At 67.9% G+C, this 54,942-nt stretch carries 54 protein-coding genes and 1 tRNA gene (2 of these 55 only partly in view); 22 read left to right on the top strand and 33 right to left on the bottom strand.

From position 1 onward, the window contains the following. The 3 genes in view from dctP to L1Z78_RS01760 are tightly spaced (at most 52 nt apart) and all read right to left on the bottom strand, a layout consistent with a single transcriptional unit that may run on beyond the window. Positions 1–871, bottom strand: partial view of a TRAP transporter substrate-binding protein DctP gene (gene dctP, locus L1Z78_RS01770; RefSeq protein WP_234639871.1) — the 5' portion only. It extends 155 nt beyond the left edge of the window; the window shows 871 of its 1,026 coding nt (coding positions 1–871); its start codon is at positions 869–871; its stop codon lies beyond the left edge, outside the window. A 52-nt stretch (positions 872–923) separates the two neighbouring features. After that, the gene (locus tag L1Z78_RS01765; protein ID WP_234639870.1) at positions 924–2,222 is read right to left on the bottom strand and encodes a TRAP transporter large permease; all 1,299 of its coding nucleotides are present in this window, start codon (positions 2,220–2,222) and stop codon (positions 924–926) included. Then, positions 2,219–2,722, bottom strand: coding sequence for a TRAP transporter small permease (locus tag L1Z78_RS01760; RefSeq protein WP_234639869.1), 504 nt, complete (start codon positions 2,720–2,722; stop codon positions 2,219–2,221). Before L1Z78_RS01760 ends, L1Z78_RS01765 begins: the two co-directional genes overlap by 4 nt. Before the next feature lie 100 nt (positions 2,723–2,822). On the opposite strand from L1Z78_RS01760, the gene L1Z78_RS01755 reads away from it, so the two are divergent. Further along, positions 2,823–3,533, top strand: coding sequence for a TetR/AcrR family transcriptional regulator (locus L1Z78_RS01755; protein WP_234639868.1), 711 nt, complete (start codon positions 2,823–2,825; stop codon positions 3,531–3,533). Positions 3,534–3,543: 10 nt separating this feature from the next. Here the strand turns inward: L1Z78_RS01755 and L1Z78_RS01750 are convergent, their stop codons facing one another. Next, on the bottom strand, positions 3,544–4,230 hold the full coding sequence (locus L1Z78_RS01750) for a Crp/Fnr family transcriptional regulator (protein WP_234639867.1): 687 nt from the start codon (positions 4,228–4,230) through the stop codon (positions 3,544–3,546). Between the two features lie 83 nt (positions 4,231–4,313). Here L1Z78_RS01750 and L1Z78_RS01745 point away from each other — a divergent pair, with 83 nt between their 5' ends. The 5 genes from L1Z78_RS01745 to L1Z78_RS01725 are packed head-to-tail and all read left to right on the top strand — an operon-like array spanning position 4,314 to position 9,270. After that, on the top strand, positions 4,314–5,300 hold the full coding sequence (locus tag L1Z78_RS01745; RefSeq protein ID WP_234639866.1) for an ABC transporter substrate-binding protein: 987 nt from the start codon (positions 4,314–4,316) through the stop codon (positions 5,298–5,300). Positions 5,301–5,311: 11 nt separating this feature from the next. Beyond that, positions 5,312–6,100 carry an ABC transporter ATP-binding protein gene (locus L1Z78_RS01740; RefSeq protein ID WP_234639865.1) on the top strand — a complete coding sequence of 263 codons (789 nt, stop codon included), beginning with the start codon at positions 5,312–5,314 and terminating at the stop codon, positions 6,098–6,100. Beyond that, the gene (locus tag L1Z78_RS01735; RefSeq protein ID WP_234639864.1) at positions 6,090–6,854 is read left to right on the top strand and encodes an ABC transporter permease; all 765 of its coding nucleotides are present in this window, start codon (positions 6,090–6,092) and stop codon (positions 6,852–6,854) included. Before L1Z78_RS01740 ends, L1Z78_RS01735 begins: the two co-directional genes overlap by 11 nt. Positions 6,855–6,913: 59 nt before the next feature. Then, entirely contained in the window at positions 6,914–7,789 is an 876-nt protein-coding gene (locus L1Z78_RS01730) for a TauD/TfdA dioxygenase family protein (RefSeq protein WP_234639863.1), read from the top strand. 23 nt (positions 7,790–7,812) lie between these two features. Beyond that, complete coding sequence (locus L1Z78_RS01725) at positions 7,813–9,270, top strand: aldehyde dehydrogenase family protein (protein ID WP_234639862.1); 1,458 nt, start codon at positions 7,813–7,815, stop codon at positions 9,268–9,270. A gap of 12 nt (positions 9,271–9,282) precedes the next feature. Here L1Z78_RS01725 and L1Z78_RS01720 read toward each other — a convergent pair whose 3' ends face one another. From L1Z78_RS01720 to L1Z78_RS01710, 3 genes are all read right to left on the bottom strand, one after another. Then, a complete protein-coding gene (locus tag L1Z78_RS01720; RefSeq protein ID WP_234639861.1) occupies positions 9,283–10,161 on the bottom strand; it encodes a M48 family metallopeptidase in 879 nt (292 codons plus the stop codon). A 79-nt stretch (positions 10,162–10,240) separates the two neighbouring features. Further along, positions 10,241–11,215, bottom strand: coding sequence for a DMT family transporter (locus tag L1Z78_RS01715; protein WP_326491981.1), 975 nt, complete (start codon positions 11,213–11,215; stop codon positions 10,241–10,243). A gap of 74 nt (positions 11,216–11,289) precedes the next feature. Further along, positions 11,290–11,982, bottom strand: a complete 693-nt coding sequence (locus L1Z78_RS01710) for a helix-turn-helix domain-containing protein (protein WP_234639859.1) — start codon at positions 11,980–11,982, stop codon at positions 11,290–11,292. Between the two features lie 87 nt (positions 11,983–12,069). Between L1Z78_RS01710 and L1Z78_RS01705 the strand changes: the two genes are divergently transcribed. The 3 genes from L1Z78_RS01705 to L1Z78_RS01695 all read left to right on the top strand — a co-directional run bounded on the left by L1Z78_RS01705 (position 12,070) and on the right by L1Z78_RS01695 (position 15,504). Continuing rightward, complete coding sequence (locus L1Z78_RS01705) at positions 12,070–13,437, top strand: AmpG family muropeptide MFS transporter (protein WP_234639858.1); 1,368 nt, start codon at positions 12,070–12,072, stop codon at positions 13,435–13,437. A gap of 89 nt (positions 13,438–13,526) precedes the next feature. Next, entirely contained in the window at positions 13,527–14,270 is a 744-nt protein-coding gene (locus tag L1Z78_RS01700; protein WP_234639857.1) for a response regulator, read from the top strand. Positions 14,271–14,277: 7 nt separating this feature from the next. Beyond that, a complete protein-coding gene (locus L1Z78_RS01695) occupies positions 14,278–15,504 on the top strand; it encodes an ATP-binding protein (RefSeq protein WP_234639856.1) in 1,227 nt (408 codons plus the stop codon). Between the two features lie 11 nt (positions 15,505–15,515). On the opposite strand, the gene L1Z78_RS01690 is transcribed toward L1Z78_RS01695, so the two are convergent. Genes L1Z78_RS01690 through L1Z78_RS01675 form a run of 4 tightly spaced genes read right to left on the bottom strand, consistent with a single transcriptional unit; the run spans position 15,516 to position 19,877 of the window. Then, a complete protein-coding gene (locus tag L1Z78_RS01690; RefSeq protein ID WP_234639855.1) occupies positions 15,516–16,469 on the bottom strand; it encodes a glycosyltransferase family 32 protein in 954 nt (317 codons plus the stop codon). Then, positions 16,466–17,494, bottom strand: coding sequence for a glycosyltransferase family 2 protein (locus L1Z78_RS01685; RefSeq protein WP_234639854.1), 1,029 nt, complete (start codon positions 17,492–17,494; stop codon positions 16,466–16,468). Before L1Z78_RS01685 ends, L1Z78_RS01690 begins: the two co-directional genes overlap by 4 nt. Next, positions 17,491–18,612 carry a glycosyltransferase gene (locus L1Z78_RS01680; protein ID WP_234639853.1) on the bottom strand — a complete coding sequence of 374 codons (1,122 nt, stop codon included), beginning with the start codon at positions 18,610–18,612 and terminating at the stop codon, positions 17,491–17,493. Before L1Z78_RS01680 ends, L1Z78_RS01685 begins: the two co-directional genes overlap by 4 nt. After that, positions 18,609–19,877, bottom strand: a complete 1,269-nt coding sequence (locus L1Z78_RS01675) for an O-antigen ligase family protein (protein ID WP_234639852.1) — start codon at positions 19,875–19,877, stop codon at positions 18,609–18,611. Before L1Z78_RS01675 ends, L1Z78_RS01680 begins: the two co-directional genes overlap by 4 nt. A gap of 131 nt (positions 19,878–20,008) precedes the next feature. Here L1Z78_RS01675 and L1Z78_RS01670 point away from each other — a divergent pair, with 131 nt between their 5' ends. After that, entirely contained in the window at positions 20,009–20,866 is an 858-nt protein-coding gene (locus tag L1Z78_RS01670) for a glycosyltransferase family 32 protein (RefSeq protein ID WP_234639851.1), read from the top strand. 31 nt (positions 20,867–20,897) lie between these two features. Here the strand turns inward: L1Z78_RS01670 and L1Z78_RS01665 are convergent, their stop codons facing one another. From L1Z78_RS01665 to L1Z78_RS01645, 5 genes are all read right to left on the bottom strand, one after another. Continuing rightward, on the bottom strand, positions 20,898–21,107 hold the full coding sequence (locus L1Z78_RS01665) for a zinc-finger domain-containing protein (RefSeq protein ID WP_234639850.1): 210 nt from the start codon (positions 21,105–21,107) through the stop codon (positions 20,898–20,900). Between the two features lie 35 nt (positions 21,108–21,142). Beyond that, positions 21,143–22,081 carry a branched-chain amino acid transaminase gene (locus L1Z78_RS01660; protein ID WP_234639849.1) on the bottom strand — a complete coding sequence of 313 codons (939 nt, stop codon included), beginning with the start codon at positions 22,079–22,081 and terminating at the stop codon, positions 21,143–21,145. A 44-nt stretch (positions 22,082–22,125) separates the two neighbouring features. Beyond that, positions 22,126–22,554, bottom strand: coding sequence for a glycerate kinase (locus L1Z78_RS01655; protein ID WP_234639848.1), 429 nt, complete (start codon positions 22,552–22,554; stop codon positions 22,126–22,128). A 79-nt stretch (positions 22,555–22,633) separates the two neighbouring features. Then, positions 22,634–24,019: a DNA repair protein RadA gene (gene radA, locus L1Z78_RS01650; protein WP_234639847.1), complete on the bottom strand. Its 1,386-nt coding sequence runs from the start codon at positions 24,017–24,019 to the stop codon at positions 22,634–22,636. Positions 24,020–24,086: 67 nt separating this feature from the next. Next, complete coding sequence (locus L1Z78_RS01645) at positions 24,087–25,037, bottom strand: LysR family transcriptional regulator (RefSeq protein ID WP_234639846.1); 951 nt, start codon at positions 25,035–25,037, stop codon at positions 24,087–24,089. Between the two features lie 247 nt (positions 25,038–25,284). On the opposite strand from L1Z78_RS01645, the gene L1Z78_RS01640 reads away from it, so the two are divergent. The 3 genes from L1Z78_RS01640 (at position 25,285) to L1Z78_RS01630 (ending at position 27,997) form a co-directional block, all read left to right on the top strand. After that, the gene (locus tag L1Z78_RS01640) at positions 25,285–26,628 is read left to right on the top strand and encodes a class-II fumarase/aspartase family protein (RefSeq protein ID WP_234639845.1); all 1,344 of its coding nucleotides are present in this window, start codon (positions 25,285–25,287) and stop codon (positions 26,626–26,628) included. 46 nt (positions 26,629–26,674) lie between these two features. After that, a complete protein-coding gene (locus L1Z78_RS01635; RefSeq protein ID WP_234639844.1) occupies positions 26,675–27,622 on the top strand; it encodes a Bug family tripartite tricarboxylate transporter substrate binding protein in 948 nt (315 codons plus the stop codon). Between the two features lie 298 nt (positions 27,623–27,920). Continuing rightward, positions 27,921–27,997, top strand: a tRNA-Met gene (locus L1Z78_RS01630). A 72-nt stretch (positions 27,998–28,069) separates the two neighbouring features. Here L1Z78_RS01630 and L1Z78_RS01625 read toward each other — a convergent pair. After that, positions 28,070–28,894, bottom strand: coding sequence for a siderophore-interacting protein (locus L1Z78_RS01625; protein ID WP_234639843.1), 825 nt, complete (start codon positions 28,892–28,894; stop codon positions 28,070–28,072). A 94-nt stretch (positions 28,895–28,988) separates the two neighbouring features. Here L1Z78_RS01625 and L1Z78_RS01620 point away from each other — a divergent pair, with 94 nt between their 5' ends. Beyond that, complete coding sequence (locus L1Z78_RS01620; protein WP_234639842.1) at positions 28,989–29,429, top strand: MarR family winged helix-turn-helix transcriptional regulator; 441 nt, start codon at positions 28,989–28,991, stop codon at positions 29,427–29,429. Here the strand turns inward: L1Z78_RS01620 and alr are convergent, their stop codons facing one another. Further along, positions 29,430–30,533, bottom strand: a complete 1,104-nt coding sequence (gene alr, locus L1Z78_RS01615) for an alanine racemase (RefSeq protein WP_234639841.1) — start codon at positions 30,531–30,533, stop codon at positions 29,430–29,432. 135 nt (positions 30,534–30,668) lie between these two features. On the opposite strand from alr, the gene lplT reads away from it, so the two are divergent. Then, on the top strand, positions 30,669–31,970 hold the full coding sequence (gene lplT / locus L1Z78_RS01610) for a lysophospholipid transporter LplT (RefSeq protein WP_234639840.1): 1,302 nt from the start codon (positions 30,669–30,671) through the stop codon (positions 31,968–31,970). 63 nt (positions 31,971–32,033) lie between these two features. Beyond that, positions 32,034–32,930, top strand: a complete 897-nt coding sequence (locus L1Z78_RS01605) for a DMT family transporter (protein WP_234639839.1) — start codon at positions 32,034–32,036, stop codon at positions 32,928–32,930. Positions 32,931–32,938: 8 nt separating this feature from the next. Here L1Z78_RS01605 and L1Z78_RS01600 read toward each other — a convergent pair whose 3' ends face one another. The 10 genes from L1Z78_RS01600 to L1Z78_RS01555 form a co-directional block, all read right to left on the bottom strand. Next, positions 32,939–33,457 (bottom strand): AmiS/UreI family transporter, encoded by a 519-nt coding sequence (locus L1Z78_RS01600; protein WP_234639838.1) that lies wholly within the window; start codon positions 33,455–33,457, stop codon positions 32,939–32,941. Between the two features lie 301 nt (positions 33,458–33,758). Further along, complete coding sequence (locus L1Z78_RS01595) at positions 33,759–34,580, bottom strand: ProQ/FinO family protein (protein WP_234639837.1); 822 nt, start codon at positions 34,578–34,580, stop codon at positions 33,759–33,761. Between the two features lie 125 nt (positions 34,581–34,705). Further along, positions 34,706–35,956, bottom strand: coding sequence for a glycolate oxidase subunit GlcF (gene glcF, locus L1Z78_RS01590; protein WP_234639836.1), 1,251 nt, complete (start codon positions 35,954–35,956; stop codon positions 34,706–34,708). Positions 35,957–35,989: 33 nt separating this feature from the next. Then, positions 35,990–36,766 (bottom strand): YoaK family protein, encoded by a 777-nt coding sequence (locus tag L1Z78_RS01585; RefSeq protein WP_234639835.1) that lies wholly within the window; start codon positions 36,764–36,766, stop codon positions 35,990–35,992. Positions 36,767–36,793: 27 nt separating this feature from the next. After that, positions 36,794–37,936, bottom strand: coding sequence for a glycolate oxidase subunit GlcE (glcE, locus tag L1Z78_RS01580; protein WP_234639834.1), 1,143 nt, complete (start codon positions 37,934–37,936; stop codon positions 36,794–36,796). 191 nt (positions 37,937–38,127) lie between these two features. Then, positions 38,128–39,504, bottom strand: a complete 1,377-nt coding sequence (locus L1Z78_RS01575) for an ammonium transporter (protein ID WP_234639833.1) — start codon at positions 39,502–39,504, stop codon at positions 38,128–38,130. A 31-nt stretch (positions 39,505–39,535) separates the two neighbouring features. Next, a complete protein-coding gene (locus tag L1Z78_RS01570; RefSeq protein WP_234639832.1) occupies positions 39,536–39,874 on the bottom strand; it encodes a P-II family nitrogen regulator in 339 nt (112 codons plus the stop codon). A 22-nt stretch (positions 39,875–39,896) separates the two neighbouring features. After that, positions 39,897–40,628 carry a TorF family putative porin gene (locus L1Z78_RS01565; protein WP_234639831.1) on the bottom strand — a complete coding sequence of 244 codons (732 nt, stop codon included), beginning with the start codon at positions 40,626–40,628 and terminating at the stop codon, positions 39,897–39,899. A gap of 275 nt (positions 40,629–40,903) precedes the next feature. Then, a complete protein-coding gene (locus tag L1Z78_RS01560) occupies positions 40,904–42,232 on the bottom strand; it encodes a sulfatase (protein ID WP_234639830.1) in 1,329 nt (442 codons plus the stop codon). Positions 42,233–42,302: 70 nt separating this feature from the next. Next, the gene (locus tag L1Z78_RS01555; RefSeq protein ID WP_234639829.1) at positions 42,303–43,280 is read right to left on the bottom strand and encodes a tripartite tricarboxylate transporter substrate binding protein; all 978 of its coding nucleotides are present in this window, start codon (positions 43,278–43,280) and stop codon (positions 42,303–42,305) included. 106 nt (positions 43,281–43,386) lie between these two features. Here L1Z78_RS01555 and L1Z78_RS01550 point away from each other — a divergent pair, with 106 nt between their 5' ends. Next, positions 43,387–43,902: a MarR family winged helix-turn-helix transcriptional regulator gene (locus L1Z78_RS01550; protein ID WP_234639828.1), complete on the top strand. Its 516-nt coding sequence runs from the start codon at positions 43,387–43,389 to the stop codon at positions 43,900–43,902. Positions 43,903–43,909: 7 nt separating this feature from the next. Here the strand turns inward: L1Z78_RS01550 and aldA are convergent, their stop codons facing one another. The 4 genes from aldA to L1Z78_RS01530 are packed head-to-tail and all read right to left on the bottom strand — an operon-like array spanning position 43,910 to position 48,702. Then, positions 43,910–45,352 (bottom strand): aldehyde dehydrogenase, encoded by a 1,443-nt coding sequence (gene aldA / locus L1Z78_RS01545; protein WP_234639827.1) that lies wholly within the window; start codon positions 45,350–45,352, stop codon positions 43,910–43,912. Between the two features lie 17 nt (positions 45,353–45,369). Then, on the bottom strand, positions 45,370–46,170 hold the full coding sequence (locus L1Z78_RS01540; protein ID WP_234642069.1) for an aldolase/citrate lyase family protein: 801 nt from the start codon (positions 46,168–46,170) through the stop codon (positions 45,370–45,372). Between the two features lie 19 nt (positions 46,171–46,189). Continuing rightward, complete coding sequence (gene rhmD, locus L1Z78_RS01535) at positions 46,190–47,377, bottom strand: L-rhamnonate dehydratase (RefSeq protein ID WP_234639826.1); 1,188 nt, start codon at positions 47,375–47,377, stop codon at positions 46,190–46,192. Positions 47,378–47,406: 29 nt separating this feature from the next. Beyond that, a complete protein-coding gene (locus tag L1Z78_RS01530) occupies positions 47,407–48,702 on the bottom strand; it encodes an MFS transporter (RefSeq protein ID WP_234639825.1) in 1,296 nt (431 codons plus the stop codon). A 337-nt stretch (positions 48,703–49,039) separates the two neighbouring features. Here L1Z78_RS01530 and L1Z78_RS01525 point away from each other — a divergent pair, with 337 nt between their 5' ends. From L1Z78_RS01525 to L1Z78_RS01510, 4 genes are all read left to right on the top strand, one after another. After that, positions 49,040–50,086, top strand: coding sequence for a LysR family transcriptional regulator (locus L1Z78_RS01525; protein ID WP_234639824.1), 1,047 nt, complete (start codon positions 49,040–49,042; stop codon positions 50,084–50,086). Between the two features lie 88 nt (positions 50,087–50,174). Beyond that, a complete protein-coding gene (locus tag L1Z78_RS01520; RefSeq protein ID WP_234639823.1) occupies positions 50,175–50,957 on the top strand; it encodes a heparan-alpha-glucosaminide N-acetyltransferase in 783 nt (260 codons plus the stop codon). A gap of 131 nt (positions 50,958–51,088) precedes the next feature. Next, positions 51,089–51,421, top strand: a complete 333-nt coding sequence (locus L1Z78_RS01515) for a helix-turn-helix domain-containing protein (RefSeq protein WP_234639822.1) — start codon at positions 51,089–51,091, stop codon at positions 51,419–51,421. Next, on the top strand, positions 51,418–52,674 hold the full coding sequence (locus L1Z78_RS01510; RefSeq protein ID WP_234639821.1) for a type II toxin-antitoxin system HipA family toxin: 1,257 nt from the start codon (positions 51,418–51,420) through the stop codon (positions 52,672–52,674). Before L1Z78_RS01515 ends, L1Z78_RS01510 begins: the two co-directional genes overlap by 4 nt. A 26-nt stretch (positions 52,675–52,700) precedes the next feature. Here L1Z78_RS01510 and L1Z78_RS01505 read toward each other — a convergent pair whose 3' ends face one another. Continuing rightward, positions 52,701–54,107 carry a PLP-dependent aminotransferase family protein gene (locus L1Z78_RS01505; RefSeq protein WP_234639820.1) on the bottom strand — a complete coding sequence of 469 codons (1,407 nt, stop codon included), beginning with the start codon at positions 54,105–54,107 and terminating at the stop codon, positions 52,701–52,703. Positions 54,108–54,219: 112 nt separating this feature from the next. Here L1Z78_RS01505 and L1Z78_RS01500 point away from each other — a divergent pair, with 112 nt between their 5' ends. Then, on the top strand, positions 54,220–54,942 hold the 5' portion of the coding sequence (locus L1Z78_RS01500) for a hydroxymethylglutaryl-CoA reductase, degradative (protein ID WP_234639819.1). The gene runs 567 nt beyond the window's last position; the window shows 723 of its 1,290 coding nt (coding positions 1–723); it begins with the start codon at positions 54,220–54,222; the stop codon falls past the right edge of the window.

Below are 54,942 nucleotides of genomic sequence, written 5' to 3'. Positions count from 1 at the left end.
CCACGAGCTGCTCGTGGCTGGCCACGGTCTGGCGCACGCGCTGCGTGAGTTCGCGGGCCGCGTCGCGGGCGGCCTCGCGCACCAGCTGCTGGTCCTCGGCGCTCCAGGTCTTCCAGACCGGGTTGGCCACCAGGAAATGGATCAGCTCGTTGGACTGGTTCCAGTAGGTGATGTGCTTTTGGCCCAGGCTTTGCAGCTTGTAGGCCACGAACTGCTCCAGGGTCAGCGTCAGCCCGTCGATGGCGCCCGAGGCCAGCGCCGGCTGCGCATCGGCAAAGGTCATGGTGGTCGGATTGGCGTGCATGGCGCTCATCACCTGCTGCTGCATGGGCGTGGCCACGACGCGGATCTTCAGGCCCTTGACGTCGCCCGGCACGGCCAGCCGGCGCCTGGCGTTGATCAGCTGTATGGGGCCGTACTCGCCGCTGGCCAGCGGCTCCATGCCCGCGCGGCGGATGATGTCGTAGAAGTCCTTGTTCAGCGCCTCGGACGCCAGCACGGCATCCACCGCGCGGTCGCTGGGCAGCAGCCCCGGCAGGTTGAACAGCGCAAAGTCCCGGACCGTGCCCGACCAGTTCACCGTCGTGCCCACGAGCACGTCGATGACGCCCTGGCGCAGGGCCGTCAGCTCCCGGTCCTGCTGCCCCTGCACCAGGGAGGAGCCCGGATACAGCTTGAAGTGGATGCGGCCCTGCGTGCGCTCGCGCGCCAGCGTGGCGAAGCGCTCGGCCGCGTAATGCCAGTGGGTGCCCGGCCCCACGACCAGGGACAGGCGGTATTCGGGCCGGTACTTTCCCTGGGACAGGGCCGGTAGGGACAGCGTGGTGGCTGCGGCGGCACCGGCGTGCAGCAGCTGGCGGCGTTGGATCATGGCGTGTCTCCTCTTCTGGTGGTGATGGCACAAAGGCCGTGGATTGGCCGCTTCAGTAGCCGGCGACCCGGGGCAGCCACAGCGCCAGCGCGGGCCAGGCCAGCACGGCGGCGATGGCCAGCGCGAAACTCAGGAAGAACCAGCCCACCCAGGGCAGGGTCTGCTCCACCGGCACCTGGCAGATGCGGCAGGCCACGAGCAGGTTCACGGCCAGCGGCGGCGTGAACTGCCCCAGCGCGATGACCATGGTCACCAGCACGCCGAACCAGACCGGGTCCCAGCCGAAGAGCTGGATCAGCGGCACCAGCAGCGGCAGGAACACCATGAACACCGACACGCCGTCCAGGAACATGCCCACCAGCTTGAGCACCAGCAGCACGACCGCCAGGGTCACGAGGCTGCTCCAGCCGCTGGCGGCGAACCAGGCGACGACGGGATCGACGATGCCCAGCGTCTGTATGCAGTAGGCGAACACGCCGGCCAGCCCCAGGATCACCAGGATGACGGCCGATACCACGGCGGCATCGGCAAAGATGTCGTACAGGTCGCGCCAGACGATGGTGCGGTGCACCAGCAGGCCGATGCCCAGCACATAGACCGCCGCGACGACCGCTGCCTCGGTCGGCGTGAACCAGCCCGCGCGCATGCCGCCCAGGATCAGCACGGGCGTGACCAGGCCCCAGCTGGCCTCGCGCAGGCTGCGCCAGAACGGCGGACGCGGCAGCGGCTGCCCGGCCCGGCCGAAGCCCTGGCGGCGCGACAGCCACCAGGCCGGCACGATCAGCGCCACGCCGGCCAGCAGGCCCGGCACCATGCCGGCGGCAAACAGCTGCGGCAGCGAGACCCCGGGCACGAGGATGCTGTAGATCACGAAGGCCAGGGAGGGCGGGATCAGGATGTCGGTGGCCGTGGCCGAGCCGATCACCGTGGCCGAGAAGGCGCGCGGGTAGCCGGCCTGCGCCATGGCCCCGGCCATCACGCTGCCGATGGCCGCCGCCAGGGCCGCCCCCGAGCCCGAGATGCCGCCCAGCACCATGGCCACCACGATGACCACGATGGGCAGCATGCCCGGCCCCCGGCCCAGCACGGCCGTGGCGAAGTCCACCATGCGCCGCGCCACGCCCGAGCGATCGAAGGCCGCGCCCACCAGCACGAACATCGGCAGGGCCAGCAGCGGGTACTTGCCGATGCCGGCGTCGAAGTTCTGCTGCACCGTGAACAGCCCGAACCAGGGCATGTCCAGCCCCGTCGCCACCACCACGGCCGTGCCGCTCAGGCCCATGGCGACGGCGATGGGCACGCCGGCCAGCATGAGCAGCACAAAGCCCAGGATCAGCAGCGCGCCGGTCATCGGGCATCCTCCCGATCCGCACCCGCCCGGTCCGCACGCGCCGCCCGCCAGGCCCGCACCGCCACCAGCAGCGCCAGCACGGGCAGCCAGGCCGTGTACCACCAGCGTGGCACGCCCAGGCCCGTGGTGGTTTCCTCGAACAGGTACTCCTGCCATCCGCTGCGCGCCATCAGCACGGCCAGCAGCGCGAACATCAGCACCGTGGCCAGGGCCGTCAGCCAGGCCAGGGCCCGGCGCCCGGCCGGGCCGGCGCGCTCGTAGAAGAAGCCGATGCGGATGTGGTCGTCGCGCCCCGCCGCCACGGCGGCCCCGGCCAGCGTCAGCACCACGAGCAGGAAGACCGAGATCTCCTCCGTCCAGGCAAAGGACTGGTCCGTGAAGTAGCGCACCAGCACATTGGCCAGCGTGATCAGCACCAGCGCCATGAGCACCACGGCACCGACATGCGCCTCCAGGCGGCGGCCTGGACGGGGACGGGAAGATGAAGTGCCGTGCGTCATTTCGGTACCATGTGGTTTGCTTCAGTACCATTGGACGCATGTACTAGTACTGCGTCAATAGATTTAGTACCAATTCGGGAAAATCCCGGGAACCCACCCCATGAGCGCACGCCGCAACCAGGATGACTTTCAGCAGGAACTGTTCGACCTGCTGCGCCAGGAAGGCATCGCCGACCTGACCGTGGGCGAGATCGCGCGCCGGCTGCACTGCTCGCGCAGCCGCCTGTACGCCCTGGCCGAGACCAAGGAGGAGCTGTTCCTGTCGGTCGCGCGCCGCTACCTCGACTCCCTGCTGGAGGCCAGCGATGCCGTCACCGTGGTCGATGGCGATGCCGTCGCGGCCATCACGCGCTACCTGGACATCGGCGTGCGCGCCTCGGCCCTGCTGGGCGTGCCCTTTCTGCGCGACCTCGACGCCTCACGCGCAGGAAGGCGCCTGTTCGATGCCTACCAGGCCCGGCGCGGCCAGGGCCTGGCGCGGCTGGTGGAGCAAGGCGTGGCCCAGGGCGTGTTCAACCCCCGGCATGCGGCCCTGGTCGCGGAAATCCTCATGGGCGGCGCGCTGCGCATCCGCCGCACGCGCTTTCTGGCCCGCACGGGGCTGACGCTGGAGGAGGCCTTCGCCGAGTTCTACGCCCTGCTGCTGCACGGCCTGCTCAAGCAGCCCGAAGGGGCGGGCCTGCCGGTGACACGGCACTGGAAGGGCAGCGGTGCGCAGTCCCCCACGAACCTGCCCGAGGACGAGGACCCGCAGGACAGCGGCCCTGCCGACATTGCCGAGCTGCTGATCCAGGCCTCCATCCGGCACTGACGCCAGCGCGTCACTCCATCACCTCGATCCACCGATACCCCAGCCGGACCCGGCCGGCGATCTGCAGCTTGCGCAGTTCCTCGTTCACGCGCTGGCGCGAGGCGCCGACCACATGCGACAGATCGCTTTGCGACAGGCGCAGCAGGGTGCGGCCGCCCGGCAGAGGCTGGCCGTTCTCGGCCGCCAGCACCTGCAGGCTGGCCCAGACCCTTGCCTGCAGCGTGTCCTCCGCGCCGATGAAGACCACGTCCAGCAGCCCGTTCACGCGCAGGCTCAGCAGGCGCGCGATCGCCAGGCAGGCGCGGGCGTCGCTTTCCAGGAAGTCCAGCAGCGGCTGGCGCGGCAGCACCAGCACTTCGGTGTCGCCATCGGCCACCAGGTCCACGGGCACGGGCGCGCCGCCCAGCACCGAGCTGATGCCGGTGATCTCCCCGGCCTCCAGCCAGCGCGTCATGCGCTCGGTGCCGCCCTCGGTATAGCCCAGCACCCGCAAACGCCCTGACAGCAGGACCAGCGCATGGTCGGCCGTGTCGCCGCGCTTTTGCACCAGCTGGCCATCGCGGTAGCGGCGCGGAAAGCCCAGGGCCCGCAGGCCGCGCGCCGAAGCCGGTGGCAGCTCGGCCAGCAGGTCCACGCGGTAGCGCTCGCTGCGCTGTTGCGCAGGCGAGGGGCTGGGGGAAGCGAGCTTGGTGTTCACCCGGCCATTGTCCCTTTCGCGGCAATTGCTGCCCAGCCCCGTCCCTGTAATCGCGGCATACCCAACCCGCACGGAGCCATCCCATGATCCGAAGACTGCTGATCGCCATCGCCCTCGCCCTGCTGCCGCCCCTGGCGGCCCAGGCCCAGACTCCCACGCTGCGCATCCAGGACTACCCCGGCATCGGCAATTTCCTGGTGCGCGTGGCCCATGCGCAAGGCCTGTGCGAGAAGCACGGCCTGCGCTGCGAGCTGCGCACCATCCCCCAGGCGCCGCTGGCGCTGCAGACCCTGCTGGCCGGCGACATCGAGGTGGCCTTCACGCCGCCCGAGGTGCTGCTGCAGGCCGTGGGCAAGGGCGCCGACCTCAAGGTGATCGGCAGTGGCGCGCGCAGCCCGACCTTCTTCCTCATGGCCTCGGCCCACCTGCCCACGCCGCGCGCGGCCCAGGGCTATCCGGCGCTGATGCAGGACTTCAAGGGCCGCCGCATCGGCGTGACGGCACGCGGCAGCGCGGCGGAGTTCCAGCTGGTGAGCCTGCTGCAGGGCGCGGGCATGCAGGCCGGCGACGTCACCATCGTCGCCGTGGGGTCGCCCAACACGGCCTTTCCGGCGATCGCGCAAAAGCAGGTGGATGGCCTGATGCTGTTCTCGCCCATGGACGGCTTTTGCGAGGTGACCCAGGCCTGCCGCGTGGTGCTGGACCCGCGCCGGGGCCAGGGCCCGTCCGACGTGGTGGACACCCACGGCGCCGGCGTGCTGCAGGTGGTGCGCGCCGACTTCCTGCGCGGCAATGCCCGGGCCGTGGACGGCTTCAGGCGCGCGATGCAGGAGGCGGCCGACTTCGCCCAGGACCCGGCACAGTTCCCGGCCCTGCTCCAGGTGGCGAAGGACAGCTTCAGGATCAACGTGCCGGACGGCGACCGCATCCTGGAGGTGGCGCTGCGCAATGCGCTGGCGGGCATGCGCTTTCCCGTCGATCCCAAGGCCTTGCAGCATGCGGCCGGCTATATGCAGCGCACCGGGCAGATCGGCCGGCTGATCGACACCGCGCCCCTGCTGGCGCAGTGAGGAACGGCGCCATGCAGACAACCTCCCAGGCGCCCGCCATTGCCATCGACGGGCTGCAACTGAGTTTCGACGGCACCACGCCCGTGCTCTCCGACATCTGCCTGCAGGCGGCGCAAGGCGAGTTCATCGCCCTGGTCGGCCCCAGCGGCTGTGGCAAGACCACGCTGCTGAACCTGTGCGCGGGCCTGGTGGCGCACACCGGCGCGGGCGCGCTGCGCGTGCTGGGCGAGGTGCCGCGCATCGGCAACCCCCAGGTCGGCTACATGCTGGCGCGCGACAGCCTGCTGCCCTGGTGCACGGCGCTGGAGAACGCCGCCTTCGGCGCCCGCGTGCGCGGCACCTCCACGGCGGACAGCACGCGGCGCGCGCTGCAGCTGCTGCACGAGGTCGGCCTGGCCGACCATGCCCAGGCCCTGCCCAAGGCCCTGTCCCACGGCATGCGCCAGCGCACGGCCCTGGCACGCACCTTCGCGATGGACGCGCCGCTGCTGCTGATGGACGAGCCCTTCGGCGCCCTGGACGCGCAGACCAAGCTGCAGCTGCAGGACCTGCTGCTGCGCCTGTGCCAGCAGCACCGCCACAGCGTGCTGTTCGTGACCCACGACCTGGCCGAGGCCGTGGCCGTCGCCGACCGCGTGGTGGTGATGTCCTCGCGGCCGGGCCGCATCATCGCCGACCTGCCCATCGACCTGCCGCGCCCGCGCTCCATCCGCGCGCTGCAGAAGTCGCCGCGCTTCCATGAACTCTATGCGGCCCTGTGGTCGCAGCTCGAATCGGGATGGGTGCACCATGAAGGCTGACCGTCTGGACCGTCTGCAATGGCTGGCGCTGCATGCGCTGTTCATCACCGCCCTGCTGGGGCTGGCCGAGCTGGCCGCCGCGCGCCGCTGGCTGGACCCCACCTTCTTCGGACAGCCCAGCGGCGTGGCCGCCTCTCTGTGGAACCACCTGGGCGCGGCGCGCTTCTGGAGCGACCTGGGGTGGACGCTGGCGGCCGTGGCCGGCTCCTTCGTGCTGGGCAGCGTGGCCGCCTTCGCCACGGGGCTGCTGTTCGTGCGCTGGCCGGCCATCGAGCGCTTTGCCGAGCCCTACTTCAGCGCGCTGAACGTGATGCCGCGCATTGCGCTGGCGCCGCTGTTCATCCTGTGGTTCGGCCTGGGCCTGGGCAGCAAGATCGCGGTAGGCTGCTCGCTGACCTTCTTCATCGTGCTGTCGGCCACGGTGGCAGGCATGCGGGGCGTCAGCCAGGACCACGTCACGCTGTGCCGCACGCTGGGTGCCAGCGCCGCCACCACCTTCTTCGAGGTCACGCTGCCAGGCGCCGTCCCGGTGATCTTCTCGGGCCTGCGCCTGGGATTGATCTATGCCCTGCTGGGCGTGGTGGGCACCGAGATCATCGCCAGCGAAAAGGGCCTGGGCCAGACCCTGGCCTACCTGGGCTCCACCTTCGACATCAATGGCGTCATGGCGCTGCTGCTGGTGCTGGCCCTGTTGGGCGTGGGCATGGTGCGCTTCATGTCATGGGCCGAGAGGCGGCTGCTGCACTGGCAGTGAACGCCATCCCATCCCCTGCCCTTTCCCTCCACCCACCCCGTTCCTTCAAGGAGTTCCCCATGGCCAATGCCGCCCCCATGCAGCTGATCGACATCGACGCCCGCTACCACCACATCCGCCCCGTGCCGCGCATGCCCAACTTCGCGGCCTGGATCGAGGGCGTGGACCTGACCCGGCCGCTGTCCCCCGAGGTGCAGGCCGAACTGCGCCAGGCCCTGTACGACTTCGAGGTCATCTTCTTCCGGCCCCAGGCCATCACGGCCGAGCAGCATGTGGCGCTGGCCCGGGTGTTCGGCCCGCTGTCCAAGGGCTCGTACTTCGAGCGCAAGAGCGGCATGCCCGACGTGGAAATGATCGTCTCCGACAAGGACCGCCCGCCGGCCATCGACAACTGGCACACCGACATCAGCTGGAAGCTGCAGCCGCCGCTGGGCACCGTGATCCAGATCGTGACCACGCCGCCGGCCGGCGGCAACACCTGCTGGACCAGCACCAGCAAGGCCTACGACTGGCTGTCGCCGGGCATGCAGCAGTACCTGGAAGGCCTGCAGGCGGTGCATACCTGGGAGGAATCGGGCTTCCGGGAATACCTGGGCAGGAAGGGCGAGGAGGCGCTGTTCGAGGCGCTGCGCCAGTTCAAGCCGGTGACCCATCCCGTGGTGCGCGTCAACCCCGACTCGGGGCGCAAATGCATCTTCGTCAACGCCGACTTCACACGCCACATCACGGGCGTGGACCGCCATGAGGCACGCGGCGTGCTGGCCTTCCTGCTGGACTGGCTGAAGAAACCGGAGTTCATGGTGCATCATCAATGGGACGCGGGCGGCATCGCCATCTGGGACAACCGCAGCACACAGCACTATGCTGTGGCCGACTACTGGCCCCACTACCGCGTGAACCAGCGCGTCACCTTCGACTCCCCTTCCATCCCATGACAACGAGACACGGAGACAGCTTCATGAGCACCCAAGAGCACCTGCAGTTCTACATCGACGGCCAATGGGTTCCCCCGGCCGTGCCGCGCACGCTGGAGGTGATCAACCCCTCCACCGAACAGGCCGTGGCGCGCATCAGCATGGGCTCGGCCGCCGATGTCGACGCCGCCGTGGCGGCCGCGCGCCGGGCCTTCGACGGCTTCTCGCAGACCACGCGCGACCAGCGGCTGGCCCTGCTGGAGAAGGTGCTGGCGGTCTACATGCGCCGCATCGACGAGATCGCGCAGACCATCTCGCTGGAGATGGGCGCGCCGCTGTGGCTGTCGCGCGCGGCCCAGGCCACGGTGGGCGCGGGGCACCTGAAGCAGACGATCCAGGTCCTCAGGGACTTCGAGTTCGAGAGCCTGCGCGGCACCACCGGCATCGTCCATGAAGCCGTGGGCGTGGTGGGCATGATCACGCCCTGGAACTGGCCCATCAACCAGATCATGTGCAAGGTGGCCCCCGCCCTGGCGGCGGGCTGCACCATGGTGCTCAAGCCCTCGGAGATCGCGCCGCTGAATGCCATCCTGGTGGCCGAGGTGCTGCATGAGGCGGGCGTGCCGGCCGGCGTGTTCAACCTGGTCAACGGCGACGGCCCCTCGGTGGGCGAGGCCATGTCCGTGCACCCGGGCATCGACATGATGACCTTCACGGGCTCCACACGCGCGGGCATCGCCGTGGCCAAGGCCGCGGCCGACACCGTCAAGCGCGTGACGCAGGAGCTGGGCGGCAAGTCGGCCAACATCGTGCTGGACGATGCCGACATCGAGAAGGCCGTGGTCCAGGGCGTGAACGCCTGCTTCACCAATTCGGGCCAGAGCTGCAACGCGCCCACGCGCATGTTCGTGCCGCGCGCACTGCATGCGCGTGCCGTGGCCGCGGCCAAGGCCGCTGCCGAAGGCGTGAAGGTGGACGATGCGATGGCCGACACCGGCGCCATGCACATGGGCCCCGTGGTCAGCGAGGCGCAGTTCCGCAAGATCCAGGGCCTGATCGAGGCAGGCATCGCCGAAGGCGCCACTCTGGTGGCCGGTGGACCGGGCCGCCCCGAGGGCCTTGCGCGCGGCTACTTCGTGCGGCCCACGGTGTTCGCCGACGTGCGCAACGACATGACCATTGCGCGCGAGGAAATCTTCGGCCCCGTGCTGGTCATCCTGCCCTACGACACGGAGGAGGAGGCCATCGCCCAGGCCAACGACACGCCCTACGGCCTGTCCGGCTACGTGCAGTCCGGCAGCCTGGAGCGCGCGCGCCGCGTGGCCTCGCGCCTGCGCACGGGCATGGTCCACCTCAATGGTGCGGGGCCGGACTTCGGCGCGCCGTTTGGCGGCTACAAGCAGTCGGGCACGGGCCGGGAATGGGGCGAGCACGGCTTCAAGGAGTACCTGGAAGTCAAGGCGGTGATGGGCTACCAGCCCAGGCAAAAAGCCGCCGCCTGAGGGCAGCGGCGCCTACCCGCGCCGGGCGGCCTGGTACAGGCCTTCGACTCGCGGGATGTTGCGCTCCAGCTCGCGGATGCGGTCCGGGCCGGCGGGGTGGGTGGACAGGAAGGCCAGGCCGCCCCGGTCGCCCGTGGCCTGGCCCATCTTGCGCCACAGCGACACCGAGGCCTGGGGGTTGTAGCCCGCACGCGCGGCCAGTTCCAGGCCCACGAGGTCGGCCTCGCTCTCGTCGCCCCGGCTGAACTTGAGCGACAGCAGCTGGCCGCCCAGGCGGGCCGCCGCATTGCCCAGGTCGCCCAGGCCCAGCAATTGGGCGCCCAGCGAGATGCCGATGCTGGTGGCCTGGTTCTTGGCCAGCTGCTCGCGCGAGTGCTCGCGCAGCGCATGGGCCATCTCGTGGCCCATGATCATGGCGATCTCGTCGTCGGTCAGCTGCAGCTGGTCGATGATGCCCGTGTAGAAGGCGATCTTGCCACCCGGCATGCAAAAGGCATTGATCTCCTTGCTGCCGATCAGGTTGACCTCCCAGCGCCAGGAATTCGCACGGGGATTCCATTGCGCGGTGTACGGGATCAGCCTCCTGGCAATGGCGCGCAGGCGCTGCAGCTGCGGGTTGCCCTCGCCAGCCAGCGCGCCCTGGGCACGGGCCTTGGCCAGCAGTTGCTGGTACTGGTCGGTGGCCGCGCCCTCCAGCGTCTCGGCAGGCACCAGCTTGCGCAGGCTGGAGGACCCACCCACGTCGACCTGTGCGGCCACCGGCGCCGTCGCCAGCCCCAGCGCCGCCGCGCTGCCCGCCAGCAGGAAGCCGCGACGCGCGCGCCAGGGGGCGCAGGCACAGCCCCAGCCGGTGGCGGCGCAGGGCTCGGAAGGAAGATGGGATGTCTGCATGCCGCCAGTCTAGCGGCCGGACGGCATCGGCCAATGCAGAGAACTGCGCATCTTGAAAGCGGCGCAGGCCTACAAAGAGTTACGCCATCTGCGCGGCGGCCACGGCGCGCTGCGCACGCATCTCTGCGCCTATCACCACCATCAGCCCGGCCAGCACCGCCAGCAGCCCCACCCAGGATTGCAGCGGCTGGTGCTCGCCCACGATCCAGACGGCCAGCACGAAGGCCGCCACGGGTTCGATCAGGCTCAGCGTCACGCCCGTGGGGCCCGAGATGCTGCGCAAGCCGATGGAAAACAGCATGTGCGCCAGGCCCGAGACCACCACGCCCAGGTAGACCACGACCAGCACGGCTGCCAGGCTCCACTGGGGCAGGCCGCTTTGCGCCAGCGCGATCGGCACGGCCATGCAGGCCGCGCCCGTGAAGACATAGAAGTTCACCACCCGGGGCGGCATGTGCGTGACCAGGCGCTTGTTGATCAATGCATAGCCCGCATAGGACAGCCCCGCCAGCAGGCACAGGACCAGGCCGCTCCAGGACAGCGTGCCGCCGCCCCTGGCCATCACCATGGCCGCGCCGCCGGCCACGCTGACCAGGGTCCCGCCCCACCACAGGAGGGACAACGGCGCGCGCAGCACCAGGGCCTGCATCAGTCCGGCCCAGATGGGGCCGCTGCCGATGGCCACGGCCGTGCCCACGGCCACGCCGGTGCGCGTGACGCCCTCGTAGAAGAAGATGCTGTAGCCGCCGATGCCCAGGGAGGCCAGCAGGAACCACGACCGGCGCAGGCCCCGATGGACAGGGTTGGGCAACAAGGCCTGGCGCGGCCCGGCCTGGCGCGGCCCGCCTTGGCGGACACAGCGCAGATGGGAGGCCGCCAGCAGCGCGCCCAGGAACAGGCTGGAGACCGCCAGTTGCGCGGCCCCCACCCAGAAGGGTGACAGCCCGCCCGCGCCCAGGCTTTGCGCCGTGCCCGTCGTGCCCCAGAGCACGGCCGCCACGGAAACGAAGGCAATGCCGATGGCCGAAGAAGAAGCTGAAGAATTGCGAACCATGGTGCCCATGTTGCGCCTGGCGCGGTGGGGCATTTGTCGAGAAACACTTGTAGTCCGGAGACCGCGACCAGGCGCTAGCCGCGCAGTTGCCGCGCCGTCACGCCCCGGTCGCGCCGCAGCGCATAGGCCAGGGCGCTGGCGGAGGCATAGCCGCAGCGCAGGGCCGTGGCCTCCAGCGGCAGTCCGCGCGCCAGCCAGCGCCCTGCGGCATCCAGGCGCAGGCCGCGCAGCCAGGCCTGGGGCGGCTGTCCCGCCAGTTCCACGAAGCGGGCATGAAAGCGCTGCGCGCTCATGTGGCACAGCGCGGCCAGGCGGGCCGTGGGCCAGTCCTCGTGCAGCGCGCCCTGCACGCGCGTGGCCAGCTGCTGCAGGTCCAGTCCCCGCCGCGCCAGCAGGCCCGGGGCCTGAAGCACCTGGGCCAGCTGCGCGGACGCCGGACCTTCCGAGGCCTGGCCGCGCAGGGCCGGCGGCACGGAAAAGCGCCGTATCCGGTCCAGGCCCGGGCCCGATGGCGCATCGATGACGAACACGCGCGAATCCGGCGCGGCCAGGTAGCCATGGTCGGTGCCCGCCGGGATCAGCATGCCGCTGACCGCATCGACGAAGGCGCTGCGCCCGCCGACTTCCAGCTCCATGCGCCCCTGCAGGGCATAGAGGATTTGCGCATGGCCATGGGCATGGGCCTGGTGCTCGCCGCTGTAGCTGCGCACCGACCCGAGGGGCGCGAGAGCGGCATCGGCGTGGAGGGAAGGAAGGGTGTAGGCCATGGCAGTGTCCTGTGTTCGCGATGGTAGCGCGCGACCGATGGCGCCATCGCAGGCGCAGATAATGGCCGCAGCCTGCCGCCACCGAACATGACCGAGCCGTCCACCCCCACTGCCCCTTCTGCCGCCCCCCCACCCCCCACCCCGGCACCCCGCCGCAGCTGGGCCGACACCTGGCGTGTCTACGCCGAGCCGGCCAGCCTGCGCATGCTGGCCCTGGGTTTTTCCGCCGGCCTGCCCCTGCTGCTGGTGCTGGGCACGCTGTCGTTCTGGCTGCGCGAGGCGGGCATCGACCGCACGACCATCGGCTACCTGAGCTGGGTGGGGCTGGCCTATGCCTTCAAATGGGTCTGGTCGCCGCTGGTGGACCGCATGCCGCTGCCCCTGCTCACGCGCTGGCTGGGCAGACGTCGCAGCTGGCTGGTCTTCGCGCAGATGCTGGTGGTCGCCGGCCTGTGCGGCATGGCCTTCAACGATCCGCGCGCCTCCCTCACGCCGCTGGTGTGGTGCGCGCTGGCCGTGGCCTTCGGCTCGGCCACGCAGGACATCGCGCTGGATGCCTTCCGCATCGAATCGGCCGATGCCGACCGCCAGGCGGCGCTGGCCGCTACCTACCAGACGGGTTACCGCCTGGCCATGATCTGGGCCGGCGCGGGCGTGCTGTGGCTGGCGGCACGCGCCGAAGTCGCAGGCACGGCGGGCTACCAGAGCGGCGCCTGGCGCTTCGCCTACCTGGTCATGGCGGCCTCCATGGGCGTGGGCCTGCTGACCGTGCTGCTCTCGCCCGAGCCCGCGCCACGCCCCCAGGCCCCGGCGCGCAACGCCGTCGAATGGTTGCGGGGCGCCCTGATCGAGCCCTTCGCCGACTTCCTGGCGCGCTACCGCTGGCAGGCGCTGCTGGTACTGGGCCTGATCGCCATCTACCGCATCAGCGACGTGGTCATGGGCATCATGGCCAACCCTTTCTATGTGGACATGGGCTTCACCAAGGACGAGGTGGCCGCCGTGACCAAGATCTACGGCGTGCTGATGACGCTGGCCGGCGCCTTTCTGGGCGGCGCGCTGGCCATGCGCTGGGGCGTGATGCGCGTGCTGATGCTGGGCGCCGTGCTCTCGGCGGCGACCAACCTGCTGTTCGCCTGGCTGGCCACGCGCGGCCACGACGTGACGGCCCTGGTCTTCGTGGTCAGCGCCGACAACCTGGCCGGCGGCATCGCATCGGCTGCCTTCATCGCCTACCTGTCGGGGCTGACCAATGTCCAGTACTCGGCGACCCAGTACGCACTGTTCAGTTCCATGATGCTGCTGGCGCCCAAGTGGCTGGCGGGGTTTTCCGGCGCCTTCGTCGATGCGCACGGCTATCAGAACTTCTTCCACGCCACGGCCCTGCTCGGCCTGCCCGTGCTGCTGCTGATCGCCCTGGCCTCGCGCGTGCAGGCCGTGGGCCGCCGGGGCTGACGACTGTTTACCGAACTTTACGCAAGCGACAAGCGCGGCTGACCGCGCGCTGCGAGCATGGTCGTCGCAACACGACGCCAGGCCCCCGCATGACTACACTGCCCCCCATGAGCACCCATCACCTGCTGATGATCGAAGACGACACCCGCCTCGCGCAGATGGTGGGCGACTACCTGGGCAACAACGGCCTGCAGGTCACGCACATGGGCGATGCCCGCAGCGGCCTGGAGCGACTGCAGCCCGATGCCGACCTGCCCGACCTGGTGATCCTGGACCTGATGCTGCCCGACATGGACGGCCTGGAGGTCTGCCGGCGCATCCGCGCCCTGCCAGGCTCGGCGGCCCAGGTGCCGGTGCTGATGCTCACGGCCAAGGGCGATCCCATGGACCGCATCATCGGCCTGGAGATCGGCGCCGACGACTACCTGCCCAAGCCCTTCGAGCCGCGCGAGCTGCTGGCGCGCATCCGCGCCATCCTGCGCAGGCGTGGCGGCACCGAGGGCACGGCCGCCACCCACTCGGCGACGGCCCTGCGCTTCGGCAGCCTGGAGATCGACCGCGATGCGCGCAGCGTCACCGTGGCCGGCCAGCCCTGCGAACTGACCTCCTACCAGTTCGACCTGCTGGTCACGCTGGCCGAACGCGCGGGCCGCGTGCTCACGCGCGACCAGATCATGGAGGCCGTGCGCGGCCGCGAGCTGGAGGCCTTCGACCGCTCCATCGACGTGCACATGGGCCGCATCCGCGCCGCCATCGAGGCCGACCCCAAGACACCCAAGCGCATCCTCACGGTGCGCGGCGTAGGCTACGTGTTCGCCAAGCAGCAGGATTGACGGTCGCATGAACCTGCTGCGCATCTTTTCCCAGCGCCTGTACCTGCGCATCTGGCTGGCCGTGGTCGGCGGCGTGGCCGTGCTCACGCTGACGGTGGCATGGGCCTGGCAGATCGCGGCCGAACAGAATGCGCAGAACGTGCAAAGCGCCGGCTCGCCCCCCTCGCGCGACATTGCCATGCGCGATGCCGACGGCAAGGTGATCGCCCAGGGCCGGGCCCGCCGCCTTCCCGGATCACCCGAAGAGGGTCTGCGCTTCGAGATCCAGGGCACGGACGGGCAAAGCTACCTGCTGCACATGGCGCCACGCCCGCCACGCGGCGACCGCCCGCCGCACGACGGGATCGTGGCCTTCTGGCTGCGCCCGCCCTTCGGCTTTCTGTGGCTGCTGGGCCTGGTGGGCGTGGCCGTGGCGGTGGGCGTGTTTCCCATCATCCGGCGCCTGCTCAAGCGGCTGGAGAACCTGCAGCGTGGCGTCAAGCGCTTCGGCGAGGGCGACCTGTCGGTGCGCGTGCCCGAGCACGGCAGCGACGAGGTCGCCGACCTGGCCCACCAGTTCAACGCCGCCGCCGCACGCATCGAAGCGCTGGTGACCTCGCACAAGTCGCTGCTGGCCAATGCCTCGCACGAACTGCGTTCACCGCTGACGCGCATCCGCATGGGGTTGGAGTTCATGGGCGCTGATCCGGCCAGCGCGCGCGCGCGCGCCGAGATCCAGCGCAACATCGGCGAGCTGGACCAGCTGGTGGACGAAATCCTGCTGGCCAGCCGGCTGGAAACCTATGAAGGCGACGTGGGCACGGTCGAGCCCGTGGACCTGATCGGCCTGGCCGCCGAGGAATGCGCGCGCGTGGATGCCGACCTGGACCTGCAATCGACCGAGGCACTGGAGGTGCCCGGCATCGCCAAGCTGCTGCGCCGCGCCGTGCGCAACCTGCTGGAGAATGCCCGCCGCTACAGCCAGGGCGAGGTCACGCTGGAGCTGGCACGCCAGGGCGCCATGGCCGAGATCCGCGTCTGCGACCACGGCCCCGGCGTGGCGCCCGCGCACCGCGAACGCATCTTCGAGAAGTTCTTCCGCCTGCCCGGCGCCAGCGAGCGCTCGGGCGGCGTGGGCCTGGGCCTGGCCCTGGTGCGCTCCATCGCCCAGCGCCACGGCGGCAGCGTGCACTGCGAGGGCCGCGCCGACGGCCAGCCGGGCGCCTGCTTCGTGCTGCGGCTGCCGCTGGCCTGAGGCCCGGTTCGTCAGGCCCGCAGATAGCGGTCGGCGATGCTGTCGGGCACGTACAGGCCGCGCTCCAGGTAATGGTCCAGCTTCTTGCGGTCGGGCGCGCGCAGCTTGATCAGGGGCACGGGCGCCTGCTCGGCGCGCGAGAACATCAGGCGGACCTTGAGCGGGGTGCGGCCCCAGCCGCCCTGCACATGCAGGAAGAAGGGCCCGTCCTCGGCCTTGGCAAGGCACAGGCGGTAGGAGCCACCTGCTCGCAGCACCCGCTGCATGGCCAGGTGCATGCTCAGATAGGCCGGCATGTCGATGCCCTGGCGCAGTTGTTCGTACTGCCCGGCCTGCTGGAGAACGGCCATGTATTCCTCCCCCGTGCGGGGCAGGACCTGTTCGACATATTCGCGATGCAGCGCAGCGATGAAGGCGCTGCCGGGCGGTGCTGCCATCAGCCAGTTCTCGACCACCGGGACCTGCGGATCGCGGGTATAGCGCTCCAGGTAGTAGGCCACCAAGTCCGCGCCGGTGCGCTGCTGCTGCGCCAGCAGCCAGTCCAGCGGCTCGGTGAGGATGGTGCTGGCATCCAGCCAGATGCCGCCGTGGCGGTGCAGCAGCTCCAGCCGCAGCCAGTCCGATCGCTTGGCCACCGGCAATTGCTGCAGGTTGCCGGGCAGTTGCGTCACGTATTGGGGCAATTGCGCATCGTTGAGGATGCGCAGGCTGTAGCCGGGGTTCAGGCGGGCCCAGTTGTCGAAGCAGCGCTGTATCAGCAGCGGCACCGAGTCGCCATTCCAGTAGGCCCAGATGATGCGCGGGATGGGGGTGGACAGCGGCGCAGGCGTTGCAGGCCCGATGTCATGGCTGCGGAAATCGGGCGTGGGGCCTTGCTCCAGGCGGCGAGGGAAGATGGCGTAGAAGCGGCGCATGCCGGCCGCCAGCCACAGCTCGCCACGGGTTTTCAGTTTCAGGCCGCTCATGTAGGGGCTCCCGGTGTTCTCAGCTGCTGTGCGCGGCCCGCCCAGCTGCGCAGCTTCCATGCGCGCAGCCACCAGCCGCGCCGCAGATAGGCCTGACGCAAGGCCGGCAGGGACAGCGGAGAGATGCGGCCGAAGTCCGCCAGGAACTGCTGTGCCAGTGCCTGCCGCTGCGCTGGCGGCATGTCCCGCTGCCGGTCGAGAAAGCGCAGGGCGCCGATGAGGTTGCGCGCGGCCTGGTGCGCGAAGGCGAACTGCAGGCGCGCGTCATTGCGCAGCGCGTCGTCCCGAATGGCCTGCGCCAGCGGCCACAGGGCGGCGGACTGGTCCGCCGCCTTGGCAGGTGTCATGGACGCGAGGATGGAGTTGGCACGCTGCCGGTAGGCCACCCACGGCTGGGGGCAGTAATAGAAGCTGCCGCAGCGCAACGCCATCTGCGGCATGGTCATCATGTCCTCGAAGTAGCGGCCGGCCGGAAAGCGCAGGTCTGCGCCCCAGAGGCTGCGGCGCGAGATCTTGGACCAGGCATGCAGCTGGCCCGTGCGCAGCAGGCCGGCAAGCAGGGCGCCACGGTCCTGCGAGCACTGCAGCGTGGGCCCCTGGAAACTGTGCCGGTGCGATTCGCCACGCAGGCGGTGCTTGAGACGCGGTGCCTCGCGCCAGACGGAGAAGTCGCAGAGCACGGCATCGGGCGCATGTTGTTTCACGATGGCCGACAGCCCCGCAATCGCGCCAGGCAGCAGCTTGTCATCCGAATCCAGGAACCACAGGTAGTCGCCCGCGGCCGCCTCGATCATGGTGTTGCGCGCGGCGCTCAGGCCGGCGTTGCGCTCGTGCTGCATGAGCTGCAGGCGGCCGGGCCAGCGCTGGTCCAGCTGCTGCATCAGGGCCCAGGAGCCGTCGGTGGAGCAGTCGTCCAGCACCAGCACCTGCACGCCGGCATCGGCCTGTTCCATGACGGACTGCAGGCATTCCTCCAGGTAGGGCAGCACGTTGTAGACGGGCACCAGGATGCTGAGCCAGGTCACGAACGCTCCCCCCGCAGCAAGCGAGCGAACAGGTCTTCGTACTGGCCAGTCATGCGCTGCAGGCTGTAGTGCGACAGCGCCTCCTGCCGCGCAGTGGCAGCCATGCGCACGGCGGCCTCGTCATCCTGCAGCGCCTGCTGCAGGGCGTCGGCCAGCGATTCGGGGTCGGCGTGCGCGGCCAGCAGGCCGTTGTCGCCGGGCCGCACCACCTCCTGCACGCCCACCACGCGGCTGCCCACCACCACGCAGCCCGCCGCCATGCCTTCCAGCAGGGACAGGGGCATGCCCTCGTAGTGCGTGGCCAGCACGCAAACGCGGTGCGCGCGCAGCAGGCCGGGCACGTCATTGCACATGCCTATGAATTGCACCTGGTCCTGCAGGCCCAGTTCGGCGCTGAGCCGCTGCGCAGCCTGCCGGGCGCGTGCCTTGCCGCCGCCGGCCAGGGTCAGAGTGGGCTTCAGGCCGCGCTGGCGCAGCACGGCCAGGGCGCGCAGCAAGGTGGCATGGTCCTTTTGCCGTGCAAAGCGCGCCGCCATGACGATGTCCGGGCGGCGCTGCAGCAAGGGGGGTGGCTCCTGCAGATAGGGCTCGGGCTGGATGCCGTTGCTGATGGCCAAGAGCTTGGCGGCAGGAAATCCACGGTCCTGCAGGCTCTGGCGCACGCCTTCGGAGCAGCCGACGATGGCGGCCGTGCGCTCGGTCAGCCACAGGGCCTGCGCCAGCCGCCAGCGCGTGTAGCGCTCGCGCGAGTTGTGTTCCACATGCACCAGGCAGGGCACGCCAGCCCACAGCGCCGCAAAGCGGCCCCACAGGTGGTCGCTGAAACCATGGGCCACGACGATGTCCGGCCGAAAGTCCAGGCAGATGCGGCGCAACTGCCAGACGGTGGCGGCATGGGACCAGCCGGCCACCACATCGACATCGATGCCGCCGTCGCGCAGCTTTTGCACGCGTTCATCGGAGGTATTGCGCTTGCGCCGCAAGACCAGCCTGGCGTCGAAGCGGCCCGACGCGCGGTGCGCCGACACCAGGTCCACCGCCACCTGGGTGGCACCCGAGAAGCCGCCCGTCACGAAGTGCAGCACCCGGGGCCGGGCCGTGGTGGCGCGCTCCGTCACCGCACGGCTCCGCTGGCCCTCTCCAGGCCGTGCAGCGATGACCACAGGGCCACCACGAGGAAGACGAAGAAGACGATGCCGCTGTTGTGCACGAAAAATTGCTGTGACATGCCGAACGCCAGGTACATGGCTGGCATCAGGCTGCCCAGGATACGCAGCAGCAGGGCCTCGCGCCAGGGGGGGCTGTCCGCATCCCACAGCGCCATGCGCCGCCGCGAGGGCCAGAACAGCCCCAGCAGCGAGATGAACAGCGCCGCCTGCAGCAGCACGCCCGGCACGCCGAGCTTGACCCAGATGTCCAGGAAGTCGTTGTGGATGAAGTTGTACTCGCGGATGGACTGGCCATAGTCGCCCGCGTCCACGCGGCGGTGCATCTCGTCCACATAGCCCCGCATGCCCCAGCCCAGCAGGGGCTTCTCGCCGATCATCTGCACGGCCAGCCGGTACTGCTCCAGCCGGGTGCCCAGCGAGGTGTTGGAGTTGCCTGTCTGCAGGTAGGTGTGCACGTCCAGGTAGACCTCATCCACGCGCTCGCTGACACGCGGGATGAAGGCCGTCACGGTAGCCAGCGCAACCAGCAATGCCGCGCAGCCCAGCAGCAGACGCCCAAAGTACTGCGGCCGGTACATGCGCACCAGGACCATCAGCATGAAGAACATCGGCAACAGCGCCAGCCATCCACCGCGCGAGCCCGACAGCAGCGAAGCCAGCGCCCCCAGCGCGGCCGCCACCAGCACCAGCAGGCGCCAGAGCAGGGAGCGCCGGTGCCAGAAGGACATGGCATAGATGCAGGAGAAGCAGCCCAGCAGCAAGGCCATGTTGCCCCACTGGATGGCATTGGTGTAGCCGGTGGCCCGCTCCATGTCCAGCACGCAGACCTGCCACAGCGCCATGAAGCCCGCGCCTGCGCTGCCCAGCGGTATGCCCCACAGGAAGATCCGCGCCGTGGGCGGATAGCACATGGCGAACAGCAGGCTGACCGCGCCCAGGATGAATTTCACGGGCCGGTCGAACTGCCCGGTGCCCCCGTCCAGCACGGACAGGAAGTACCACATCACCGCCATGCCCAGGAACAGCGCCACCAGCAGCCAGGTGCCGCAGGACTGCCGGTATCTGACCCAGCGGGGCAGAAAACACAGGGCGCCCAGGACCATGAGGCCGGCGCCATAGGAATAGCCCGAGCGCAGCCACAAGGCCAGCCCGGGCACCAGAACAGCGGCCACGGTGGTGAGGTACCCTGGCAGCTTCGACGTGTCAAATCTCATCAAGACCGCGACTTTCTGCCCCAAAATGCGGGCATTCCGCTTTCCATCCGCTCATGAAAAAAATTCCTGCGGTCTTATTCAGGCTGCTCCATCGCTGGGCGGCCCCTTCCAGAATCGGCGCAGATTACACCATGCCTGCGCCTGTGCAACTGCCCCTGTCGCCTGCGGCGAGCGATGGGCAGGCCGCGGCGATCCCCAGGACGATCTGGACCTACTGGAACCAGTCCGCCCTGGACCCCTTCGTGCAGCAATGCGTGGACAGCTGGCAGCGGCAATGCCCGGACCATCGCATCGTCGTCGTGGGACCCCACAACCTGGACCAGCATGTGCCGCCGGGCGACCTGCCCGCGCAGTTCGGCCAGCTCCATCCCACCAAGCAGTCGGACTGGCTGCGCCTTTATCTGGTGGCGCGCCACGGCGGCTACTGGTTCGACGCCACCACGCTGCTGACCCGCCCGCTGGACTGGATGCAGGGCACGCAATCCAGCGAACTGGCCGGTTTCTACCTCCAGGGCTTCACCACCGACGAGCGCCACCCCGTCATCGAAAGCTGGGCATTTTGCGCTCCCGCCGGCTCGCGCTTTGTATCGGAATGGCAAAAGGAGTTTCACCAGGCCCTGATCACCGAGGGCCCCGGCCCCTACCTGCAGCGGCTGAAGTCGCGGCCTGGCGGCGCCGAGAGCCTGCAAGGCATTCCGGATCCCGATTACCTTCTGATCCATGTCGCCGCCCAGCAGGTGATGCGCCGTACGCCCGATGCACGCCTTCGCCTGTTCAAGGCCGAGGACACGGCCTTCTTCTACCAGGCCGCGTTGCGCTGGAAATGGTATTTGCTCTATCCCCAGCTGTGCCTGGCACCGGCACCCGCCGCTGCGGCGCCCATCGTCAAGCTGCGCGGCGGTGAACGGCGGCATTTCACGGAGATGCTGGCCCTGCATGGAGGTGCCGCGCCGGGCAGCATCTGGAGCCGCGCGCTTTCGCCGCGCTGAGACGCACGAAGCGGGCCGGGGCCCGCTTTTTTCAATGCCCGCCCGCGAAGACCTCGCCGGCCTTCAGGCGGTACAGCGTGCCGCAGTAGGGGCACCTGGCCTCGCCGGTGTGCGCCACGTCCAGATAGACCTTGGGATGGCTGTTCCACAGCTTCATGTCGGCCTTGGGACTGGGGCAGAACACGCCGCCCTGGGCATTGAGGTCCTTGGCGGCCAGTTCGACGGTGGCGTTCTTTGTCATGCTTGCGTATCTCTTTCGTGGGTCTCTAAAGGGGTTCAGACCCGGGTCAGCCAGTGGGCATACTTGGGGTTGCGGCCGTTGACGATGTCAAAGAAGGCCTGCTGGATCTTTTCGGTGAGGGGACCGCGGCTGCCAGCGCCGATCTCGATGCGGTCCACCTCGCGGATGGGCGTGACTTCGGCGGCCGTGCCGGTGAAGAAGACTTCATCGGCGATGTACAGCTCGTCGCGGGTGATGCGCTTTTGCACCACCTCCAGGCCCAGGTCCTTGCAGATGTGCATCACGGTGTTGCGCGTGATGCCGTTGAGCGCGCCGGCCGACAAATCGGGCGTGTAGACCACGCCGTCCTTGATGACGAAGATGTTCTCGCCCGAGCCTTCGGAGACGAAGCCGGAGGCATCCAGCAGGATGGCCTCGTCGTAGCCATCGTCCAGGGCCTCGGTGTTGGCCAGGATGGAGTTGGTGTAGTTGCTCACCGCCTTGGCCTGGCTCATGGTGATGTTCACGTGGTGGCGTGTGAAGCTGGAGACCTTCACGCGGATGCCGCGCTGCATGCCCTCCTCGCCCAGGTAGGCGCCCCAGGCCCAGGCCGCGACCATCAGGTGGATGGTGTTGCCCTTGGGCGAGACGCCCAGCTTGCGGTCACCGATCCAGGTCAGCGGGCGCAGATAGCAGGACTCCAGCCGGTTGGCGCGCACCACCTCGACCTGGGCCTGGTTCACCGCGTCCTGCGTGAACGGGATCTGCATGCGCAGGATCTTGGCGCTGTTGAACAGGCGTCTGGTGTGGTCTTCCAGGCGGAAGATGGCCGGACCCTGCTCTGTCTTGTAGGCCCGCACGCCCTCGAATGCGCCGCAGCCGTAGTGCAGCGTATGGGTCAGCACGTGGATCTTGGCATCGCGCCAGTCCACCAGCTGGCCATCCATCCAGATCTTGCCGTCACGGTCGGCCATCGAAGGAACAACGGGGCTCATAGGAACATCCTTGGGGGTATTGAACAGAACGCCAACCCGCTATTTTAGGGCGCGGGGGCGACCGGCGTCTCTTCGTCCTGCTGTGGCGTGGGGCGTACCAGCGCCCACTTCATGAGGCGGCCATGCAAGAATTCGCAGGTCACGTGCGACTGCGTGCCATCGGTCCAGCGATAGATCTCGGGCTGGGCGCCGTCCTCGGACAGGCGCTCGCCCAGCGAGCGCGTCATGGCCACCACATGCATCAGCGACACCTTGGGCTTGAGCTTGACGTTGAGCATCACGGCGCTGCCCACATAGCCCATGGGCCGGTCCGAGGCCTTCCTCATGATGGACATCAGCCGCGTGAAGTGCAACAGCAGCCACATCATGATGCCGCCGCCCACGGCCACCACGCCCATCCATCCATAGGACTGGTGCGCAGCCACCAGCAGTACGAGCAGGCCCAGGGGAATCAGGATATTGCGCAAATTCATGGCGCCGATTGTCTTATGGAGGCATGGCGGAGCCGCTGCGGACAGTGCGTATGCCCCCGCAATGCGCTCGGCAAGCGCGTCAGCCCATCCCTCTGACGATGTTCATGGCCTCGTCGACGCGCTCGACCGCGTGGACGGTCAGTCCGGCGATGGCCTTCTTCGGCGCGTTGGCCTTGGGCACCACGGCCATGGTGAAGCCCAGCTTGGCGGCCTCCTTCAGGCGCTCCTGGCCGCGCGGCGCGGGGCGCACCTCGCCGGCCAGACCCACTTCGCCAAAGGCCAGAAAGCCTTTTGGCAGGGCCCGGCCGCGCAGGCTGGAGGTGATGGACAGCATGACGGCCAGGTCGGCCGCCGGCTCGCTGATGCGCACGCCGCCCACGGCGTTGACGAACACGTCCTGGTCCGCGCAGGCCACGCCCGCATGGCGGCTGAGCACGGCCAGCAGCATGGCCAGGCGGTCGCGGTCCAGGCCCACGGACAGGCGCCGGGGCGCGGGACCGCCCTGATCGACCAGGGCCTGTATCTCCACCAGCATGGGACGCGTGCCTTCCAGCGTGACCAGCACGCAGGAGCCCGGCACGGGCTCGCTGTGCTGGGACAGGAAGATGGCGCTGGGGTTGGTCACGCCCTTGAGGCCCTTCTCGGTCATGGCGAAGACGCCGATCTCGTTGACGGCACCAAAGCGGTTCTTGATGGCGCGCACCAGGCGGAAGTTGCTGTGCGTGTCGCCCTCGAAGTAGAGCACGGTGTCCACCATGTGCTCCAGCACGCGCGGGCCGGCCAGCGCGCCTTCCTTGGTCACGTGGCCGACCAGGATCACGGTGATGCCCGTGGTCTTGGCCGCGCGCGTGAGGTGCGCCGCGCATTCGCGCACCTGGGCCACGGAGCCCGGGGCCGAGGACAGCTGATCCGAATAGACGGTCTGGATGGAGTCGATGACGACCACGGCCGGCTGCGTGGCCTCCATGGTGGCGAGGATCTTCTCCAGCTGGATCTCGGCCAGCACGTTGACCTGGCTGGCCTCCAGGCCCAGCCGACGCGAGCGCAGCGCGACCTGGGCACCGCTTTCCTCACCGGTCACATACAGCGTGGGCAGGCCGATGCGGTGCAGGGCATCCATGGCCTGCAGCAGCAGCGTGGATTTCCCGATGCCCGGGTCGCCGCCGATCAGCACCACGCCGCCTTCGACCACACCGCCGCCCAGCACGCGGTCCAGCTCCTCGATGCCGCTGGGCGTGCGCGCCACGTCCTGCGCCTCGATGGCCGATAGCGGCGTCACGGGCTGCGCGTTGGCCAGGCCCGCATAGCCTTGCGGCTGGCTGAGCCGGTTCTTGCCGCCGCCCACAGGCTCGGCCACCGTCTCGACCAGCGAGTTCCAGGCGCCGCAGGACGGGCATTTGCCCAGCCAGCGCGGGCTGGTGCCGCCGCAGGCATTGCAGGTGAACGTGGTTTTGTCTTTGGCCATGGGCCTGACACTATACCGACGGCCTGCTCGTGTTCGGGTGTACCTGCCAGACTCTTGAAAGTCCGGCTCAACGCTCAAGCAGCTTCAATCGTCGCTGGATCTGACGATGCATTTCCTCCGCCGAAATTCTCGCAGCAATACCGGCCACGATTTCCCACAACATTTTGGCAGGGGCACTCAGTTCATCGTTGCAACGCCGGACCAGGCATATTTTCCTGAATAGAACCGGACTCACCAAAGGTATACAGGCATACGGATGCCTACCCAACCCCAAAAAGGGAATAATAGCCACTTCCGTTCCCATCTTGATGCACTCGATCAACATGCCTACGGAATCATATTCATCTTCCCATGCAAGGGAAATTCCGTGCGGCCGCAATGCATCATCGATATATTTTCTACCGATACTCTCTGAACTGAATCCCACCAGGCGATGCTCAGACAGCTCGCTCCACTGAATGGAATCCCTTTGCGCCAGTGGGTGACTCAAGGCACAAATCAGATAGTATGGATCATTTGAAATAATCTCGCACATGAGGTCACTCGGATCCTCACGGATATTCGTGACCCCAAACTCGACAGCGCGATTGAAAACCAGGGAGCGAACCGCTTCACTGCCCGCCTCCCGGACCATGACACGTACACCAGGATGGTGCTGACGGAATACACCAAGACTCTCTGGCAAGACTGCCATTGCAATCGTTGGAATGCAAGCCATGGAAATTCTGATGCTCTCATATTCCGTGTAGCTCTCAATCTCGTTGAGCTTTTTCTTCAGCAGTTCAGAAACCGGCTCGATGTTGGATGCGCAGAATTCACCAAAACGCGTCAATCCTGTCATGTGCGTTGTACGCTCAATAAGCCTCCCCCCCAGAATTTTCTCGAGACGAGCAATCCGACGACTGAGCGCCGAAGTCGTCAAGGACAGATGAGAGGCCAGACTGGTGAAGCTACGATATTTTCTCAGGCAGGAAATAATCTCGATATCGACAAGATCGATGTCATTCGGTGGAATCATTTGCACCCTCGCTTCAAGTCTACGAAAGAAACAACAAAGCAAAGCACACAACGCATGGACTCGCTCTCTGCCTGGCGCCGCCGGGCCCACGGCGCTGCAACGCGCCGTTCACAACAGATTGAAATTGTTGCCCACAAAGCAACAAAAATCAAATCATCACCATCTCTTTGCAACAACTGGAAATATCCTCTACCCGCAAATAATCAATCTACTAAAGTTCCCCTCAGCACTAGCAAAGGAGGCAAACATGACATTCGGAATTGGCAGCAGATTTCTCAGAAATGGCTTCAGTACCGGTTCGATGCGAGATATATTTTCCGACAGCTCCATCGTCAAAGACTGGGCAACGGTCGAGGCCGCATTAGCAGCCTCTCAGGCTAGCGCAGGAGTGATTCCCATGCAATCCAGTGAAGCCATCATTACCGTTTGCAACAGAGCCGACTTTGACCTGGACAGTATCGAACAGGAAGTCCGTGAAACAGGTCACCTTCTAGTACCTGTTGTCAGAGAGATTGCCCGTCAGGCGGGTGAGGCCGGCGCCTGGGTTCATTGGGGGGCCACCACCCAGGACATTGTCGATACGGCAGCCGTTCTTCAGATCAAGCGTGCCTTGCAAGAGATCGATGAAGGGCTTCAGAAATCAATAGATAACCTGAAGTCCAGGATCGATGTCTGGAATGAATTTACGATGGCTGGACGCACCCACGGTCAACATGCCCTCCCTGTCACATTAGGCCACAAAGTAGCCATTTGGACAGATGAATTGCAACGCGTTTCATTGGCGCTAAAACATCAGAAGCACAATCTGTGTGGCTCCCTGTTTGGAGCCGCCGGAACATCCGTAGCCTATGGACCCAACGTGGATCAAGTACGTCGGGAATTTTGCCAGCGGCTTGATCTGAATTATTGCGACGTGCCATGGCATACGTCGAGAGATCGGATCAGATCGATCTTGGCAAGCCTGGACAACATGTCTTGTGCCGCCGAACGTATCGCTTCCGAAATAATTCGGCATCAATCCACCGAAGTTGCGGAACTATTTGAACCACTTTCTGGCGGGCATGTCGGATCATCCACAATGCCACAAAAGAAAAATCCCATCGCATCGGAAACCGTCGTTGCGGCATGTCGTCTCATGCGGTCTCAGACTCAAGTCGTCATCAACAACTCAGTGCATGCATTCGAGCGAGATGCCACCGCATGGAGCGTGGAATGGATTGCAATCCCCAACTCATTCGTTCTTGCTGCGGGCATTGTAGCTGGCCTAATGCACATTACAGGAGAGTTGAAAGCTGATCGCAATCGAATGGCATTGAATCTCAACCTCTCCCATGGCCAGATCATGGCTGAATCAGTCATGATGAAGTTAGGAGAGAAAATCGGGCATGAACATGCACATCACCTGGTCACCACCGTCATAAAGCAACAGGATCCAGGCAATCCTTCGTTTCTGGAAGCCTTGATTTCCAACAAAGAAATCAGCATGCACCTCGACCGCAGCGCCCTGATCGCCGCCCTGGACATCAACAGCTATCTTGGAATGTGCAAAAGAACCGTGAAAAGCGTTATCTCATCCACCATCACTTCATGAAAAGCACCCGCCATCTTTTCTGAACTCCTGCACAGCGGAGAAGACCATGCACCATTCACTGATTATTTTATTCACGAGCTTGCTCACTTCCATTTCCATCTACGCCGAGAACTACCCCAGCAAGCCGGTAACCATCGTCGTACCTTTCTCTGCTGGCGGGGCAACCGACAAGGTGGCTCGCTCGCTTGCAATTGGGCTTTCGAAGAAGTGGAAGCAATCCGTCATTGTCGAAAATGTTGCGGGAGCCTCCGGCAGCCTGGGAACGGCCAGAGTCGCCAAGGCCGCTCCTGACGGATATCAACTGCTGCTTGCCAGCACCAGCAGCCACACTGTATTCCCAAGCACAGGGGTACGGCTCCCCTGGGATCCGGTCAAAAGCTTTGTCGCCATCGCCGCTGTGGCGCACCCCATCAACGTCATCCAGATCAATGCCAGTCTGGCCGCAAAGGATCTGAAAGAGTTCATCAATCTTTCCAGGGAAAACCCCAAAAAATACAGCTATGGATCATCAGGACTAGGTACCACCCTGCAAATTGGCGGCAAACAGTTCGAAAAAGAATTCAATATCGAACTGCTGCATGTCCCATACAAAGGAGCAGCCCCAGCCTTGTCCGATTTGGTGGGGGGCCAGATCAATGTGATGTTTGGCCCTTTGGCCGATTCCATCGGCTTCATAAAAAATGGAAAAATCCGTGCACTGGCAGTTATTTCATCGAAGAAAAGAGCCAGAATGGCGCCCGACATACCGACAGGCACGGAACTTGGCTACACGCCGTTGCTTCCAAGTTGGTTGGGACTTTTTGGCCCTGCCGGCCTCAGCGATGAGATCGCTCAGCAGATTTTCGATGATATTCAGACTGTGATAAAAAACCCCGAGACAGCCAAGCTGTACGATGTGATGGCCATGGACTTACCCGGCATGAATCGTCAGGAGTTTTCTCAAACCATTCAATCCGAACTGAGTGAGTTTTCCAAACTTGACCTTTCAAACTAGCTTCTTGACAAGCACTGCCAGGAGTTCGTCAAAACAGGTCCGCTGCGCCTGCCTGATGCATCTGCTAGGTCCTGGACTTCGATCGTCGACAACACCACCATGGTCTGAGCGCTCGCCCCTGCAAGCTCCGCCGCCAGCATGGCCGCGGTTTTGTCTCCGACCGTGTGTCGGACACCATGCCGAGCGGACCCACAGAGCACGTGGCGAGCACGCTTCAGGCACGGGTAGTTGCGAAGCGATGAAATCTGCGCTACAATGCAGCTCTTCGCCTCCAAAAGGGGCGAATGAGTGTAATTGCCGCGCGATGGAGCAGTCTGGTAGCTCGTTGGGCTCATAACCCAAAGGTCGGAGGTTCAAATCCTTCTCGCGCAACCACCACGGAAAAAGCCCACTTCGGTGGGCTTTTTTTCGTCCGTGTTGCGGGGACAGACCCCGCCCTGGCCACGTTCAGCTCGGATCGTTGAGATCCTCATGGTGATCGGCCATGCCCTGCTTCCAGTACGACGCCACGCGCATGCGCCTGGGTGCAACGCCCTTGTCCAGCAGCAGCCTGCGCAGCTCGGCCATGGCGCCGTGCTCGCCCGCGGCCCAGACATAGCCATCCCCGCCGGGCAGCTCCAGCGCCTGCACGGCATCGGCCAGCGAATCCACCCAGGCGCAATCGAGCTGGGCGGCGCTGCTCCACTCGCGGCGGTCGGCCGGATTGCGCAGCTGAACGCGCACCACGGCACGGCTGCCGGCAGGCAGCTCGGCCAGGCGCCGTTCGATGGCGGGTACGGCGGTCTCATCGCCGAACAGCCAGTGCCATGACAGGCCGGCGGAAATCACCAGGCTGCCGCGCGGCCCGGCCAGACCTACCCACTGGCCCAGCGGGGCGGTCAGCGCCCACTCGGTGGCCGGTCCCGCATCGTGCAGCGCGAAGTCCATCACCAGGCTCTGGCGCACCGCGTCGTAGCGCAGCGGCGTGTAGTCGCGCAGCGTGGGGCGCTCGTCCTCCACGAAAGTGGGGCGCCCGTCCAGCAGCACGGGCAGCGCAGGCAGATCACGCCCTGCCTGGGGCAGGATGAGCTTGACGTGGTCGTCGAAGCCCGCGCTGGCGAAATCCTCCAGCTCGGGCCCGCCCAGGGTCAGGCGCACGAAGCCGGGGCTGGGCTGCTCGCGCGAGAGCAACTGCACATGGCGGGCACGAAAGGGATGGCGCACCCGCTCGACGACGGGAGCCTGCACGGCGGCGGACAGGCCGGCAGATCTGGCTGGATGAAGCAAGTTCATTGGTCAATCGGCCTGCGACGGCCTAAAATGTTGATTTAGTCCACCAATTCTCTCCAATCCGTTGACTTTGTCAACATACAACCTTGTCCACGCCATGAATTCCTCCCTGCCGGCCGACCTCTTCGAGGCCATGCACGAACTACTGCATCTGTTCCGTGCGCGCATGCGCGAGGACATGGAGGCCCTGGGGACCGAGCTGACGCCCAACGAAGTGCGGGTACTGATGTTCGTGGGCCGGCATCCGGGCCGCACGCAAAAGGAGCTGGTGGACCACAGCCACATGGACAAGGCCCAGCTGGCGCGCATGCTGGCGCAATTGCAGGAACGGGGTTGGCTGGAGCGCGAGCCCGGCGCGCACGACCGCCGGGTGCGCTGCCTGCGCCTGAGCGCCCAGGGGCAAGCGCTGTTCGACAGGCTGCGCCAGTCGCGCCAAGCACTGGCGGCGCGGCTGCTCGGGGACTGGGAGCCCGCAGCGCAGCAGCAATTGATGGCACTGCTGGAGCGCGCGAAGGGCAGCGTCGAGGCCGCGCCCTGATCAGTCGACCGCCTTGCTCACCCTGGCAGCGACAGCGCACATCAGCTCATAGCCCAGCGTGCCCGCCGCCTCGGCCACCTCGTCGATGGGCAGCACCACGCCATTGCCGGCACGGCCCCACAGCGTGACCTCGCTGCCCAGACCTGCATCGGGCACGGGTGTCAGATCCACGGCCAGCATGTCCATGCTCACGCGGCCCAGGGTGCGGGTGCGCACGCCGTTCACGAGCACGGGCGTGCCCGTGCCGCAGTGGCGCGGATAGCCGTCGGCATAGCCGCAGGCCACGGTACCGAGGCGCAGCGGGCCGTCGGCGGTGAAGCGCGAGCCGTAGCCCACGCTCTGGCCCGCCGACAGTTGCTGCACACCGATGATGCGCGAGCTGAGCGTCTGCGTCGGCAGCAGGCCCCAGTCGGCAGCCGAGCGGGACGGGTAGTCGGGCGAGCTGCCATAGAGCACGATGCCCGGGCGCACCCAGTCGCAACGCACCAGGGCGTCCTCGCCATGGCGCAGCGTGGCCGCGCTGTTGCCCACGCTGCGCTCGCCGGGCAGGTCGCGCGTGGTGTCATGAAAGCGCTGCAGCTGTGCCGAGATGCCGGGCAGGCCGGCTGGCGCGTCGGCATCGCTGAAGTGGGTCATGAACGAGATCTCCTCCACCTGGGGCAGGACGTTGAGCCGTGCCCAGGCCGCACGGAAGCGCTCAGGCGTGAAGCCCAGGCGGTTCATGCCGGAATTCATCTTGAGGAAGACCCGGTGGCCGTTCTGTGTCTTGTGCGCGGCCAGCCAGTCGATCTGCGCGTCGCAGTGCACGGCATGCCAGAGGGACAGGCGTGAACACAGTTCCAGGTCACGCGGCTCGAATACCCCCTCCAGCAGCAGGATGGGGCCGCGCCAGCCCAGCTGGCGCACGCGCTCGGCCTCGGCCAGGTCGAGCAGGGCGAAACCATCGGCACCACGCAGGGCCTCGAACACATGGTCGATACCGTGGCCATAGGCATTGGCTTTGACCACGGCCCACAATTTGGCATCAGGGACCGCCTGCCGCACCCGCTCCAGGTTGTGGCGAAGCGCTGCGGGATGGATGGTGGCGAGAATGGGGCGCGGCATGGTTTTCACTCAGTCAGAAGCTTGGGATTCTGGCACCGACAGCCAAAGGCCGCGTGATATAACCGCCAGTCACTTGCCACGGGGCCCTTATTTAACCGGTCAGCCATCCCCACCGCTGATCCCATCTGCCTATCCATGAAGCGCGGTTTCTACACCATCATGTCGGCGCAGTTCTTCAGCTCGCTGGCAGACAACGCCCTGTTCGTGACCGCCGTGGAACTGCTGCGCACCAACGGCGCCCCCGAGTGGCAGCGCGCCGCCCTGGTGCCCATGTTCGCGCTGTTCTACGTGATCCTGGCGCCTTTCGTCGGCGCCTTCGCCGACGCCCTGCCCAAGGGGCGAGTGATGTTCATCAGCAACGCGATCAAGATCGTGGGCTGCCTGATGATGCTGTTCGGCAACCATCCCCTGCTGGCCTACGCCGTGGTCGGTCTGGGCGCCGCAGCCTATTCGCCAGCCAAGTACGGCATCCTCACCGAGCTGCTTCCTGCCTCCCAGCTCGTCAAGGCCAATGGCTGGATCGAAGGGCTGACCATCACCTCCATCATCCTGGGCGTGCTCGTGGGCGGACAATTGCTGAGCCCCGGCATCTCCGCCCACCTGCTGGACTTCGACCTGCCCCTGATGGACACGGGCGTGGACACGGCCGCCGAGGCGGCCATCGCCGTGCTCGTGGGCGTCTATGCGCTGGCGGCGTGGTTCAACCTGCGCATTCCGCTGACCGCGGCACCCCTGCGCCCGCTGCGCCAGGACCCCGGCAAGAGCCTGCTGGCCAACACCCTGGCCCTGCTGCCCGACTTCTGGACCTGCAGCCAGCGCCTGTGGGCCGACAAGCTGGGCCAGATCTCGCTGTCCACGACCACGCTGTTCTGGGGCGTTTCCGGCAATCTGCGCTACATCGTGCTGGCCTGGGGCGCCGCGGCGCTGGGCTATGGCACCTCCCAGGCATCGGCCCTGGTGGGCGTGGTGGCCATCGGCACGGCGGCCGGCGCGGTCATCGCCTCCATGCGCATGCGGCTGGACAACGCCACCAGCGTGATCCCGCTGGGCATCACCATGGGCCTGCTGGTGATCGCCATGATCTTCATCCACAGCGTGTGGATCGCCATTCCGTTCCTGATCCTGCTGGGCGGACTGGGGGGCTTTCTCGTCGTACCCATGAACGCGCTGCTGCAGCACCGCGGACACAACCTCATGGGCGCGGGCCGCTCCATCGCCGTGCAGAACTTCAACGAGCAGGCCTGCATCCTCGCGCTGGGCGCCTTCTATGCACTGTCCACCAAGTTCGGCCTGTCGGCCTTCGGTGCCATCACGGTGTTCGGCCTGGTCGTGGCCGGCATCATGTGGCTGATCGGACGCTGGCACAGGAACAATCTGCGCAACCACCCCGAAGAGGTCGAGCGCCTGCTGGCCATCGCCCGCAAAGATTGTCATTGACCCTTCCCGTCATGGGCGTCCGGACCAGGCCTTGCCTGGACGGGCGCCTTTTTCATGGTTTCCATGCAAAGTCCCCTGCCCGTTCTCGCGCTGCTCTTCAACACCCTCGTCTGGGGCCTGGCCTGGTGGCCGTTCCGTGCCATGCACGAGGCCGGGCTGCATCCGCTGTGGGCCACGGCGCTGATGTATGCCCTGGTGCTCGTGAGCCTGGTCTTGCTGCGACCAGCCAGCCTGCGCCAGGCGTTGCAGTACCCGGCCCTGCTGCTGCTGGGCGCCTGCGCGGGCAGCAACAACATCGCCTTCAACTGGGCCGTGACCATCGGCGATGTGGTGCGCGTGGTGCTGCTGTTCTATCTGATGCCTGCCTGGTCGGTGCTGCTGGCCTGGAAGATCCTGGGCGAGCGGCCCACGCCGGCCGCGCTGGCCCGGCTGCTGCTGGCCTTCGGCGGCGTGGCCCTGGTGCTGCTGCCCGAGGGCGCCTTCGACGGCCATTCGCCAGGGCTGCTGCGCGGGCTGTCCCTGGCCGATGGCCTGGCACTGTTCGGCGGTTTCACCTTCGCGCTGACCAATGTGCTGCTGCGCCGGATGCAGGCCGTGCCGGCCCAGGCACGCATGCTGGCCATGTTCAGCGGCTGCATGGCGATGGGCCTGTTCAGCGCCTTCGCAGGTGCCGGCGTGGGTCTGGTGCCGGGCCTGCCTGCACCGGATGCCTCCTGGATGGTGATCGCCGCGGGCCTGGCCGTGCTGCTGATGCTGGGCAACTGGGCGCTGCAGTTCGGTGCGGCGCGCCTGCCGGCCGGCGTGACGGCCGTGGTCATGCTCTCGGAAGTGGTGGTCGCCAGCGCCTCCTCGGTGCTGATCGCTGGCGAAGTGCTGACGCCACGCACCTTGCTTGGCGGCGCCTGCGTGGTGCTGGCGGCCCTGCTGTCGGCGCTGGCGCATGCGCGCCGTGCAGCCTGAGCCCCCGCTCAGTTGTGCAGTTGCCCGGCCAGCAGCAGGTATCCCGGCAGCCATCCGGTGAACACGCCCTGCACGATGCACAGGGCGCCCGTCACGCGGCCGATGGGGCGCCCCAGGCCCAGCAGCACGAAGAACAGGGCCCAGAGCACGGCCCAGGCCGCCCAGTTGGCACCCATCCACCAGTCGATGGCGGTGCGCGCGCCGATCAGCGTGTCGATGGCCACGGGCACGGCCGTGATGGCCACGAACAGGCTGAACCAGCCCAGCCCCCGGCCATCGGCACCGCTGAACCGGTTGATGGCCACCCAGAGATAGGTGAAGGCGAACAGCAGGGTCAGGGCACCGGTCTTGACCGAGGCCGCATCCGGCTCGAGCCCGAAGGCCGAGGCCAGGCCGATGATCAGCGAGACCAGGCCCGCAAACACGTTGATGACCCAGATCTCGCGGTCGGCGATGCGCCCCAGCATCCACAGCCCGTTCAGGCACAGCACGGCGCCCACGTAGAACAACGACAAACCCAGCCACATCGCAAGTCTCCTGTTGCTTTTTGCTTTTGAAGTGCCTTGCGCGCCGTGTTCATTTCCCGGAACGAGCGCGCACGGCAAGGCGCCGCCGCCCCGTGGCCGGGTGCGGCGGCGTCCGCGAAACAGTTCATCCCCGGGCCCGCCCCTGGTGGGCATCTGCGTGCTGGCGGAGGGTCCGCTGCAGAGATGCCGCCTGTGATCCAGGACAGGTGCACCGGCGCGGCCCTTGCCGGGCACGCGGCGGTGGAGTGTGCCGGCAGGTGGTGCTGCCGGTCTTTGGCGCAGGTCTTTGGCGCCGGGTGCCTCAGGCGGCCTGCGTCTGCAGGCGGCGGCGGGCGCGTTCCAGCTGCTGCGCCACTTGGCGCGGGTTCATGCCGTACATGTCGGCAAAGCCGGCTTCGGTGGTCTGGCCGCTGGCCTCGAAGGCACGCAGCAGCGCCTCGTCGCGTGCGGTGCGCGCATCAGCCTCGGCCAGTGCCTCGGCCACCAGGGTGTTGGTGGCCTCGTCACGGCCTTGCACGCGCGCCGCGTAGTCGTCGCGCGACAGGCCCGATGCCTCGTAGGCCGCGATGATGCGGTTGCGCAGCTTGGGCGCCAGATCCTCGGGCGAGCGCTGCTGACGGCGGCGAAAGACCTCGATCAACGCATGGTGCACATGCTCGGGCGCCATGGCCTCGACCGACTGGCCCTGCAGGTCATGGCGCGCCTGTCCGCTGGCCACCACCGTGAGGTAGCGGCTGGAGCGGGTGTGCTGGGACAGCGCCAGCTTGAGCTGGTCGCGGTCTATGGCCTCGGGGTGCGCGGCCAGCAGGTCCTCGAAGATGCCGCGCTTGAGCGGCAAAGGCTGCTCGCCGAACAACCTGGGATGCCATTCGGCCAGTTGCGCCAGCAGCGGATGCTGGCTGCGCGCAGGCCTGGCGGCCTGCGCCTGGGCGGCGTCGGCCGCTGCAGGCGCGGCTGCGGAATCGGCGGCCTTGCCCTTGTTGCGGCCGCGTCCGCCGCGACGCGAGCGCTTGCGGCCCTGGCCATCGGCACTGGCGGCGGCCTGCGGCACGGCGCCAGGGGCGGCGGCGTCTGCCGGCAACGCGGCATTCTGTTCTTGCGGTTCAGGCACGGATTCAGTCATGGCAGAGCCCATGGGCTTGGAAAAACGAAACCCCGCATCATGCCAGCATTGCAAGGGCTTGCGCGGGCATAGGCCCCACGGCGTCGCGCATGCGGCACAGATACGGCGTGCCGGCGCAAGTCGTTTCAGGCTTGAAGCGCATCGTCGAGCACCTCGATCCAGTGCCGCACGGGCAGGTCCGTGCCGTTTTGCAGGTGCACGATGCAGCCCATGTTGGCCGAGAGGATGGCCGCGGGGGGAGCGGCCTCGAAGCCTTCGGCCAGCGCGGCGATCTTGCGATCGCGCAGCTGGTGGGACAGCCCGGGCTGCAACACCGAGTAAGTGCCCGCAGAGCCGCAGCACAGGTGGGACTCGGTACGCGCCACGCGCAGGTCAAAGCCCAGCCGGGCCAAGTGGGTTTCCACGCCGCCACGCAGCTTCTGTCCGTGCTGCAGCGTGCAGGGCGGGTGGTAGGCCATGGGCGCGGCCGGGGGGCGGACCTTGCCCTGCAGCCGATCGGCCAGCTCCGGGAGAAGTTCAGGCAGCAGCTCGCCGAGGTCCCGCGTCAGCGCGCTGATGCGTGCGGCCTTGTGCGCATACTGCGCATCGTCCTTCAGCAGATGGCCATATTCCTTGACGGTGACGCCGCAGCCCGATGCGTTCATGACGATGGCCTCGACGGCGCCGCTATCCACCTGGGGCCACCAGGCATCGATGTTGGCGCGCATCTGCACCTTGCCGCCTTCCTGGTCGTTGAGGTGGAACTTCACGGCGCCGCAGCAGCCCGCCTTGGGTGCGATCACGGTCTGGATGCCGGCCGCATCCAGCACGCGTGCCGTGGCGAAGTTGATGCGCGGCATCATGGCCGGCTGCACGCAGCCGGCCAGCAGCAGGACCTTGCGCTCATGCTCGCGCACAGGCCAGGCACCGGCCTCCTGCGGCTGGGGCACCTTCTCGGCCAGGGCCTGGGGCAGCAATCCGCGCGCCGCCTGGCCCAGCCTGAGGGCAGGAGCGAACAACGGCGAGTTCATGCCCTGCTTGAGCGCCCAGCGCCGGGCGCGCTCACCCAGCGGACGCGGCACCTGTTCCTCGACGATCTTGCGGCCGATGTCCACCAGATGGCCGTATTGCACGCCGCTGGGGCAGGTGCTTTCGCAGTTGCGGCAGGTCAGGCAGCGGTCCAGGTGCTGCTGGGTGGCGCGCGTGGGCGTCTCGCCCTCCAGCACCTGCTTGATCAGGTAGATGCGTCCGCGCGGACCGTCCAGCTCGTCGCCCAGCAGCTGGTAGGTCGGGCAGGTCGCCGTGCAAAAGCCGCAATGCACGCACTTGCGCAGGATGGCTTCGGCCTCCTGGCCTTCGGGCGTGGCGCGGTACTGGGGTGCGAGTTGGGTCTGCATGGTGGGGCTCTTTTTATGGATATCGGGAAGCGGTCAGGCACGCGGCGCGGTTCGCCGGCCCAGCAGCAGGGGCAGCCGCGCGCGATCGGCCCACAGCGGCGGCAGCGACAGCAGGCACAGCACCACGGCCAGTGGCACGACGAACACGAAGCCCAGGTGCCGGAACCCCAGGGCGCCCGCGATGCCGCCCAGCAGGAACATGGCCAGCAGGCCCGCGAACAGCCGCAGCCGCGCATGGTTGGCGTGGATGCGGTGTTCGGGCGGGCTGCCGTGGCGGTTCCAGTACAGCGCGCGGCCCAGCTCCATGCCCAGGTCGGTGATCACGCCCGTCATGTGGGTGGTGCGGATCTGGGAGGATGACATCTTGGTCACCGTGGCGTTCTGCAGGCCCATGATGAAGGACAGCAGCAGCACGGCCAGCGGCACGGCGAAAGGCGTGGGCCAGGCCAGCATGGCCGCACCCAGCAGGCCGAACAGCAGCATCAGGCCGGCTTCGAGCAGCAACGGCAGCGCATAGCTGCTGCGCAGCCGGTGATGGCGCGCCCAGTTGACGAGCAGGGCCGTCACGGCCGCCCCGCACAGAAAGGCCAGCAGCGCGCCGCAGGCGCTGAGCACCAGGGCCGTATTGCCCAGCACCAGGTTGTCGGCCAGCAGCGAGACGAAGCCCGTCATGTGCGATGTATAGGAGTGCACCAGCAGGAAGCCGCCCGCGTTCACGGCGCCCGCATTGAAGGCCAGCAGCAGGCCCAGCGCGCGGTTGCTGGCCACCGTACGGTGCCGGTCCGTGAGCAGGTGCAGGTGATGGCGCATGGGCGGTGCCGGGTGGTGGCGCCCGGCTTACCAGGCGGCGGCCATGCGGCCGCGGTTGAAGATGCCGGCAGGATCGAAGGCCTGCTTCAGGCGCGCATGCAACAGGGCCGTGGCGTCGGCCGCCTGGGCCTCGAAATCGGGCTCGGCGCCGGGCTGGCCTGCAGCCTCGGAGCGGAACAGCGTGGCCGCCCCCCCGGCTGCCCTGGCCAGCGCACGCAGTTCATGTCCCAGAGCGCGCGGCGACTGCACCCAGCGCAGTGCGCCATGCCATTCGATCAGGGGCCCAGTGCAGCCCGCAGGCAGCGCCTGCACGGGCGCCGTCTGCGGCAGGGACAGGCGCCACAGCACATGACCCGGCGCACGCGCGGCAAACCAGGGCAGTTGCTGCTCACGGCAGGCTTGCCAGTCGGCCGCCGCGTTCTCGACACGTTCCCCACCCAGACGGGCGCAGGCAGCCTGCACGGCGGCGCGGGCGCCACGCAAGCGCAGGTACAGCGAGCCCGGTGTCGTCCCGTCCTCCCGCAGCCAGCAGCTGGCATTCAGCGGCAGCGGCTGGCCGCCCCAGGCATTGAGCCAGTCCAGCGCCTGCTGCTGCGTGCACTCGAAACGCAGCGTGGCTTCGGCCGGGGCCACGGGCAGGACCTTGAGGCTGACCTCGGTGATCAGGCCCAGCGTCCCCCAGGAGCCGGCCATCAGGCGCGAGACGTCATAGCCGGCCACGTTCTTCATGACCTGGCCGCCATAGCGCAGCAGCTCGCCCCGGCCGTTGACCATCTCCAGCCCCAGCACGAAATCGCGCACGGCCCCCACGCTGGCGCGGGACGGACCCGACAGGCCCGCGGCGACCATCCCGCCCACGGTGGCGCGGCCGGACCCGGCGTGTTCGAAGTGCGGTGGCTCGAAGGCCAGGCACTGGCCCTGCGCGGCCAGCAGGGCCTCCAGTTCGGCCAGCGGCGTGCCGGCGCGCACCGTGACGACCAGTTCGCTGGGCTCGTAGCTGACCACGCCGGCCAGCGCCCGCGTGTCCAGCAGTTCGCCCTGCAGGGCCAGGCCGTGGAAGTCCTTGGTGCCGCCGCCGCGAATGCGCAGCGGCGTGGCGTCGGCCGCCGCGGCGCGCACGCGTTCGGCGATCTGGATGAGTTGGCTTTGGGCTGAATCCATGGTCCGCATCGTAGCGGTTCGGCACTTTCGCGCCCCGGTGCGCAGCCGTGATTTTTTTGAACGGCGCGCTTGAAGTTCTCCGACCAAGGCAAAACACCCGCGCCGAAAAAGCAAAAACAGCGGCGACCGCCATTGCCGATGAAAAAAGGCCCCGGCGCAAGCACCGGGGCCAATCCGCAATGAAATCCCTGAAACCTGGCTCAGCGGTAGTACGCCACCTCGCCGTGCGTGGTGATGTCCAGGCCCTGGCGCTCGGATTCCTCGCTGACGCGCAGGCCGACGACCAGGTCGCAGATCTTGTAGGCAATGGCGGCCACGACGCCGGACCAGACGATGGTCAGCAGCACGCTCTTGACCTGCACCCACACCTGGTGGCCCATGTTGAAGTCCGCGGGCTCGATGCCGCCCAGGCTCGATGCGCAGAACACGCCGGTCAGGATGGCGCCCAGGATGCCGCCCACGCCGTGCACGCCGAACACGTCGCAGACGTCATCGACCTTGAGCAGCTTCTTCAGGCCCGACACGCCCCACAGGCAGACGGGACCGGCGATCAGGCCCATGACGATGGCGCCCATGGGGCCGACGAAGCCGGCCGCCGGGGTGATCACCACCAGGCCGCCCACGGCGCCGGAGGCAGCGCCCAGCATCGATGCCTTGCCCTTGTGCAGGGCTTCGGCGGCCAGCCAGGAGATGGTGGCGGCGCCCGTGGCGACGATGGTGTTGATGAAGGCCAGGCCCGCGATGCCGTTGGCCGCGCCGGCCGAGCCGGCGTTGAAGCCGAACCAGCCCACCCACAGCAGCGAGGCACCGACCATGGTCAGGGTCAGACTGTGCGGAGGCAGGGCCTCCTTGCCGAAGCCGATGCGCTTGCCCAGCATGTAGGAGCCCACCAGGCCGGCGATACCGGCGTTGATGTGCACCACGGTGCCGCCCGCGAAGTCCAGCGCGCCATCCTTGCCCAGCAGGCCGCCGCCCCAGACCATGTGGGCCATGGGGATGTAGCTGAAGGTGAACCACAGCACCGAGAACAGGATCACGGCCGAGAACTTGATGCGCTCGGCGAAGGCGCCCACGATCAGTGCCACGGTGATGGCCGCGAAGGTGGACTGGAAGGCCACGAACACGTACTCGGGAATGGTCGGCAGCGCGCCGGCCAGCGTGTCGGGCGCGATGCCCTTGAGGAAGAGCTTGCCGAAGCCGCCGAAGAAGTTGCCTTCGCCCGCAAACGCCAGCGAGTAGCCGTAGACGGCCCACAGCAGCGTGATCAGCGAGAAGATCACGAAGACCTGGCACAGCACGGACAGCATGTTCTTGGTGCGCACCAGGCCGCCGTAGAACAGGGCCAGGCCCGGGATCACCATCAGGATCACCAGCATGGTGGAGGTCAGCATCCAGGCCGTGTCACCGGCGCTGAGCGCGGGGGCTGCAGCCTCGGCAGCGGCCGGCGCAGCTGCGGGGGCGGCAGCGGCGGCGGCATCGGCCACGGCGGCTGCAGCGGCGGGCTCCTGTGCCAGGGCTGCGGCGCCTGCGGCCAGCAGGCCCAGCCCCAGGCCCATGGAAAGAAGTCGTTTGGTCATGTCGGTCTTTCGGGATACGAGGGGTTGAAACTCACAGGGCGCTGTCGCCGGTCTCGCCGGTACGGATGCGCACCGCCTGCTCGATGGGCAGCACGAAGATCTTGCCATCGCCGATCTTGCCGGTGCGCGCGGCCGCCTCGATGGCGTCGATCACGCGGTCCACCAGTGCATCGGGCACGGCCGCCTCCAGGCGCAGCTTGGGCAGGAAGTCGACCACGTACTCGGCGCCACGGTACAGCTCGGTGTGTCCCTTCTGGCGGCCGAAGCCCTTGACTTCGGTCACGGTGATGCCCTGCACGCCGATGTCCGAGAGCGCCTCGCGCACCTCGTCCAGCTTGAAGGGCTTGATGATGGCGGTCACCAGTTTCATGATGCTTGCTCCTCGGGTCCGGTTACAGGGTCTTGGTCAGCGTCACGATCAGGCGCGCCTTGTTGACGTCGCCGAAGTAGGCCTTCTTGTTCGCGCCCGTGACCGCCGCGCCCAGCGACAGGCCGTCGCCGAAATCGTAGGCACCGCCCACGCTGTAGTCCATGTAGTTGGGCACGCCCAGGCCCTTGATGTCGCTGGCAAAGCGCGTGAAGCCCAGGGAAGCCTTGACGGTGACCTTGGGCATCACCTCCTGGCTGAAGCCCAGCCACAGGTAGCCGGTGTTGCGGCCCGACAGGCCCGAGCCGCCCTTCTCGCCGGCCCAGTTGAAGTAGTCCTTGGAGACGGTGTGCGAATACTTGGCCGTGAACGGGCCGTAGGTGGCCGCGCCGTACAGCTCGGTGGTGTTGCCGGCGGAGTTGCCGGAGTACAGATACTGCAGCGCGCCGAAGTCCAGGTCCACCTCGCCGGCCTTGAACTTGTAGCCGCCGTAGAAATCGGTTTCCAGGGAGTTGCGCGGCAGCCAGTCCACGCTGGAGTTCCAGTTGCCGATGTACCAGCCGCTGTCGCCGAAGGTGTAGTCGAACCCGCCTTGCAGGGCAGGCTTGACGGCCTTGTTGCGTCCCGCATCCTGGTCCTGTCCACGGAACTTGTAGTTCGTGGTCAGGGACACATTGGCCGTGAGCTGGGCATGGGCCCAGAGCGGAGCGATGGCGACACAGGCGATGGCGAGCGACTTGAGGCTGGCACGGGACATGGGATCCTCCGGTTTGAAAAATTTCGTGACAACCGGGTTAAGCATGTACCGTGCCAGTTGCCTGCGCACCGACCGACGCCCTGTAGCTCACCAATGCGGCGCCGCAACATCCTTGGATGCACCATATTCGTGCAAAAACCATGCACCGATGTAGTGATAGCGTGTGCTCACATAAAGTCTTCCAACGAATGCACCAAAAGCGTGCAAACAAAACCCGTGGACGTAAAAAAAGCCCGCAGCGGCATCCCGCGGCGGGCCGGATCGCAGGGGCCGGCTCAGAACGTGGCCGAAGGCAGGTCCTGGCGCGTGAAGACCAGGGAAACCTTGGCTTCTTCGGGAATGGGCGGCAGCGACGCATCCCAGGCCTGCCAGGCCTGGCGCAGCTCGGCCAGGCGCGCGGGCTCGCGGTCGCGCAGGTTGGCGCGCTCGCGCGGGTCCCGCGCCACATCGAACAGGTATTCCACGCCCTCGATCTGCAAGTACTTCCAGTCGCCGCGCACCAGGGCGCGCTGGCCCCGGTGCTTCATGCGCCAGCACAGGTCGCGCCCGGGATCCCAGGCGGCATCGTCCAGCAGCGGCAGCAGGCTGACGCCGTCCAGCGGATAGTCGGCATGGCCGTCCACGCCGGCGGCGGCCAGGAAGGTGGCCGACCAGTCCATGGTCAGGTTGGGCGTGTCGCTGACAGCGCCCGCCGGCATGCGATCGGGCCAGCGTGCCAGCAGCGGCACGCGGATGCCGCCTTCCAGCAGGTCCATCTTCTGGCCGACGAAGGGCCAGTTGTTGGAGAAGCGCTCGCCACCGTTGTCGCTGGTGAAGACGATGAGCGTGTTGCCGGCCATGCCCTTTTTCTCGAGCGCATCCAGCACCCAGCCGATGCCCTCGTCCATGTGGTGGATCATGCGCTGGTAGGTCTCGATGGAGCCGCCATCGGTGTGCTTGCCGAAGCCGCCGATGCGCCGCGACTCCTCCAGGTCCTCGCGCGTGAGCCAGGGCCAGTGCGGGGCGCTGTAGTGCAGCGACAGGTAGAACGGTTTGTCGGCCGTCTGGCGCTCCACGAAGTCCACGGCGCGGCGGCTGAGCAGGTCGGTAAGGTAGCCCTCCTCCTCGTGCGGCTGCTCGTTGATCCAGAAGTCGGGGCGGCCGCGCGGATCGCAGTGCGCGAAGTAGTCGGCGCCACCCGCGTGAAAGCCGTAGAACTCCTCGTAGCCCGACAGGCGCGGGCCGAAGTGCGGCGGGTAGCCCAGGTGCCACTTGCCGACCAGGGCCGTTGCATAGCCCGCGTCGCGCAGCAGGGAGGCCACGGTGGGGTGATCCGGCGGCAGGCCCAGCACCTTGTCGCCATGGACGCTGGCGATGGGCTCCTCGGCCGCGCCGCGCAGGCGGTACTGCCAGCGGCCCGTGGCCAGCGCGAAGCGCGTGGGCGAGCAAACGGCCGAGTTGGAATAGCCGCGCGTGAAGCGCATGCCCTGCGCGGCCATGGCGTCCAGGCGGGGCGAGACGTCGGTGGCGCGGCTGTGCGCATCGCGCGCGCCCGTGCAGCCGAGGTCGGCGTAGCCGAGGTCATCGGCGAGGATGAAGATCAGATTGGGGCGCTGGGTTGCCATGGAAGCCGGGAACAGTGGATGCGTTGGACAGGGAAGTATCGCCAAAAAGGCGGTGTCTTTCGGGGCCGGTTCAGTCGTTGGTCAGGTGGATGCGCCTGACCAGGGCGGCCCACTGCGCGGACTGGCCCTTGGCGCGCGCCTGGGCCTCGGCCACGGTGGAGCCCACCATCTCGATGTCCAGGGCCTTGGCGCGTTCCCTTTGCTCGGGCGCGCGGATGGCCTCGTTCATGGCATCGACGAAGCGCTTTTGCACGGCGGCCGGCACGCCCCTGGGCGCGGCCAGCAGGATCCAGAAGGTGCCATCGAACTCGGGAAAGCCTGATTCGGCGATGGTGGGCAGCTCGGGCGCCAGCGCCGAGCGCGTCTTGCCCGAGGTGGCCAGGGCGACCAGCTTGCCGCTCTGCACCTGGGGCAGGACCGTGGGGCCGGCCAGGAAGCCGCAGTCCACCTGCCCACCCAGCAGGTCTTGCATGGCCGGCGCCGGGCCTTTGTAGGGCACATGGACCATCTTCGCGCCCGAGGTGGCCAGCAGCGACTCCATGACCAGATGGCCCGGCGATCCCGCGCCACCCGAGGCATAGGTCAGCTCGCGCGCCTTGCTGGCGGCCACCATGTCCTTGACGGACTTGAAGCCTGTGCCCGGCCCGCAGACCAGGGTCTGGGAAAAGCGCGCGGCCACGACCAGGGTCTCCAGCGCATCGGCCTTGTAGCCCAGGTTCCTGTAGACATGGGGGTTGACGGTGAGCACGGGGTCCATGGCCCACAGCCAGGTGTAGCCGTCCGGGGCCGAGCGCGCGACCTCGGCCGCGCCGATGTTGCCGTTGGCGCCGGGCTTGTTGTCCACCACCACGGCCTGGCCCAGCGCCGCCTGCATGGCCGCGGCCACGGGGCGCAGCGAGATGTCGGACGGGCCGGCCGGCGGATTGGGCACGACGATGCGTATGGGCCTGGCCTTGGGCCATTCCTGGGCCAGGGCGGGCGCGGCGCACAGGCCGGCGGCGGCCAGTGCCACGGCAGTGCGCGCCAGGCGTGCGAGGGGGCTGGGCATGCTTGTCTCCTTGTCTGGGTCCTGTGGCGACTGTACGCAGGCGGCGGACAATGCATCTAATCCATCATCCCCGGCACAAACCCGCACTCTCCGCCCTGCCTTGCGCATGAACGACACCCACCGCTGGCGCGACCCCGCCGTGCTCGACGACCTGTTCCTCTACCACCTGGCCCGGCTGCAGGCCGCCGCGGGCTCGCGCGTGGTGCGCCTGTGCGAGGGGCGCTACGGCATCACACGGCGCGAGTGGCGCATGCTGGGCCTGCTGGCCGAGGCCGGCACGCTGCAGCCCTCGCAGCTGGCCGAACAGGCCCAATTGGACCGCACGCGCACCTCGCGTGCGGTCACGGCCCTGCTGGCCAAGGGACTGGTGCGGCGCGAAAGCCAGGCGGGCGACGCGCGCCGGGCGCTGCTGCGCCTGAGCGACACGGGCCGCGCCCTGCATGCCGAACTGTTCCCCCAGGTGCAGGCCATCAACCGCGAACTCATGGACGCCGTGCCCGAGGCCGAACTGCAGGCCATGGCGCGCGCCTTCGAGCGCATCCGCGAGCGGGCGCGCGCCATGGACGCCAGCAGCCCGCCACCCAAGGCGCCGCGCAACCGCAGGAAGCCGGCCGCGCCCTGAGTGGCTGTCAACCCTGCAGGTACACCACCTGCGTGTGCGTGTACTCGTACAGCCCGTGCTTGCCGTCGGCACCACCCACGCCCGACTTGCGCACGCCGGCATGGAAGCCCTGCATGGCCTCGAAGTTCTCGCGGTTGATGTAGGTCTCGCCGAAATCCAGCTCGCGCATGGCCTGCATGGCCTTGGACAGGTCGCGCGTGTACAGCGACGAGGTCAGGCCGTACTCGCAGTCGTTGGCCAGGGCGATGGCCTCGTCCAGGTCCTCCACCACCTGGATGGGCAGCACCGGGCCGAAGATCTCCTTGCGCATGATCTCCATGCCGGCCGTGCAGCCGGCCAGCACCGTGGGCTGGAAGTGAAAGCCCGCGCCCAGGCCGGCGGCATCGGCCACCTGCCCGCCCGTGACCAGTTGCGCCCCATCGGCAACGGCCTGGCGCACCTTGGCCTGCACGCTGTCCAGGCCCTTGCGGTTGATCAGCGGCCCCATTTCCACATCGGGCCGGGCAATGGGGTCGCCGTAGCGCGTGGCGGCCATGGCCCGGGCGATGCGGGCCGTGAACTCGTCGGCCACCTGGCGCTGCACGTAGACACGCTCGGCGCAGTTGCAGACCTGGCCGGTGTTGATGATGCGCGAGTCACGGATGGCGCGCACGGCCAGGTCCAGGTCGGCATCGGCCAGCACGATGGCCGGCGCCTTGCCGCCCAGCTCCAGGTTGAGCTTGGTGATGTGCGGCGCGGCGGCGGCGGCGATGCGCTCGCCCGTGGCCACGCTGCCCGTGAAGCTGACCATGTCCACGCCCGCATGCCCGGCCAGCGCGGCGCCCGTGCCGCCCTGGCCGTAGACCACGTTGAACACGCCGGGCGGCAGCTCGCACTGGGCCAGCAGCTCGGTGAAGGCGTGGCAGTTGATGGGCGTTTCCTCGCTGGGCTTGATGACGATGGTGTTGCCCGTCAGCAAGGCCGGCGCCATCTTGCGGGCGATGAGGAAGAAGGGGAAGTTCCAGGGCAGGATGCCCGCCACCACGCCCAGCGGCTTGCGCAGCAGGAAGATCTGCTCGCCCACCCGGTCGCTGGCGATGACCTCGCCCTCGATGCGGCGCGCCCATTCGGCCATGTAGTCCAGGTAGTCGGCGGTGAAGTGCACCTCGACCTCGGCCAGGCCCAGGACCTTGCCCTGCTCCTGCGTGATGGTGCGCGCGATGCGCGCGGCGTTGTCGCGGATGCGGGCGGCGATGCGGCGCAGGTATTGCGCGCGCTCGATGGCAGGCCGGCGTGCCCAGGCCCTGTGGGCACCGCGCGCGGCGGCGAGGGCGCGGTCCACGTCGGCCGGGGTGGACAGGGGCGAACGCGCCAGCACCGCGCCCGTGGCGGGGTTGGCCACGTCGTGCAGTTCGGCGCTGTCGGTGAAGGCGCCATCGATGAAGTTGCGCAGCACGGGAAGGGATGCCATGAGGTCCTCCTTGGGTTTCAGTAGGTACGGGATGCGGCGGGCGCAGGACCGGCGTCCCGGTAGCGCGCCAGGTTGGCCTGCGCGGCCTGGCGCATCAGGCTGATGTCGATGCCCACGGCGATGAAGCAGCAGCCCCAGGCCGCATAGCGGCGCGCATCCTCCTCGCGCGGCGCCAGGATGCCGCAGGCCTTGCCGGCGGACAGCGTGGCCTCGACGGTGCGGCGTATGGCGTCCTGCACCTCGGCCTGGCCGGCGTCGCCCGCATGGCCCATGCCGGTGGACAGGTCGGCCGGGCCGATGAAGACGGCGTCCACGCCCTGCACCGCCGCGATCTCGGCGGCGTTGGCCACGCCCCGGGGCGATTCGATCTGCACGATCAGGCACAGCTCCTCATGCGCCGTGCGGATGTAGTCGGGCACGGCATCCCAGCGCGTGGCGCGCGTCAGCCCGCCGCCCACGCCGCGCACGCCGTGGGGCGGGTAGCGCATGGCGCGCACCAGCTCGCGCGCCTGTTCGGCCGTCTCCACCATGGGCACCATCAGGGTCTGCACGCCCACGTCCAGCAACTGCTTGATGCGCACGGTGTCGCCCTGCACGGCGCGCACCACGGGGTGCGTGGCATAGGGCGCCACGGCCTGCAGCTGGCCCAGCAGCGTGGGCACGGTGTTGGGGGCGTGCTCGCCATCGACCAGCATCCAGTCGTAGCCCGTGGTGGCGATGATCTCGGCGGCATAGGGCGTGGCGAAGCCCGCCCAGATGCCGTACAGCGGCTCGGCACGCCGCAGCGCGGCCTTGAAGGGGTTGGCAGGCAGTTGCATGGCAGGCATGGCGGTCCTTTCAGTGCGTGTAGGGGCGGTGCAGGGCACATTCGGGATTGAGCTCCACGCCGAAGCCCGGCTTGTCCAGCACCGACAGGCGCATGCGCCCGTTGACCGGCACCGGCTCGCCCAGCAGCTGCGGATGGAACATGGGCACGACCTCGTCGGCCTGGGGGGCCATCATCAGGAACTCGGCAAACGGGCTGTTGTGGCGCGTGGCCACGAAGTGGTAGCTGTAGACGCTGGAGCCATGCGGGATGACCAGGGCCTGGTGGGCATCGGCCAGGGCCGAGATCTTGAGCAGCTCGGTGATGCCGCCGCACCAGCCCACGTCGGGCTGGATGATGTCGCAGCAGCCCATCTCCAGCAGCTGGCGAAAGCCCCAGCGCGTGGCCTCGTGCTCGCCCGTGGTCACCAGCATGCCGGTGGGCACGTTCTTCCTCAGCGCCGCATAGCCCCAGTAGTCGTCGGGCGGCAGGGCCTCCTCGATCCACTTGAGGCCGTATTCCCGCGCCCCCTGCGCCAGGCGCGTGGCGTAGTTCACATCCAGGCTCATCCAGCAGTCCAGCATGAGCCAGAAGTCCGGGCCCACGCGCTCGCGCATGGTGGCCAGCTCCTGCAGGTTGCGGCGCAGGCCCTCCTCGCCCTCGGCCGGGCCGTGGTGCAGCGGCAGCTTGCCGCCGATGAAGCCCATCTTCTGCGCCAGGTCGGGCCGCGCGCCCGTGGCGTAGAACTGCAGCTCGTCGCGCACGGCGCCGCCCAGCAGCTGGTGCACGGGCTCGCCGCGCACCTTGCCCAGCAGGTCCCACAGCGCCAGGTCCACGCCCGAGATCGTGTTGATGACGATGCCCTTGCGGCCGTAGTACAGCGTGGACAGGTACATCTGGTCCCAGATGCGCTCGATGTCGGTGACCCGGGCGCCTTCGAGGAAGCGCGCCAGGTGCTTCTCGACGATGAAGGCCGCGGGCTCGCCCCCCGTGGTCACGGCAAAGCCCACGTTGCCGGCGCTGTCCTCGATCTCCACCACCAGCGTGCCCAGCACGTTGATGCCGAAGCTGCGCCGGCTCTGGCGGTACTCGGGATACTTGGCCATGGGCGTGGCGATGTGGTCGTCGATCCAGTGGCCGTCGGACTGGTCGTGGTAGTCGGCGCCACCGCCCTTGAGCGTGAAGGCGCGCACCTGCTTGATGGTGGGGATGTGTGTCATGGGATGGTGTTTTCTCCGTGTACAGGGGTTCAGGCGGCGGAAGGTGCCGCCACGGCCGGCGCCAGGCGTGCGCGCACGCCCAGCACCAGGGCGGCGGCCAGCAGCGTGGTGGCCGACAGCAGGTACAGGCCCGCCGCCGGGGAGTGGAAGAAGCCCTCGGCCCAGTTCTTCACGATGGGGGCGATGAAGCCGCCCACGGCGCCGAGGGAGTTGATGAAGGCGATGCCGCCGGCGGCCGCGGCACCGGCCAGCGTGTTGGCCGGAAAGGCCCAGAACACGGGCTGCACCGCGATGAAGCCGGCCGCCGCCAGGCACAGCGCGGCCACGCCCAGCAACGGGCTGGAAAAGCTCACAGAGGCGGCCATGCCCACGGCGGCCATCACCAGGGTCAGGCTGGCAATGCCGCGCGGCTGTCCCGTGCGTTCGGCATGGCCCGGAATCCACCAGGCGGCCAGCAGCGCGCACAGCCAGGGAATGGCCGAGACCACCCCCACCAGCAGCCCCACCCTGGTGCCCAGCAGGCCCGCCACCTGGCTGGGCAGGTAGAACACCACGCCATAGACGCTGGCCTGGATCAGCAGGTAGATCAGCGCCAGGTAGAGCACGCGCGGCTGGCACAGCGCGGCCAGCAGGCTGTGGCCGTGGCTGCCCTTGGCGCGCTCCTCGCTGTCCAGGATGTCCTGCAGCAGCGCCTTGTCCTCGCGGCCGAGCCAGGCGGCGTCGGCGGGGCGGTTGTCCAGGTAGAAGTACGACCAGATGCCGACGGCCACGGCCATCAGGCCCTCGACGGCGAACAGCCATTGCCAGCCATGCCAGCCGCCCAGGCCGTCCATCTCCAGCAGCAGGCCCGACAGCGGGCTGCCGAAGATGAAGGCCAGCGGCGCGCCGAAGTAGAAAAAGCCCATGGCCTGCGCGCGGTGCGCGGCCGGGAACCAGTAGGTCAGGTACAGGATGACGCCGGGAAAGAAGCCCGCCTCGGCCACGCCCAGCAGGAAGCGCAGCACGTAGAAGGTGGTCTCGTTGCGGGCGAACATCATGGCCGCCGACACCAGGCCCCAGGTGACCATGATGCGGCACATCCACAGGCGCGCGCCCACGCGGTGCATGATCAGGTTGCTGGGCACTTCCAGCAGCGCGTAGCCGGCGAAGAACACGCCCGCGCCGAAGGCGAAGGCCGCATCGCTGATGCCGGTGTCGGCCTGGAAGGCCAGCTTGGCGAAGCCCACGTTGGCCCGGTCCAGGAAGGCCATGATGTACATGAGCAAAAGGAAGGGCAGCAGGCGCCAGGAGATCCTGGCGAGCAGGGGAGCGGGAAGTTTTTTCATCGCCGGGCCGCCCCAAGATGAAAAAGCGGCCCCCTCGGGGGGCAGCGGACCTTGCGAAGCAAGGGGAGTGTGGGGGGAAGAGTTCATGACGTGTCCTCGCAGGCAATGGATGGCCATCACGCCCGCAATGAGGCGGGCGCTGAAGGCGTGCTTTGGGGAAGGCCGAGGCGGGCGCGGCACGGCGGCCGGCCGCGTCAGCGCATCATGAGGAAGGCGATGGGCGGTGCATGTCTTGTCTCCTGTATGGGCGGTATTTCTTCTTGTGGGAAACCCAATGTACGGCGCATGATCGATGCCCTGCAAATCGAATTTCGTTCACATCCGATACCCTGCGCTTATGGCTTCCGAGACACCGCCCGCCACCCCGCCCGTGCTGCACCGCAGCCTGCTCAACCGGCTGCGCTACAAGCACCTGCACATGCTGGTGGCCCTGGGCTCCAGCCTGAACCTGCACCGCGCATCGATCGGCCTGGCCATGTCCCAGCCGGCGGCCACGCGCATGCTGCGCGAGATCGAGGACATGTTCGGCTGCCAGCTGTTCGAGCGCCTGCCGCGCGGCATGCGGCCCACGGCGCTGGGCGCGCAGCTGGTGCGCTTCGCCGAGGCCTCTCTCAACAGCCTGGACCGCTGCGCCGAAGACCTGGCCGCGCGCCGCCAGGGCGGCTACGGCTACCTGTCCATAGGCACCATCATGGGTGCCGCGCCCGACCTGGTGATGACCGCCGTGGCGCGCCTGAAGGCCGGCAACCCGCAGTTGCGCATCCGCATCATGGGCGACACCAGCGACCAGGTGCTGCGCCTGCTGGACCAGCGGCGCATCGACCTGGCGATCGCTCGGCGCAATCCTTCCGCCGAGGGCGGCCCCTACAGCTTCGAGGAACTGGGCAACGAGCGGCTGCTGGTGGTGGTGCGCAGCGGCCATGCGCTGGCACGGCGCCGCAAGCTCGCCTGGGAAGAGCTGCTGCACGACTGGCCCTGGATTCTTCAGCCGTCCACCAGCCCGGCGCGCATCGCGCTCGACCAGCTGCTGCAGCGCCTGGGGCTGCCGGCACCGGCCGATGTCATCGAATGCAGCTCGGTGTATTCCATGCAGCAGCTGGTGCAGTTGACCGATGCCGCCATGCTGCTGTCCGAATCGGCCTTGAAGGACTATCTGCGCATGGGCCTGGTGAAGGCCCTGCCGCTGCGGCTGGATGCGCCCCTGGCGCCCTTCGGCATCCTTGCGCGCGCCGACGAGGCGCTCAATCCGGAACAGCAAAAATTCATCGATCTGCTGCATTCGCTGGGCCGCGCAGACGACCACGCCCAGGCCAGCGTGGTTGCCCGCTCGCAACGCTGCAAACCTGAAAATCGCGTGCGACACAAGCGCATCGATGCGATCTGACCCAGGCCGCCGAGCCACGAGACCCGCAGTGCGTCACACTGGCGGGCTTCAGCCCATGCCATGGGCGAGAACGATCGGCCTGCCCCCCATGTCTGCCCCATTGCCTGAGCCCTCTGCCGCTTCCCGCTGGATGTTCCTGGACAGCATGCGCGGGCTGGCGCTGGTCTGGATGACGGTGTTCCATTTCTGCTTCGACCTGAGCCATCTGGGTTTCTGGAGCCAGGACTTCTACGGCGATCCGTTGTGGACATGGCAGCGCAGGGGCATCGTCACGCTGTTCCTGCTGTGCGTGGGTCTGGCACAGGCGCAAGTGCAGGCCAGGGCTGCGCCAGCCGCCTTGCCATGGCGGCGCTGGGCACGCCTGGCCGCTTGCGCACTGGCGGTGTCCGGTGCGTCATACGCCATGTTTCCGGACCGCTACATCTACTTCGGCGTGCTCCATTGCATTGCCCTGCTATCGCTTGCGCTGTGGTGGATGCGGCGCTGGCCCGACACGGGCCTGCTGGCCGCTGCAATACTGGCCCTCGCCGTGCCGCCGCTGTACCAGGCCCTGGCCGCCAGCTGGCCCGACCCGCTGGTGCGGATGCTCAACGGCAGGGCCGGCAGCGTGCTGGGCCTGGTCACGGAACTGCCCTCCACCGAAGACTATGTGCCGCTGCTGCCCTGGCTGGGCGTGGCCGTGCTGGGCCTGTGGGCAGGGCGGCAGCTGGCGCGCCCGGGCCTGGCGGCACCCGCCCTGCCGCAGCACACGGCCCGCCGGCCCCTGCGCCTGCTGGCCTGGCTGGGGCGGCACAGCCTGCCGTACTACATGCTGCACCAGCTGGTGCTGATGGGGGGCTTGATGGCGCTGCGTGCGTGGATGTTTGCGTGAAACTGGCTGAAGCGGCGTGGCCCAATGAGGGGGAACACTCCACCGACAACCCTTTTATTAGCGTTTATTTGCGCCATAAGGATAATAGGACGCAAATAAACGCCAACTCCCAAGCATCCCAGGACGCGCGCATGAAGAAGAGCTCAGATACCGCATTGCTGCCCTTTGAGGCCGAGCACGCTGCCGCTGTTCTATCTGCCAAGGTCCGCACGGCGCGCATCGCCCGCGGATGGACCCAGGCTGAACTGGCATCGCGCAGCGATCTCTCCGCGCGCACCGTCACCAGCATCGAGGCGGGGTCCGTCTCGGTCCAGCTGGGCTTCTGGCTCAAGGCGCTGTGGGCGCTGGACCTGATCAACGACTTCATCAACGGTGCCCAGGCCGTGGGCAAGAACGACCATGAGTTTGCGCTGCTCGAATCGAACATGCCCATGCGGGTGCGCGAAAAAGGGCGTTCGCCATGACCAGCAAGCCGGTGTGGATCTGGCTGCCCGGACAGACGCAGCCTGTGCGGGCGGGCCTGTTCACGCTGGCGGGGACTGCGGCCATTCCCCTGGGTACCTTCGCGTATGACAAAGCGTATGCACAACGCCCTGACCGCCTGGCACTCGACGAGCGGCAGTTGCGCGGCTTCAGGGGCACGGCCAAGACGACGGACTACCAGGGTGTGTTCGACATACTGCGCGACGTGACGCCGGAAGGGTTCGGGCTGGACATGCTCCTGCGCCGCAGGACGGTGGCCAGCTTGAGCGCGCTGGACGCCCTCGAATTCGCGGAAGGCGACGCAGTGGGTGCCGTGGCCGTCTGCGATGACATCGCCACGAAGATGGCATTCGTGCCCAGGTCCTCCCAGGACATGTTCGACGTGATGGACGATACGGAGCCGGCCCAGTCAGGCGCACACATCGTCACCCGCTTGCACGGCCTGCCCTCCACCAGCCTGGGCGGCGAGCGGCCGAAGATCACCGTGGCGCACAAGGGCCAGTGGTGGCTGGCCAAGTTCGCGGGCAGCAAGGATGCCCCCTCGTCACCTTTGCGCGAGTACCTGTGCATGAAGCTGGCACGCGAGGCAGGGATCGACGCTGCCGAAGTGGAATTCATGCAGCGCAAGGGCCGCGGCACGGTGCTGGTCAAGCGCTTCGACCGCCAGTGGGATGCCCAGGGCCGCTGCGAGCGGCTGCACTTCGCCAGCGGAGCAACGATGCTGGGAGCGGCCGCTGCCAGCCGCGACGCCCCTGGCCGCACCTATATCAACATGGGCTTGAACGCCCTGCGCTGGGGGGTGCAACAGCACCTGCCCGAGCTGTGGCGCCGCATGGCCTTCAACGTCCTGATCGGCAATGGCGACGACCATCCGCGCAACCATGGCTTCCTGCGCCGCAGCAGCGGCTGGTGCCTGTCCCCCGCCTATGACATCGCCCCCTATACGCCCCGTGGCGGCCAGGTCATGGAGGCCAAAGCCTTGTCCATGGGAGTGCTTCGCAACGGCGCTGCAGCGGCAACGGCCGACCACCTGCTGCTGGCCGCCAGGCAATTCGGACTGGACTACGCCGTGGCCAATGACTATCTGGACAGCGCCTGGCAAACCATCCATGACCGATGGACTTCGCTGGCGCAGGACGTGGGAGAGCAGCCGCTGGAGCGGCCCCGGTTCGAATTGCCCTCCAGGCCGCAGCGCCTGCCGGAGAAGGCGTGGAACAAGGCACGGGCCAGATAGCGCCCAGCCCCTGTCGTCTTCCCGGGTCAGGCCCGCCGAGCCAGTACCTGGGCCATCGCCGCCTGAAAGCGCGCATCCGGCAGGGCGCCGGCATTGCAGCGCGACCAGCGCGAGAGGGCCGAGGGATCGACGTGGAAGATACGCCCCGGCGCCATGCCGACATGGCGCGCCGCCAGTTGCCGTGCCAGCTCCAGCGAGTCCGGCACGCCGGGGAAGGCCACCCACAGGTACAGGCTCTGCGGGCTGCGCGCGAAGACCTCGCAGCCCTGCGCATCCAGCCAGTCCAGCGCCTGCGCCGTGGCCTGGCCCAGCCTGCGGCGCAGGCGCACGAGATGGCGCTCGTAGTGGCCCTCGCGCAGCATCACGTCGACCATGCGCTCGCAATACTCCGATCCGCTGACGTGGATCAGCGCCTTGAGGTCGGCAAGGTCGCTGGCCAGCGCACCGTTGCAGGCGATGAAGCCCACGCGCAGTGCGGCCGAGAAGGACTTGGAGAAGCTGCCGATGTAGAGGGTGCGCTCCAGCTGGTCCAGCGTGGACAGGCGCACGGCCGAGGTGGGCTTGAAGTCGGCCAGCGGGTCATCCTCGACGATGAGCAGGTTGTGGCGCTCGGCCAGCTGCAGCACCTCGCGTGCCTTGGCCTCGGAGAGGTCCGAGCCCGTGGGGTTGTGCGCCAGCGACTGCGTGAAGAACAGGCGCGGCCGGTGGCGGGTCAGCAGCGCCTGCAGCGCCACCGTGTCCGGCCCGTCGGCCAGGCGCGGCACGCCCACGATGTGGGCGCCGGCCAGCCGCAGCTTGCCGAACAGCGGGTAGTAGCCGGGCTCGTCCACCAGCACCGTGGCGCCGGGCGGCACGAAATAGCGGATGACCAGGTCCATCGCCTCGTTGGCGCCCTGCGTGAGCACCAGCTGCCCCGGTGTGGAGCGCAGCCCGAAGTCGCCCAGCTTGCGCACCAGGCTGTCGCGCAGCGGCGCGTAGCCGTAGCGGTTGCCATAGCGAAACAGCGCGCCCAGCCCGGTGCGCACCACCTTCTGGTGGTAGCGGTCCAGCCGCATGTCGGCCAGCCAGTCCACGGGCGGAAAGCCGTCGCCCACGGCCACGCCATCGGGCGGGGTCTTGAGCTGCTCGCGCATCAGCCAGACGATGTCCATGGCGCGGCCCAACTGGCCGGCATCTTCGTCGGGCCGCCGTGCGCTGCGCGCCGGCCCCAGCACGTAAAAGCCCGATCCCCGGCGCGGCTCGACGATGCCGCGCGAGACCAGCAGGTCGAAGGCGGCGACCACGGTGTTCTTGGCATAGCGGTGCAACTGGGCCAGCTCGCGCAGCGAGGGCAGCTTGTCGCCGTCGCGGTAGACCCCCTCGGCGATCTGCCGGCCGATGAGGTCGGCCAGTTGCTCGGCGATGGGGGCCGAGCGTCCCTTGCCTGCGGCCATGGGTCCTCCCTGGATGCGCCAGTGCGCGGCGCACTGTTCCCCGAAACTGTACCTTTTTCAAACGGTACGGCTTGCCTACAGTCCGGCGACCAGATCCCAGGAGATGCCGCCCATGGTCGCCGATTCCCGCCTTCCCCGATTCCGCACGCTCACACCGGCCCAGCGCCGGGATTTCCTCGCCCGGGCCTGCGGCCTGTCCGAGGCCGAGCAGGCCCTGCTGGCCACGCCCGGCGCCCTGCCGCCGGCACTGGCCGACGGCATGATCGAGAACGTGTTCGGCAGCTTCGAGCTGCCGCTGGGCGTGGCCGGCAACTTCCGCATCAACGGGCGCGACGTGCTGGTGCCCATGGCGGTCGAGGAGCCCTCGGTGGTGGCCGCCGCCTCGTACATGGCCAGGCTGGCGCGCGAGGACGGGGGCTTTCAGACCTCGAGCACGCTGCCGCTGATGCGCGCCCAGGTGCAGGTGCTGGGCATGACCGACCCGCATGGCGCGCGCATCGCCGTGCTGCAGGCCGGCGAGCGCATCATCGAGCGCGCCAACGGCCGCGACCAGGTGCTGATCGGCCTGGGCGGCGGCTGCAAGGACATCGAGGTCCACGTCTTCCCCGACACGCCGCGCGGCCCCATGCTGGTGGTCCACCTGATCGTGGACGTGCGCGATGCCATGGGCGCCAACACCGTCAACACCATGGCCGAGGCCGTGGCGCCCCTGGTCGAGGAGATCACGGGAGGCAGCGTGCGGCTGCGCATCCTGTCCAACCTGGCCGACCTGCGCCTGGCGCGGGCCCGCGTGCGGCTCACGCCCCGGACCCTGGCCACCAAGGAGCGCAGCGGC

Source organism: Delftia tsuruhatensis, assembly GCF_903815225.1.
Taxonomy (GTDB): Bacteria; Pseudomonadota; Gammaproteobacteria; order Burkholderiales; family Burkholderiaceae_C; genus Comamonas; species Comamonas tsuruhatensis_A.
This window is presented reverse-complemented; position numbering and strand designations above follow the sequence as displayed.

Bases quoted from the DNA above. Each gene is read 5' to 3' on its own strand.
- L1Z78_RS01565 (WP_234639831.1), bottom strand. From the start codon at position 40,628: ATGTCCCGTGCCAGCCTCAAGTCGCTCGCCATCGCCTGTGTCGCCATC.
- L1Z78_RS01570 (WP_234639832.1), bottom strand. From the start codon at position 39,874: ATGAAACTGGTGACCGCCATCATCAAGCCCTTCAAGCTGGACGAGGTG.
- L1Z78_RS01505 (WP_234639820.1), bottom strand. From the start codon at position 54,107: ATGGCCGCAGGCAAGGGACGCTCGGCCCCCATCGCCGAGCAACTGGCC.
- L1Z78_RS01715 (WP_326491981.1), bottom strand. From the start codon at position 11,215: ATGGTTCGCAATTCTTCAGCTTCTTCTTCGGCCATCGGCATTGCCTTC.
- L1Z78_RS01620 (WP_234639842.1), top strand. From the start codon at position 28,989: ATGAATTCCTCCCTGCCGGCCGACCTCTTCGAGGCCATGCACGAACTA.
- L1Z78_RS01735 (WP_234639864.1), top strand. From the start codon at position 6,090: ATGAAGGCTGACCGTCTGGACCGTCTGCAATGGCTGGCGCTGCATGCG.
- L1Z78_RS01560 (WP_234639830.1), bottom strand. From the start codon at position 42,232: ATGGCAACCCAGCGCCCCAATCTGATCTTCATCCTCGCCGATGACCTC.
- L1Z78_RS01600 (WP_234639838.1), bottom strand. From the start codon at position 33,457: ATGTGGCTGGGTTTGTCGTTGTTCTACGTGGGCGCCGTGCTGTGCCTG.
- alr (WP_234639841.1), bottom strand. From the start codon at position 30,533: ATGCCGCGCCCCATTCTCGCCACCATCCATCCCGCAGCGCTTCGCCAC.
- L1Z78_RS01595 (WP_234639837.1), bottom strand. From the start codon at position 34,580: ATGACTGAATCCGTGCCTGAACCGCAAGAACAGAATGCCGCGTTGCCG.
- L1Z78_RS01555 (WP_234639829.1), bottom strand. From the start codon at position 43,280: ATGCCCAGCCCCCTCGCACGCCTGGCGCGCACTGCCGTGGCACTGGCC.
- L1Z78_RS01550 (WP_234639828.1), top strand. From the start codon at position 43,387: ATGAACGACACCCACCGCTGGCGCGACCCCGCCGTGCTCGACGACCTG.
- L1Z78_RS01520 (WP_234639823.1), top strand. From the start codon at position 50,175: ATGTCTGCCCCATTGCCTGAGCCCTCTGCCGCTTCCCGCTGGATGTTC.
- L1Z78_RS01605 (WP_234639839.1), top strand. From the start codon at position 32,034: ATGCAAAGTCCCCTGCCCGTTCTCGCGCTGCTCTTCAACACCCTCGTC.
- L1Z78_RS01705 (WP_234639858.1), top strand. From the start codon at position 12,070: ATGACCGAGCCGTCCACCCCCACTGCCCCTTCTGCCGCCCCCCCACCC.
- L1Z78_RS01690 (WP_234639855.1), bottom strand. From the start codon at position 16,469: ATGAGCGGCCTGAAACTGAAAACCCGTGGCGAGCTGTGGCTGGCGGCC.
- L1Z78_RS01510 (WP_234639821.1), top strand. From the start codon at position 51,418: ATGACCAGCAAGCCGGTGTGGATCTGGCTGCCCGGACAGACGCAGCCT.
- L1Z78_RS01670 (WP_234639851.1), top strand. From the start codon at position 20,009: ATGCCTGCGCCTGTGCAACTGCCCCTGTCGCCTGCGGCGAGCGATGGG.
- L1Z78_RS01655 (WP_234639848.1), bottom strand. From the start codon at position 22,554: ATGAATTTGCGCAATATCCTGATTCCCCTGGGCCTGCTCGTACTGCTG.
- L1Z78_RS01585 (WP_234639835.1), bottom strand. From the start codon at position 36,766: ATGCGCCATCACCTGCACCTGCTCACGGACCGGCACCGTACGGTGGCC.
- L1Z78_RS01725 (WP_234639862.1), top strand. From the start codon at position 7,813: ATGAGCACCCAAGAGCACCTGCAGTTCTACATCGACGGCCAATGGGTT.
- L1Z78_RS01755 (WP_234639868.1), top strand. From the start codon at position 2,823: ATGAGCGCACGCCGCAACCAGGATGACTTTCAGCAGGAACTGTTCGAC.
- L1Z78_RS01525 (WP_234639824.1), top strand. From the start codon at position 49,040: ATGGCTTCCGAGACACCGCCCGCCACCCCGCCCGTGCTGCACCGCAGC.
- L1Z78_RS01575 (WP_234639833.1), bottom strand. From the start codon at position 39,504: ATGACCAAACGACTTCTTTCCATGGGCCTGGGGCTGGGCCTGCTGGCC.
- L1Z78_RS01625 (WP_234639843.1), bottom strand. From the start codon at position 28,894: ATGAACTTGCTTCATCCAGCCAGATCTGCCGGCCTGTCCGCCGCCGTG.
- lplT (WP_234639840.1), top strand. From the start codon at position 30,669: ATGAAGCGCGGTTTCTACACCATCATGTCGGCGCAGTTCTTCAGCTCG.
- L1Z78_RS01675 (WP_234639852.1), bottom strand. From the start codon at position 19,877: ATGAGATTTGACACGTCGAAGCTGCCAGGGTACCTCACCACCGTGGCC.
- aldA (WP_234639827.1), bottom strand. From the start codon at position 45,352: ATGGCATCCCTTCCCGTGCTGCGCAACTTCATCGATGGCGCCTTCACC.
- L1Z78_RS01665 (WP_234639850.1), bottom strand. From the start codon at position 21,107: ATGACAAAGAACGCCACCGTCGAACTGGCCGCCAAGGACCTCAATGCC.
- L1Z78_RS01710 (WP_234639859.1), bottom strand. From the start codon at position 11,982: ATGGCCTACACCCTTCCTTCCCTCCACGCCGATGCCGCTCTCGCGCCC.
- glcE (WP_234639834.1), bottom strand. From the start codon at position 37,936: ATGCGGACCATGGATTCAGCCCAAAGCCAACTCATCCAGATCGCCGAA.
- L1Z78_RS01700 (WP_234639857.1), top strand. From the start codon at position 13,527: ATGACTACACTGCCCCCCATGAGCACCCATCACCTGCTGATGATCGAA.
- L1Z78_RS01645 (WP_234639846.1), bottom strand. From the start codon at position 25,037: ATGATTCCACCGAATGACATCGATCTTGTCGATATCGAGATTATTTCC.
- L1Z78_RS01760 (WP_234639869.1), bottom strand. From the start codon at position 2,722: ATGACGCACGGCACTTCATCTTCCCGTCCCCGTCCAGGCCGCCGCCTG.
- glcF (WP_234639836.1), bottom strand. From the start codon at position 35,956: ATGCAGACCCAACTCGCACCCCAGTACCGCGCCACGCCCGAAGGCCAG.
- L1Z78_RS01660 (WP_234639849.1), bottom strand. From the start codon at position 22,081: ATGAGCCCCGTTGTTCCTTCGATGGCCGACCGTGACGGCAAGATCTGG.
- L1Z78_RS01765 (WP_234639870.1), bottom strand. From the start codon at position 2,222: ATGACCGGCGCGCTGCTGATCCTGGGCTTTGTGCTGCTCATGCTGGCC.
- L1Z78_RS01695 (WP_234639856.1), top strand. From the start codon at position 14,278: ATGAACCTGCTGCGCATCTTTTCCCAGCGCCTGTACCTGCGCATCTGG.
- L1Z78_RS01745 (WP_234639866.1), top strand. From the start codon at position 4,314: ATGATCCGAAGACTGCTGATCGCCATCGCCCTCGCCCTGCTGCCGCCC.
- L1Z78_RS01730 (WP_234639863.1), top strand. From the start codon at position 6,914: ATGGCCAATGCCGCCCCCATGCAGCTGATCGACATCGACGCCCGCTAC.
- L1Z78_RS01530 (WP_234639825.1), bottom strand. From the start codon at position 48,702: ATGAAAAAACTTCCCGCTCCCCTGCTCGCCAGGATCTCCTGGCGCCTG.
- L1Z78_RS01515 (WP_234639822.1), top strand. From the start codon at position 51,089: ATGAAGAAGAGCTCAGATACCGCATTGCTGCCCTTTGAGGCCGAGCAC.
- L1Z78_RS01640 (WP_234639845.1), top strand. From the start codon at position 25,285: ATGACATTCGGAATTGGCAGCAGATTTCTCAGAAATGGCTTCAGTACC.
- rhmD (WP_234639826.1), bottom strand. From the start codon at position 47,377: ATGACACACATCCCCACCATCAAGCAGGTGCGCGCCTTCACGCTCAAG.
- radA (WP_234639847.1), bottom strand. From the start codon at position 24,019: ATGGCCAAAGACAAAACCACGTTCACCTGCAATGCCTGCGGCGGCACC.
- L1Z78_RS01720 (WP_234639861.1), bottom strand. From the start codon at position 10,161: ATGCAGACATCCCATCTTCCTTCCGAGCCCTGCGCCGCCACCGGCTGG.
- L1Z78_RS01740 (WP_234639865.1), top strand. From the start codon at position 5,312: ATGCAGACAACCTCCCAGGCGCCCGCCATTGCCATCGACGGGCTGCAA.
- L1Z78_RS01540 (WP_234642069.1), bottom strand. From the start codon at position 46,170: ATGCAACTGCCTGCCAACCCCTTCAAGGCCGCGCTGCGGCGTGCCGAG.
- L1Z78_RS01635 (WP_234639844.1), top strand. From the start codon at position 26,675: ATGCACCATTCACTGATTATTTTATTCACGAGCTTGCTCACTTCCATT.